Consider the following 49,754-nt stretch of genomic DNA (forward strand, 5'->3'; position numbering starts at 1 on the left):
ATTACCATCATTTTAAAACAGCCGTTGGTAATTTTGGGGTTGATAATAGTCGCCTTTATTGCATCGTTGACAGGCTTGATTGCTTTTTGTATCGGGATATTTTTTACGATGCCATTTCTATATTCAATGGAATATGTCCTTTACGATTCCATAATTGGAATTGATTCTGTAAGTGAAATCGATGAATTAGGCTCAAATGTGTAATTATTTTTCAATATTACCCTAATTATTTCATTGCTTTAACAAAAAAACTTATTTTTATCACCAAGAGAAAAGATCCCAAATCGACTTCTCAAACCTAACCAATACCATTTAGCCTTAATGTCATTTAGCCCATTATTAACAATAATTCCATACTTGAACAATTATTTTTTTGTTGATGACAATTTACCGGTTAATCACTCTCTTGCAATACATCATTTCATTGTGAAAAATAATTTATTTGGTATTGCATCCCCGTTTTTAATAATCTTATCTTTCTTGTTGATTTATAAGTTTTTAAAAATAAAATCGACACTTAGCAATAAATATATAGAAAGCCTCTCCCTAGTAGATTCAAAAAACAAAGAAACCCAATTCTATTTTTTGTTTTTGGGAATCATAATTCCTTTCCTTGAACTTTTTTTCGTCTTATTCAATGCGAGATCAAAAAGTTTATTGATCCATCATTTTAGTTTGGGTACCTTTTTATTGGCAATCTATTTTATCAGCAAAAAATCATCTTTGGTATTTCAAAATATCCAAAATCTTTTCAAGGCAGTATTCATAATTATATTTATTATTGTCTCCCGGAATTTAATTTATACTTCTCCCGATGTAATCCCACTTGTCGCCTTTGTAATATGGTTTTTCTTTTCTTATGATATTCTCAAACCCTTAAAGCTGTATTGGCTTACAGTTGCATTTGTTTATATCTTCATTTCCGTCCTTTTTGTTTTTGAGATAATTCCCGTAAAATCTATTTCCCTGTTATTAAATTACTGTTTAATAGTTCAAGTCGTAAATTATGTCCGGCATATATCTTTGCTTAATGCAAAAGATAAATTCAAATTTACCAATGATATTGTAAATAAAGGAAATACGCTGACAATTGCCGCGAATGATGCTGGAGAAATCTCTTTTTGCAGTGAAACCATAACCTCCATTTTGGGATATACTCCGGAGGAAGTGATGGGAATGGGATTTTGGAAACTTACCGAAGACCCCGAATTTATTGGCCTACAATACCACGACAACTATATTGACGAGCGATTGTACGTCAGGAAATTGAAATGTAAAAATGGATCCTACAAATATATTCAATGGAGAGACAAGAAACACAATGAAAACCTGACCATTGGAATTGGAAACGACATAACCAACGAAATCAATCTTCAAAACCAGTATCGGGACTTAATTCAAAATGCTACCGACCTTATTTATGAAATAGATGTCCATGGAAATTTCACGTTTGCCAATGATTTTGCCGTAAAATCCTTAGGATATGATCATTATGAATATCTCTCAATGAATTACTCGGAATTCATTCGAAAAGATTACACCAAAAACATAATTGATTTCTACCATAACTTGCCCGAAAGGCAAAATGATTTCAATACAGTTGAAATACCATTGATAAAAAAGAATGGAGAAGAAATATGGCTTTCCCAAAAAATAGTCGTTCGAAGGAATAATTTGGGCGAACTTATTGGATATTCAGGAATAGCCCGCGACATTACCGCTTACAAAAACCTTGAACTAGAAAAAGAAAAACAACAAGAAAAAATTAATCGATACAATTCGGCAATCAATAATTTGTCGATAAAAAACTTCAATAAATGCGAAAATTTGAATGACGCTATTGGAACAATCCTAAAAGCTGCCGCAAAAGCGTCAATAGTAAACCGGGTCAGTTTTTGGAAATATACCAAAGATAAAATTGTCTGCAAAAAACTATACGAATTGAACGACAACATATTCGACAAAAAAATCACTTTCACAAAGAAAAACTATCCCGATTATTTTGCATCCACAAAAAATGAAACACAAATCGTAATCAGTGATGTTCAAGACAATTTGAAAGATTCGGTTTTTTTCGAAGACTATTTTCTAAAATACGACATCCGATCGATTCTCGACATTCCTCTTTTCAACAATGGCGATTTAACCGGCTACGTTTGTTTTGAAACCACAAAACAGAAAAAGTTGTGGGACAATGACGACATCAATTTTGCCCGAACCATATCCGACATCATATCATTGCAAATTGCTTCCAGAAAACGGTATCAAGCAGAAATAAAATTGGAATACAAAAGCGAATTGCTTTCTGCCATGGCCTTGTGTACCGAAAAATTCCTGTTGAGCAAGAGCGTCGATCAAATGTTTACAGAAACCTTTGAAATAATGGGAAAAGCTACAAAGGCAGACCATCTTTTTTATTATGAAAAGGATTTCAACACCAATTTAATCAGCCAAAAATTCAAATGGGCCAGAAAAGGGATTCCTTTTCAAATCACCAAATTGAGAACGTTCACGACCGAAAACCTGCAAGAAATTTTCAAACAAATCAACAAGAAAAAATATTTCAAGGCCATTACAAGCAAACTCGAAGATTCCACTTTGAAAGAAGTGTTGGTTGCCAACGAAATAAAATCCATGCTCATCTTGCCGATATACATCGAAAATGAATTTACCGGTCTCATAGGTTTTGACGACTGTTATAATGAAAAAAAATGGTCGGACGACGAAATCAACATTCTGCAAACCCTTGCCAACAACATCTCTTCGGCCTTGGAAAGAACCAAAAACGAAACCATCCTTTATGAAAGCCAGGAGAAATTTCGTTTATTGACCAACAACATTCCCGGCACGGTTTATTTATCCAATATTGACGACAAATGGACCAAAATTTACATCAATGACGAAATCGAAAACCTGACTGGATATGGCAAAAGCGAATTTCTGGAATACAAACTGCACTATGTAGATTTAATCCATCCCGACGACAAGGAAAATGTCCTGCTTGCAGCCAAAAAATTGGTCGAAGAACAGGTTAAAATGCAAATCGTTTACAGGATCATCCACAAAAAAGGACATATCGTTTGGGTAGAGGAATTTGGCGACAGCATCAAAAAAGATAACGTGATCAGTTATGTGGGAGGAATGTTTTTTGACATCACCAAGAAAAAAGAAGCCGAAGAAGCCCTGATAGCCAAAGAAATAGCCGAAGCAGCCAACAAGGCAAAATCAGAATTCATTGCCAACATGAGCCACGAAATCAGGACTCCGCTGAATGGAATTATAGGTTTCACGGACTTGCTCATGAAAACCAATCTTGAAAAAACGCAAGAGAAACACATGATTACCGTCAACCAATCGGCTCATTCCTTGTTGGACATCATCAACAATATTCTAGATTTTTCGAAAATAGAGGCCGGAAAACTGGAACTATACATAGAAAAATGCAAAATCAAGGAAATATTGAATCAAATAATCGACTTGATATCCTATGAATCCAACCTGAAAAACCTGAAACTGGAACTGGTCATCACCCCTGATATTCCCAAGTATTTTTGGGTGGACATCGTTCGATTAAAGCAAATCTTGATCAATCTTTTGGCAAATGCCGTGAAATTTACCGAAAAAGGTTCCATTCAATTGGTCGTTTCCGTACTCGAAAAAACAGATGATTCCAACAGCAAGATTCGTTTTTCAGTAATGGATTCCGGCATTGGAATACTCGAAGAAAACTGGAATAAAATTTTCAACGCTTTTTCCCAAGAAGACAATTCAACAACCCGAAAATTTGGTGGAACGGGATTGGGCTTGAGCATTTCGAATCAATTGTTGGCATTGATGAACAGCCACCTCCAATTGGACAGCAAAATAGATCTTGGAAGTACTTTTTATTTTGACCTGGATTTGAAAACAAGCAATCAAAAAATAAAAGATGAACGCAAAATAGACGTTCCCGCAGAAAACGACATAGACGATTTTATAGAAAAAAACAATCGCTTGGAAAAATTGAGGGTAATGATTGCCGAAGACAACAAAATCAATATGTTGCTCATCAAAACCATCATAAAAAACATATTTACAGAGGCTACTATTTTTGAGGTTTTTAATGGTAAAGACGCCGTTGAACAGTTTGAAAGTATCAATCCAGACATTGTTTTAATGGACATCCAAATGCCGTTGATGAATGGTTATGAAACAACCAAAGCCATCAGAAGTCTTGAATCAGGAAAAAATGTTCCCATCATTGCCGTAACTGCCGGAGTAGAAAAAGAAGAAAAAATAAAATGCATGGAAGCCGGAATGAATGACCACATTTCAAAACCCATCATGAAAGGCGTTATTGAAGAAACCATCATCAAATGGATGGATACACCAAAATTGAAATCCAAAAGGAGTACCGAAACAACTTTTGGCGAAGACCCTAAAAAGAAGTAGCCAAGAATAAAAATCATCCAAAAAAAGCACTATTTTTACCTTAAAACTCGTATTATGAAATGGATAGGTAGAAGACAAAGCGACAATATGGAAGACCGCAGAGGACTTTCTGGGGGAAAAGCAGTAATTGGTGGAGGAATTATTGGAGTCATCATTTTGCTGGTCAAACTTTTTGGTGGTGAAAATGCGCAACAACTTACCCCTATTTTAGACCAATTCAATCAGCAATCTACCCAAACCGAGTCAAGAGCTTTAACGCCGGAAGAAGCAAAAGAAGGCGAATTTGTAAAAACCCTCTTGGCCGACAATGAAGATATTTGGACCAAAATATTCGAGGAAAACAACCTGACTTTTGAAGCGCCAAAATTGGTCTTGTTCAGTGGTCAAGTGCAAACCGCTTGCGGTGGTGCCAGTTCCGCTTCCGGTCCATTTTATTGTCCCGGCGACAGAGTCATTTATATGGACATGACTTTCTTTGAGGAATTGAGAACACGATTTGGTGCCGAAGGCGGTGATTTTGCCGTGGCTTATGTTTTGGCACACGAATATGGCCACCACATCCAGACCTTGCTGGGAACCTCGGCAAAAGTGCGAGAACTACAAGAAAACAGAAGTGAAACCGAAGGCAATAAATTGTCCGTCGCCCTGGAATTGCAAGCCGATTTCTATGCAGGACTTTGGACCCACTACAACGAAAAACAAAATGCCATGCTGGAACCCGGCGATATCGAAGAAGCCTTGAGTGCCGCCAATGCCGTGGGCGACGATGCCATCCAAAAAAAAATGCAAGGACAAGTCGTTCCCGATTCCTTTACCCACGGAACTTCCGAACAAAGAATGTATTGGTTCAATCGCGGCTTTAAAACGGGTGATTTTAAAAAAGGAGATACTTTTGCGGAGGTTGAGTAAAAGTAGAGGAATAAAATGCAGAATCTGTTTCCTATTAAATACAAAAAAACAGTCTAAGTTTTACAAGATACTTAGACTGTTTTTTTTGTATTTAATTCTTTAATAAATCATGATTTCTTGTACTGGCTTGGAAATTGGGTTATGGGTTCAATTTTCATTTTTTTGTAAAACACCTCGGCGCCTTCGGACTGGATTTGAATTTTACCTTCGGTTACTGGAATGGTTTTATTGTTTGCATCGTAACGAATGTTTTTTACCCGATTGACCACATGACCGTTAACGACATGAATACTCTCATCGTCCAAACAATATATCTCTAGGGTATTCCATTCTTCATTTGGTTTTTCAAACAAGCCCGATTTTGCTGCAAATTTTACCGGAACATTTTTTCCTTTTGGATTGTACGTGTATTTAGATTTGCCATTGGTCAGGATTGTTTTATCCGAAGGCACATCTCCATATACGTCACCCAAAGCATAAAAATCACCGCAATCGCCTTCTTGAACCTGAAACTCGGCACTGGCCATCCATACGTTCCAAAAAGCACCGTGCGGTCCTTTGGCATGATACAAAATACCACTGTCACTTTTGTCTTTCAAACGTGGTTCCCATTTTTTATTGCCCCATTTGAATTGGGTCGTGAAGTGATAATTTCCGTATTCTTTTTTGGTCGTCAAGCCTCCGTAGATTTCGCCCGAAACGCGAAGCACGTTTTCCCCATTCTCTTGTATTATCGAGAATACTTTTTTGGTATCATTATCCAATCCCATTGGTTTTCCTGTTTTTACGTCTGCTGATTTTTCGAAATCAATGTCTACCGAAGGATGAACCGCTCCCATCCAAGGAGTCCATTTTGACAAATCGGCACCTAGTAAATCCTCTCCTTTTTCATCTATTTTTTCTTTTGTTTGTCCTAATGCCCAAAGGATTCCTTCCTGTAAATGCTTCAAAAAATCGGCATTCGAATAGGAAGCATCATCATGTCCCATGGCAGTATAAAAAACACGTCCGCCTTGATAAACATGATACCATGAAATGGGATGATAAGTCCCCATTCGATCGCCCTGATAACTGGTTTCGTCAATACTCAAAAGCACATTTACATAGGATGGCACAGGCTTCCTGAAATTATACCATTCATCAAACTTGTCAAAAGTTGCCTTGTAATGTTCTACTGATGAATGTTGACAATTGGGCACTTTATTCAAAGTTGCATTTTGTTGTTTGGGATGACTTTTAAACTGGGCTCCCACCATTTCTGCATAGAAAGGCCAATCGAATTCGGTATCTGAAGCGGCGTGCACGCCTACATAATTACCTCCTGATTTGATGTAATTTTCAAATGCCGTTTGTTCGTCTGGGTTTAAAATATCACCTGTCGTGTTCAAAAACAAAATGAGGTTGTATTTTGACAATTCTTCTTTTGTGAACAAGGAAGCTTCCTCACTGAAATTCATTTTCCAATGTTGCAATCCTCCCATTTTTTTCAAGACTTCAATGCCTTTTCCAATTGAAGCATGTCTAAAGCCGCCCGTTTTTGAAAAAACCAAAATGCTGGCCGGTGCTCCCGTTTTTGATGCTGTTTGGGCGTTTTCGACCGATTGGGTGGAACTTGTTTTGCAACTATGGAACAACCCAAAAGATACTAAAAAGGCTATTGCGACAATCTGTTTTTTATAAGTCATGTTTATTTTATGTAATTTGAAAAATCTAAAAATTATTTGGGTAAAATTTGCAATCCGTAACCACAAAAATAAGCAAAGAGTCATTAAAAAAACTGCAATACCAATCAAAATAAACAGGAATTAAAACTAAGGATTGAAACAAAGTCCAGCAAATCAAAGCAACATCGAAAAAATTAGCAGTACCTTTGCACCAAATTAAAGAAGTACTCCATATAAATAGTGTTTACTTCATAAACACCATTTATGTCATTCAACTCATTAGGCTTATCTGATGCTTTATTAAAAGCCATCAGCAAAAAAGGATACACAACTCCATCTCCAATACAACAAAAAGCAATTCCACCCATCTTGGAAGGCAAGGACGTATTGGCATCCGCACAAACAGGAACAGGAAAAACAGCCGGTTTTACCCTACCCATATTGCAAATATTGTCACAAGGAAAACATTTGAGTCACAGACCCATTCGTGCCTTGATATTGACCCCAACACGAGAATTGGCCGCACAAATATTAGCCAACATAAAAGAATACAGCGAGTTCGTGGATTTACGAAGCGCCGTAATTTTTGGAGGCGTAAACCAAAATCCCCAAGCCGCCCAAATACGTCAAGGTCTTGATATTTTGGTCGCCACTCCCGGTCGATTAATCGATTTGCAAAATCAAGGTTTGGTTTCGCTTTCCAAAGTGGAGATTCTGGTTTTGGATGAAGCAGACCGTATGTTGGATATGGGATTTTTACGTGATATTGAACGCCTTATCAAACTATTGCCATCAAAAAGGCAAAACTTGCTATTTTCGGCAACCTTTTCAAAAGACATCAAGAAATTGGCAATGGGTATTTTGCACCATCCAGTCCAAGTGGAAGCCACACCAGAAAATACCACAGTGGATGCCATTATCCAAAAAGTATATCCTTGTGCCAAAGAGAAAAAAACAGAATTAATCATCAAACTGATCACGGAAGGCAACTGGAAACAGATTTTGGTTTTTACCCGTACCAAACAAGGTGCCAACAAGTTGACTGAAAGCATGATTAGTTCCGGCATTAGAGCCGCAGCCATTCACGGGAACAAAGGTCAAGGTGCACGAACCAAAGCTTTGGCTGGTTTCAAAGACGGAAGCTTGACCGCTTTGGTCGCCACGGACATTGCCGCTCGAGGTTTAGATATTCCATTGTTGCCGCATGTCATTAATTTTGAATTGCCCAATATTCCAGAAGATTACGTGCACCGAATTGGTCGTACAGGAAGAGCTGGAGCCAGCGGCGAAGCCATTTCATTGTTTAGTCCAGACGAAACCGTTTTTTTACGCGATATCGAAAAATTGGTGGGCTTGAAATTGCCCAAAGAAAACATCAAAGGTTTTGAGCCAGATCCCAATGCCTCAACGGAACCCATCAAACAAGGGCAAGGAAGACAACAACGCAACTCAACTCCAAGGAAACCAAAAACGGATAATGCAAACCGAAGCACTAATAACAGCTTTGGCCCAAGACGTCCACAACAAAATAATGACAGGCGTTCCAGGTAACCTATTCTATACAATCTAGAACTGAAGACTGAGTGTTTTAAAATCAATCTTTTGTAAATCAATCTTTTGCCAAAATAGCAACAAAATTGCTATCTTTGATGATGATGAATACTCAATATCCATATAAAGACAAATTAACAAAATGGTTCCTGGCAGTAACTTTGCTTCTTGGCATTTTTGCTTTTTCTGGATATGCGAATAATTTACAATCAAGACAACTTCAGACGACACAAACTGAACTTGTAGTTTCAAACAATCACAAAATTTGTAAACGGGCTATTTCATATAAAAAAGGGATTGAACTTAGCCTTTTCATTTCTCCTCAAAATAGTTTCGACAAAAACTGGGCAAACGCTTTAATTACACACAACCTGTTGACCAAAGTAAAACTGGATACTATTTCAAGGCAGTTTTATTCTCATAAGCCTGCCAACCTCTTTCTACAAGTAAAAACCATTCCCCAAAGTTCTGACGAGGACATTTTTGCAACTTATATAGGATAGTTCTTGTCCTGTATGCCAAATCATTTGGCTTCATTCCATTTTAAAATTCAAAAGTTGTTGCCATTGGCTGCACAATAACTTATTTAAAAAATCATGAAAAGTTTCAAAAAAACATTAAGACTATTGGGACTTGTACTCCTGATAGTCTTGGCATCCCTTGGAATTGGATTTGTAGGAGGTGTTCCAATTCCTCCAACCAAAAAAAGAGAGAACACCATAGAACTAAAAACCGAATTGGTTGAAGACAAGGAGGATGAAACAAAGTTGTTTCAATTCAAGACAAAACAATAATAAATAATTCGTAAAATATTTTTTTTTAAAATCTAAAGTATTTATACCTATATTTAATCAAAATGCTCACATAATGTATATTAGACTTTGTTTAATTTTTGTTTCTACATTTCTATTTATCTCTTGCAAAGAATCAATTGCGGTTACAGACAAATCTGCTCGTAAAGCAGAATTATCAAATTCAAAATATATTGATCCTGAAAATCTGCAAGAAAAAGAAAATTTCAAATTATTGTCAGAAACTAGCGAATTACGTTTTTTAGAAATTATAAACAGTAATTTAAAATCTAAGTCTTCTCCGCAAAACATTGTGCTTCTTAGTGACAGCATAAATACTGTTAATGGAACTTGGAACCATATAAATACTGTTAATGAGGAATGGAATGGCGTAACTAAACCTGCCAGTAATTATGCTGTCAATAAACAAAGTGCAGTATTTTCAAATTCTAATTTTAAAGGTCCCGTTTTTAGTTGTATTTTGGTAAAAAAGTATGGCGATTGGGAGCATCAGCACGCTAATGGTTATGTTATAAAACCTCTAAAAAACAATATTCCTGTAGGCTCCATAAATAAAATATTTCTTGACCTATATTATGATTCCGAGCTGAGCAGCATACCTGACTTCGACAAAATAAAATCGGTTTATGGGCATCTGCTGTCAGATGAACAAATAAAGAATTGGGATAATGGATTGTTTAATCTAGACATCCAGATATCTACCCAAAATAAAAATACTCTGGCCATAAATGTGACCCTTAAAAGAGAAATGGCTGATAAATGGTTGAGAATTGAAGTGCCTCTAAAAAATATGGAAAGTTGGAATACTGAGAACAAACCTATTGAATTTAAAGACATAACTACGGATACTATTCAAGCCATTTATTTAACAGCGGAGACAAAAAGCAGATTAGTATATCGAAATCTTGACACTAAAAATTTTAACATAGAAACCACTCCAAAATTGTTTAAAGAAATTGCCTTTAGCATTAAGCGATTTGAATTAGAAAAAAATAATTTTTAGTTGTTTAAACATTGGTTTTGGTTTTGCTCCGCAAAGTCTCCGACTTTGAGGATGTGATAAAAGGTCTCCGACCTTCGTTACCAATTATAAATAGTGCTAATCGATTGTGGTTTCAAAACATCTAATACCGGATTATCAACTTTTGTAATTGCTATAATTCCACTATTTTCAACATAATTGGAAGCACTGGAATATACATAATGAGAAGCTTTGGCAACAAATCCTGCTCGAACAGGATTCAAATGAATATAATCCAATTTAGACCAAAAAAACTTTTCTGAAAAAATTTCTTCGGGGTGATTTCCATATTGCCAAAACTGATATTTTTCATTTCGGCCATGACTTTTGCAAGCAAATTCAAAACGTTTCAACATCCAGTCGGCCCTACTTTCTGGCTCAGTTTCTATTTTATTCAAAATGGTCTTTGCCGTAAACTTCTTAAAATCCCGAATCAAATCGGATAATTTACTATTTTCTGACTGAATGATTAAATGAATATGATTGGACATAATTACAAATCCATACAAAATCATTCCTTTGTTTTTTAAACAAAAATCCAGACTTTCGATGACACAATCTTTATAGGTTTTCCTGGAAAAAACATCAACCCAGTCCACAACCGTTGCAGTTATAAAATGCGCTTTGGATTGATCTCGAATTATGAATCCCTCTTTCTCTTTCATTTTGTTTTTTTTTTTTAAAAGTCAGTCAGAGACTGAAAATCACTACCTCAAAGTCGGAGACTTTGCGGAGCTTGGGTTAGATTTATTGTAAGTAAATTACGAAATAAAATCTTATTAATTAAAATACATAATTTAATATTTAACTGAACAACACCTTATAAAATCAACACCAAGCTCACTTAAAACATAGTAAACTGGAATAACCTCATCATCCATAAAAATAAAACCTTCCATAATTTCTCGTTTTATTAAACCCAATCGAGTTAAATTAAAATATCAATTCCTGAAATTTGAAACTCTTTTACTTCAATACTCTCTGTGTCTTTAATTCTGTCAAGTTCTAAAACTTCATTTCTTGATAATTGACTTAAAATAGAAGGATAGATTGAGGATTCATATTTTTCGTTTGCATCACTAAAATTGACTATCAAATTAGACCATTTTTGTTGAAGTGTTTCATCTTCTTCAAGTGAAGAAAATTCTAATAAGGGAATGAGTGTTTTAAGATTTATTTGTTTGATTGAGATATTATTTTCCTCAGCAATTTTCTTTGCTTCCGAAAATATCTTTATTTGATTTTTTAATCTCCTTGTTCTTAATTTATCAGCTAATAATAGTCCAGCTTCTTCGAGTGGTGAACCAGCCAACTTTTCAAGGAATCCGCCAACTAAATCAATTCCTTTTTCAATTGCTGTTGATGATATATCTATTTTATTCATAGTTTATTTTATTGGTTAATAAAAGGTATTTAAAAAAAATTAAGCTGTTAGGCCTCGCTCCGCAAAGTCTCCGACTTTGTGGATGTGTTCGTCAGTCTCTGACTGACCATAAAATTAAACCCAAAATAAAGTCGGTTGGAAACCGAAAATCACTCCCTCAAAGTCGGAGACTTTGCGGAGCATTGTACTAAATTAACTACCCCAACCACCCATCACGATCCAAGCTTCTGTACTGAATCGCTTCGGAAATGTGGGAAGAAATTACTTTTGGCGAAGCTTCCAAGTCAGCAATAGTCCTGGCTACTTTCAGGATTCTGTCATAGGCCCGCGCCGAAAGATTCAAGCGCTCCATTGCTGTTTTCAACAATTGTTTGGAATCATCGTCAAGGGCGCAATGTTCCCGAATGTGTTTGGTATTCATTTGGGCATTGTAATGGATATTTTCCATTTGGATGAAACGTTCCGACTGGATTTCCCTAGCAGAAGTCACTCTTTTTCGAATATCAACACTACTTTCGGCTTTGTTGTCATCGGACAATTTTTCGAAAGGAACAGGCGTCACTTCAATATGAATGTCGATTCTGTCCAACAATGGCCCCGAAATTTTGCTCAAATAGCGTTGCATTTCGTGTGGTGAAGAAGTTTGCGGCGAATCGGGATCGTTGAAAAACCCACTCGGACTCGGATTCATACTGGCCACCAACATAAAAGACGAAGGATAAGTCACAGTAAACTTGGCTCTGGAAATGGTCACTTCCCTGTCTTCCAATGGTTGGCGCATCACTTCGAGAACATCTCGTTTGAATTCGGGCAATTCGTCCAGAAACAAAACGCCATTGTGTGCCATCGAAATTTCACCGGGTTGTGGATAACTTCCGCCTCCAACTAAAGCCACATTCGAAATGGTGTGATGCGGACTTCGAAACGGTCGTTGGTTCATCAATCCCGCTTCTTTCAACTTTCCGGCGACACTGTGAATTTTGGTGGTTTCGAGTGCTTCGCGCAAAGTCATTGGCGGCAAAATACTGGGCAAACGTTTGGCAAGCATTGTTTTCCCTGCTCCCGGCGGCCCAATAAGAATGATGTTATGTCCTCCGGCTGCGGCAATTTCCATGCAACGTTTGATGCTTTCTTGCCCTTTCACATCGCTAAAATCGAATTCGGGAAAATCCAAGGTTTTATAAAATTCGGCTCTAGTATCGATTGTCGTTGGTTCCAAATTGCCTTTTCCTTCGAAGAAATCAATGACTTCCTGCAGATTTTCGACACCATAAACATCCAATCCCGTGACAATTGCGGCTTCCTTCACGTTTTGTTTCGGCAAGAAGAAACCCTTGAAACCTTCTTCTTTGGCTTTTATGGCTATCGGTAAAGCCCCTTTTATGGGTTGCAAACTTCCGTCCAATGAAAGTTCGCCCATAATAATATATTGGTCTATTTCGTCTGCTTTTATTTGGGTGGAAGCCACAAGAATACCCATGGCAAGCGTCAAATCATAAGCCGAGCCTTCTTTTCTCAAATCGGCGGGAGCCATATTGATGGTAATTTTCTTGCCCGGCATATTAAGGCCGTTGTTTTTGAGAGCGGCAGCAATTCGATAACTGCTTTCCTTGATGGCGTTGTCCGGCAAACCAACCAAATGGTAACCAATTCCCTTGTCCATATTAACCTCAACGGTAATCGTGGTGGCTTCGACTCCAAAAACGGCACTTCCAAAAACTTTGATTAGCATATAAAATAGTTTTATTTAAACATAAAAGACTTCAATTTTATAACAAAGAGGGAGATTATTACTCTAGTCTTGCATTTCCTAGGAAGAATATTCCAATCCTATTTGACTTCTGACCTCATCCACAATTTTGATAAGATCCAAACTATTTTGATGAGACCAAAGTTCGCTTTCAATTCGGTTTTCTTTAATACAGTGATGGCATTCCTCGATTTCGTATGTAAATCCTTTGCCTTTGGTTGGCAATGGATGTTCCTCTTTCTTATTATCAATTACCAAAGTATAGGATTGCGCTTCGTGCCAAAGCGAATTCAAGTTAATGGTTCCTTTGGTACCATTTATTGTTGCCGTCATGTTTGATTTAGACACAAAACTCGAATGCAAAACCGCTTGCGCATTTTCGTACTGCAAAATCATTGAAGTTTGCAAATCGGCTCCTGATTCGTGAAAAATGGATTTTGCCAATATCTCGGCAGGAATTCCCAACAGCACATAACTCAAAAACAAAGGATAAACTCCAATATCCAAAAGTGCTCCTCCTCCCAATTCGATGTCAGTTTTTCTATTGCCCTCTCCTCCAAGTTTATCGGCAGTAAATGCAAAATCGGCATTAATGAATTTCACTTCTCCAATTTCGCCGTTTTTAATTTTGGAAAAAGCTTCCCGAAAAGACGGATTGAATCTCGTCCAAAAAGCTTCCATAAAAAATTGGTTGTTTGCTTTCGACGCATTAATCATTTGCAATGCATCATCATAATTTAAGGCAATGGGTTTTTCGCAAAGTACTTTTTTGTTGTTCTGCAACGCTTTTATGGTCAAAGCGGCGTGGGAATTATGGGGAGTCGCAATGTACAATATATCCACTTCGGCATCATTCATAATGGCGTCATAAGAGTCGTAGGCATTCTTGCAATCGTAGTTTTTGGCAAATTCTTGTGCTTTGCCAAGATTTCTTGAAGCCACGGCAACCAATTCGGCTTCTTCGACCAGCATTAAATCTTTGGCAAATTGGTGGGCAATATTCCCCAAACCTATAATTCCCCATTTAATCTTTTCCTTATTCATCTTGCTATTTATTTTGTTAACCAAAATTCCCTTTTATAAGAATCAAAATACAACTTTAATTCAAAATCTAAATTTAACATAAAATTCCTTTCAATAAATATTTTACCTACATTTTAGTTCCCAAACCAATTATTATTGTTAATTTTCTTTGACTTAATTTAGTTTTTGCCCAATATCAACAATATGAAAGTAATCCTTCGAACATTCGACCTGCAACTCAAACATACTTTTACCATTTCGAGAGTTTCCTATAAAACACAACCTATTTTAATTGTAGAATTGCAAAGTGACGGTTATTCTGGTTATGGAGAAACGACTTCCAATACCTATTACAAGAATACCGTGGAATCGATGAAAAGCAATCTGGAAAAAATAATTCCGTTTATCGAAAGTGTTGCCAATGAAACTCCCGAGGAATTTTGGCACAAAGCCCATCAATTATTAGGACACGACATGTTTGCACTTTGTGCCTTGGACAATGCCTATAACGATTGGTACGCTCGCAAAAAAGGAAAAAAATTGTATGAATTATGGGGGTATTCCATAGACCACAACCCAAAAACCGATTATACCATTGGCATTGACAGCATCGAAAAAATGGTGTCGAAAATGACTGAATTGCCTTGGCCTATCTATAAAATCAAACTCGGGACAAAAGAAGACATTGCCATTGTTACCGAATTAAGAAAACACACCGACGCCATTTTCAGGATTGACGCCAACTGCGGCTGGACGGTTCCAGAAACCTTGACCAATGCCGTAGCATTGAAAAAACTGGGAGTCGAATTCCTGGAACAACCCTTGAAAGCCAATGATTGGGAAGGTCACAAGGAAGTTTTCAAACAATCGGTATTGCCCATAATTGCGGACGAAAGCTGTATTATTGAAGAAGACGTGGCCAAATGCCACAACCATTTTCACGGCGTGAACATCAAACTCGTGAAATGCGGCGGACTGACTCCTGCCAGAAGGATGATTGCACAAGCAAAAAAACTGGGAATGAAAACAATGGTGGGCTGCATGACGGAATCTACGGTTGGAATATCGGCAATTGCCCACTTATTACCAGAATTGGACTATGTCGACATGGATGGCACATTATTAATAACCAACGATATAGCAACCGGAATTACCCTCAAGAATGGCATTATACAATACTCGAAAGAAAATGGCACTGGAGTCAGCCTAATTGCATAAATATTAGCAAATTCTCAATATTAAAGACATTTCATTCAAAATTATTGTACAAAATCAGTTGAATTACAACTAAATTGATGATAAAAATGCTCCCTAAAAACAATTTATTCTTTAACTTTAATAAAAAAACCATAAATATGTATTAATAAATTGTAAATTTTGATAAATAATTATCTTATACCCATAAAATTTAAGGGTGTAAAATAGAAATTTGATAAAAATCATAGTTCAAAGTACATTTTTTATGGGGGTATAGAATCATTTGACTACTTTTATTGAAAATTATAACTAAAAAAACAAAAATTATGCGAAAAATTATTTTAAGTGTGATCCTAATCACAATTTTGGTACTATCCGTTTTTTCAATTTATTTATTTCCAGAAAGTACAGCATTAGGTGCACACGTTGTTGCCCTAAAATTAGATACTGGAGATACGGCTTGGATGTTGGCAGCCACAGGTCTTGTATTGCTGATGACACCAGGACTAGGATTCTTTTATGGTGGAATGGTAGGCAAGAAAAATGTAATCAGTACTGTACTGCAAAGCTTTATGGCTATGGTTATAGTAACAGTATTATGGGTAGTAGTTGGATTTGGTTTGTGTTTTGGACCTTCAGTGGGAGGTTTAATTGGTGACCCAACTCAAAACCTGTTTTTCAATGGAGTAAATGCTACAACAGCATGGGAATTAGCTCCAACTATTCCTTTTATTTTGTTTGCTTTATTTCAAGCAAAATTCGCTATCATCACTCCAGCTTTAATTACTGGAGCTTTTGCTGAAAGAGTACGTTTCTGGGCTTACTTATTGTTTATGGTATTGTTCATATTATTTATATATGCTCCATTGTGTCACATGACATGGCATCCTGATGGATTATTCTTCGGATGGGGAGTATTGGATTTTGCAGGAGGAACTGTAGTACACATGAGTGCTGGTTGGGCAGCTTTGGCAGGAGCCATATTCTTGGGAAAAAGAAAAGTACAAAAAACAAACCCAGCTCGTATTACTTATGTATTATTAGGAACTGGTTTATTATGGTTCGGTTGGTTTGGGTTCAATGCAGGATCTGCTGTTGGAGCTGGAAGTCTTGCCGCACAAGCTTTAGGAACCACAACTGTAGCTGCTGCTGCTGCTGCAATGGGTTGGGTATTTTTGGATAAGATTCTTGGACACAAACTTTCAGCCATGGGTGCTTGTATCGGTGCCGTAGTAGGATTGGTTGCCATTACTCCTGCTGCAGGATTCGTGTCAATGCCTTCTGCTCTTGCCATTGGTTTCATTGCCAGTATCATAAGCAACCTTGTCGTAAGCAGTTTCCCTAAAGGAAAAATTGATGATGCCTTGGACGTATTTGCTTGTCACGGTGTTGGTGGTATGGTAGGTATGCTTTTGACAGGTGTATTTGCTTCAAAATCCGTTAACTCAATCGTAGGCGACAATCAAGGTTTAATCTATGGTGATGCCACTTTGTTTTTAATCCAATTGAAAGCATTGGTTCTTGTTTCCATCTTTGCCTTCACTGCTTCTTATGCATTGTTCTTTATCGTAAATAAAATAACTCCATTAAGAGTTTCTGAAGAAAAAGAAGAATTAGGATTGGATATTTCTCAACACGGAGAATATTTGTAAATCACTTTCTAAATAATCAAGACACCCTAAAAATTCGTTTTTAGGGTGTTTTTTTATGTTCATTGGCCAAGGTAAAGCAATCTTATATTTATCAATACCAACCTGAAATCCTTAATTAATCATTGGACGAAAGTCCTAAGGATAACTGCGATTACTTACTTCCTAACGACATTTATTCCAGCAAATAAGTTTAACTGGAGTTCCTTTTTAATATCCTATTAAACAATAAAGCTCCCAGACTTTTAAAGACCGGGAGCTTTTCATATCATTATCCTTTTTATATTATTTCTTGAACTTGGAAATACCTTCTTTCAGCCAAATTTCATATTCATCAACTCCAACATAGCTTATGGTTGGTTTTTCTTGATTCAGGCTATTACCTTCCAAGTCGGTCAAAACATACAAAGGCTGGGTATTGGTTTTGTATTTCGTAATCATAAAATCAGCCCATTTATCTCCAACTGTTTCAATTTCTGAACCTGTAGTTTTTGAAACAAATTGTTCGTTTTTTGGTAAATCACGCTTGTCGTCAACATACAAAGAAATTAAAACAACATCGTTTTTCAAAATTGACAAAACACGTGTGTCCGACCAAACATTATTCTCCATTTTACGGCAATTCACGCAAGCAAAACCCGTAAAATCAAGCATTATGGGTTTATTTACCGTTTTGGCGTAAGCCAAACCTTTTTCATAATCATCAAAAACGACTATTTGATGAGGCCCAAATTTGGCTCCTTCAGGCAAACTGGCAACAGGAAGAGCAGCAGCAGAACCGCCAACACCAAAAGGACTTTCGCTATACTCCATTGGAGGCGGGAAAGCATTGATTAATTTCAATGGAGCTCCCCATAGCCCCGGTATCATATAAATAGTAAAAGTTAAAGACAACAATCCCAAAGACAATTTTCCCACAGAAATATGCGGCATCGGACTATCGTGCGGCATCGTGATTTTTCCGAACAAATAGAGTGACAATGTTCCAAAAATAGCAATCCAAATAGCCAAGAACACTTCTCTTTCCAATAAATGCAACTGCAAAACCAAATCGGCATTGGACAAAAATTTGAATGCCAAAGCCAGTTCCAAAAATCCCAAAATAACTTTTACGGTATTGAGCCATCCACCCGATTTTGGCAAAGAATTCAACCAACCCGGAAACATTGCAAAAAGCATGAAAGGCAAGGCCAAGGCCAATGAAAAACCAAACATCCCCACAACCGGAGCAATACCGCCTTTCGAAGCTGCATCAACCAAAAGTGTTCCGACAATAGGCCCTGTACAAGAAAACGAAACTATCGCCAAGGCCAAAGCCATGAACAAAATCCCTACAACTCCGCCTCTATCCGCTTGTCTATCCACTTTGGTAGCCCAAGAATTGGGCAACATAATTTCGAAAGCACCCAAAAAAGAGGTTGCAAAAACGACCAATAAAATAAAGAAAACAATATTAAACCACACATTGGTCGACAAAGCATTCAATGCATCGGCTCCAAAAATCCAGGTCACGAATAACCCCAATATTACATAAATCAATATGATGGAAATTCCATAAATTATTGCATTTCGGATCCCTGCTGCCTTATTTCTGCTTTGTTTGGTAAAAAAACTTACCGTCATCGGGATCATCGGAAACACGCAAGGTGTAAGCAAGGCTGCAAAACCAGACAAAAAGGCAATAAAAAATATGGACCATAATCCTTTTGGCACTTCTGGCTTGGAAGAAACAACTTTCGCTTCCGGCACAGACACAACAGGTTGTTTTACTTCTTCCGTTTTTAAAGGTGCAACATTGGTATTTGCAGTATCAACGACAATTACTTTGGCTTCCGTTTTTGAAGCCGAAGGAATCGTAAAATTGAATTTTTTCTCCTGATTGATGCAAACCTCTTTGCAAACTTGGTAGTTCAAGACGGCATCAATTTTTGAATTTTTCGGATTCACCACAGTAATCTCCTGCCTGATTTGAACATTTTTTTCAAAAAAAGTTTCGTTTACCTCAAAAACATCATTATAAGCCGTTCTAGTTTTGCTTTCTTTGGCTTTGCCAACCAAATTAAAATTCCCTTGCTGATTTTTGAAAACAACTTCCATGGCCAACGGGCCGCCCTCGGGAGTAAACTGGGAATATACGTGCCAGCCTTCTTCTATATCTCCGTTAAAAATCAGGATAAAGTTGGTTTCAGATTTCTTTTCGATTTTGGTTGTCCATTTAACTGGATCCAAAATTTGTGCATTTCCTTTGGCGAAAGCCATAAAAACCAAGAGTAAAAAAATATATTTCCTCATTATTCCAATTGTATTTTTAGAATTTTTTTTGTTCTATTTCCTGTTTTAAAACGCTCGTCTTGTCGAAGACCGACAATCCAAACTATTTGATTGTCAGAACACAAAATCCAAACATTTTCTTTTTCTATCAACGATAATTTATGATCCTTGAAAAACTTGCTGACTTTTTTCGATTTCCCCTCCATCCCAATGGGTTGAAAACTATCGCCTTGTCTCCAGCGTCGTAAAACTAACGGAAACCACAACTTGTCTTCATCGACAAAGATAGTTGTATTTGATACCAAACTAATGTCAGATACTTTCGAAAACGAAAGATTTAAGGGAATATTAACTTCTTTTTGGTCTTTAAAAATATAGTATTCTTCGTCTTCATCCTCTAAATTCTCAGGACTCAATATCAAAAAATCCCTGTTCTTCAACAATCGGAATTCACTCGAAAAAACCTGTTTTCCGGATTGTCCATCAACCAAATCATAAATATCATCCCAAGCCGAAAACCCATATTCATTGAGCCATTGGTACAAATAAGATTTATAATTGGGCAATTTTTTCAATTGATTCAAATCAAAATGAATTTGATCATCCTCTTGCTTTGCCACTTGCTGGTAAACCATGATTGAGGCATCTTCGACCATCTCTTGTGATTCTTGCAAATGAGCCTGTGTTTTACAAAATGAAGTGAGGAAATCGGGATTTAATTCCTTTAAAATGGGAACCAAATTATGCCTGATTTTATTTCGCAAGTATTTATCCGAAGCATTGCTGCTGTCTTCCCGCCATTCAATGGAAGTGTCCATTGCATATTGCTCGATTTCCGATCTGGAAAAAATCAAAAGAGGCCGAATTACTTTCCCGTTTTGCGCCGGAATTCCTGTCAAACCGTCCAAGCCAGTTCCTCTAGAGAGATTAATCAGAAAAGTTTCCAAATTGTCGTCGGCGTGGTGTGCCGTAAGAATATAATCGTATTTTTTGGTTTCCAATAATTCGTAAAACCAGTTGTATCGCAACTCGCGAGCGGCTACCTGGGTAGAAAGCTTGTAATCATCAGCAAAAGCCTTGGTGTCAAATTGGGTTAAAAACAGTGGAATTTCATTAGTTTCGGCAAAATTCTGGACAAAATTCTGGTCAGCAAAACTTTCCAGTCCTCGAAGTTGAAAATTACAATGCGCAATTGCAATTTCAAAAGACAATTTATGAAACAAATTCACCATTACCATACTGTCAACGCCACCGCTGGTAGCCAAAAGCAAATTTTTCCCAATTAAAAAAGAAAAATTTTTCGCTATATGATTTTCGAATTTCTGTTGCATGTTCAAATTTAGTTATTTTAAATCATACCACGAAATAACAATTAAAAGATAAAATATTTTGAATTAACGTCTGCTTATTCAACTCAAAACTTCCCGCATTGCTTTGGCTTTGAGCAAGCATTCTTCATATTCCTTTTCAGGAACAGATTGCGAAGTGATGGCGCTTCCCACGGAAAACGAGGCGTATTTTTTTTCTTGATTGTATAAAATACTTCGGATGACAACATTGAAATCGAAATCGCCATCAGGTGCAAAATAACCAACGGCACCACTATACAAACCTCTTTTTGTTTCTTCCAATTCCTCTATGATTTTCAAAACCGAAACCTTGGGAGTTCCCGTCATGCTTCCCATTGGAAAAGTAGTTTTTATCACATCGACACCCGTGTATTGAGCATCCAGTTTTGAGGTAATCGTGGAAATCATTTGGTGCACTTGCTCGAAAGAATAAATGCGGCACAATTCCTCCACTTTCACGGAACCCTTTTGGGCGGTTCGGGACAAATCATTGCGAACCAAGTCAGAAACCATTATGTTTTCAGAACGTTCTTTTGGGTCTAATGCCAATTGGTTTTTTGATTTTTCGTCTTCCATCGGATCCTGAAACCTTTTGGCAGTCCCTTTTATGGGTTGGGAAATGATTAGTTCTCCTTCTTTCTTTAAATAACGTTCCGGGGAAGCGGACAATAAAAACTGGCTGTTGTTTTTGAAATAAACCGACAATGGTGATTTTGAAATCTCGTTGAGTTTCAAAAACTTCTCCAATGGTTTGATGGCGGCATTTTCGATAAAAAATTCCATGCAAAAATTAGCTTCATAAATATCGCCCCGATGAATATGTTCCAAAATTTTTGACACTTTCTTGAGATAATTCTCTTTTGAAATGCGTTGTTTTATTTCCATTTCTATACACGGAAAGCTAACCTCGGAAAGCTGATTCAGAATTTCCTCAAAATCAGTTTCGACTTCATCATCGCACATATTGAGATATTGTATTTCGAGTTGATTTCCTTTCAATAAAAATACTTTTTTGGGTTGAAAGAAAAACAAATCCGGAAAATCCAATCCATCAAAATTATTGGAACGCAAAAGCTCGACATCATTTTTTAAATCATAGGACAAATACCCAAAAAGCCAGTCTTTGGTCACTTGTTGATATTGTTTCAAATCTTCAAAAGCATTAGGATAATCCGTTTTTACCGATGTAAAAGCATCTGCAACGAGGATACAATCATAACTGGAATAACGCTGCGGATAATCGTTGCTGTCCATAAAAACGACTTCCCTAAATTGTTGCGACCAAGTCAAAATTTGTTGCTTGAATTGAGATGGATTCTCTATATGTTTTATAATTGATGTTCTCAAGGAAATGGAATGTTTAAAAAAATCAAAATTACGACAAATTTATTTTAAAATTTTCGCTATATTTATAGTACTATTAACCATTAAAACAGTTAAATATGAAAATCGCAATCATTATTATTCGAACTCTAATTGGGCTTTTATTCCTTTTTTCATCTATCGGCTTCTTTTTAAAACTAATGCCTGAACCTACCACAACGGGAGATTTCAAGGCTTTCAATGTTGGTCTTATGGCTTCAACTTATTTGATTCCTTTGGCAAAAACAGTCGAATTCCTTTGCGGATTGTCATTTGTTAGCGGTAAATATGTAACCTTGGCCAATATCTTGATTCTACCAGTTACGGTAAACATTCTATTCATTAATTTTTTTCTTAGTCCAGACGGAATTCCACTAGCGTTATTCGTGTTTTTTGGAAACTTGTTTTTAATTTTCAGTCATTGGAGCAATTACAAAGGATTGTTCGTGCAGTAAATTATTAAATCCTACAACAACAAAAACCTGACTAGCCCAAAAAACAAGTCAGGTTTCTTTTTTTATAAACCTTCAAAAAAACTCAAAATCATCTCTTTAAATTCAATTTTATTATTACGAATAAAACTATATATTTACCATTCACTCTAATTTACCTAAACAATAACCTAAATAATTGATTTTTTTATGATTAAAACTCCGAGAATAGTACTGGCTTTACTAATAATCATTTTAGCCATTTCATGCAAAAAAGCAGAATCAGCTGGAGAAACTGTTTATGAACCCACCGACATTGCAGCTGATACCACAAGCATGGCCTCATCATCTGCGGCAGTAGAACCTAAAAATAGTGACCAAAAATTTGTTAGAACTGCTGACATCAAATTCAAAGTAAAAAATGTAGCCAATTCCACTTATGCCATCGAAAATACTGCCGTTAAATTTGGTGGTTTTGTAACCTACACCAATTTACAAAGCTCCATTTCTGAAACGAAAGAAATAAAAATAAGCCAAGACAGCACACTTGAAATTACAAAATACATCGTCGAAAACAATATTACCATTAGAGTCCCAAATGTTCGTCTGGACACTGTCATCAAAACTATTGCCAAGCAAATTGATTTTCTTGAATATCGAATTATAAAAGCAGATGACGTTTCCTTGCAAATGTTGTCGAATCAAATGGCTGAAAACAGAAGTTCAAATCAAGAAAAACGTATAGAAAAAGCAATCGACACCAAAGGCAAGAAATTGAACGACGTAATTGCCGCAGAAGACACATTGAACAATAAAAACGAGCAAAAAGACAACAGCAAACTTGAAAACCTTTCCTTGCAAGATCAAGTAAATTTCAGCACCTTGACTTTACAAATTTACCAACGTCCAACTTTTAAAGAAGAAATGATTGCCAATGCAAAAACGTACAGACAAAATTTCGGAACCCAAATTCTTGACGGAATTAAAACGGGCTGGTATGTAATCGAAGGAATCATTGCTGTTTTAGTACAACTCTGGTCAATAATTCTAATTGGAATTGGAGGCTATTTTATCTATAAAAAATATCTTAAAAAAGGGAACTAAAATCAAAACCCCGTTCAGCACAACTGAACGGGGTTTGTTTTTTTAATATAACTTTTCTAACTATACGTGCAACGCTCTATTCTCCGTGGCAGCCAAAGCCGCTTCTTTTATCGCTTCAGAGAAAGTTGGATGTGCGTGACTCATTCTTGAAATATCTTCGGCAGATGCCTTGAATTCCATTGCAGTTACCGCTTCGGCAATCAAGTCGGCGCAACGAGCTCCAATCATGTGAATCCCCAATACTTCATCGGTTTTGGCATCGGCAAGAATTTTCACGAATCCGTCCAAATCTCCGCTGGCTCTTGCTCTTCCCAACGCTTTGAAAGGAAAACTTCCTGATTTGAAGGCAACACCAGACGCTTTTAATTGCTCTTCCGTTTGTCCAACCGCAGCCACTTCTGGCCAAGTGTATACCACTCCTGGAATCAAGTTGTAATCAATATGTGGTTTTTGACCCGCCAAGATTTCGGCAACCATGGTTCCCTCTTCTTCCGCTTTGTGCGCCAACATTGCACCACGAACCACGTCACCAATGGCATAAATATTTGGCACATTGGTTTGTAAATGATCATTTACTTCAATCATTCCCCTGTCCGTGATTTTCACTCCGGCCTTATCAGCATTCAAACCATCCGTATAAGGACGACGACCAACTGAAACCAATGAATAATCTCCTTCAAGAGTTATCGTTTCTCCTTTTGCATTTTCAGCTTGAACAGTTACGCTATTTCCTTTTCTTTCCACTGATTTCACTTTGTGTGAAACGTAAAATTTCATTCCTTGTTTTTTCAGAACTTTGGTCAATTCTTTAGACAGGGCACCATCCATTCCTGGAATAATTCTGTCCATAAATTCCACTACCGAAACTTGTGCACCCAAACGTAAATACACTTGTCCCAATTCGATTCCTATAACACCACCACCAATGATGACAAGGTGTTTTGGCACTTCTTTCAAAGCCAAAGCTTCCGTTGAAGTGATGATTCTTTCTTTGTCTATTTTGATAAACGGCAACGAAGATGGTTTAGAACCTGTTGCTATAATGATATTTTTTGATTCGATAGTTTCCGAAGTTCCGTCAGCTTTGGCAATAGCCACGTGAGTCGCGTCTACAAATGATCCCAAACCATTGAAAACTGTCACTTTATTTTTGTCCATCAAGTAATTGATTCCTCCCGAAGTTTGATCCACGACAGCTTGTTTGCGGGCGATCATTTTCTCCAAATTGACTTTTACTTCACCAGAAAGTTCGATTCCATGATCTGCAAAATGGGCAATTTCGCTGTAATGATGCGAAGACGACAACAATGCTTTTGACGGAATACAACCTACATTGAGGCAAGTTCCTCCAAGAGTGGAATATTTTTCGATAATGGCCGTTTTGAAACCTAACTGTGCGCAACGAATTGCCGAAACATATCCGCCTGGCCCTGAACCTATAATGACTACGTCAAATGAACTCATAGTATGTGTGTTTTTGTTTAAGTGATGCAAAAATAAGAAATAAAATTGCAATGACCATTTCAATAGCAACGGCAATTTTCCTCAATTAAAGGATTTTTTGTTGGATTTCTTGAAGTATCAAAAACAGCGCAAACAATACTTCTATTTAATTCTTATAAATTTAATAAAATCGCATTTGAAAATTTCCCTGTTGAAAAATGATTTACTTTTTGATTTAAACATAAAAAAAGGAGAATATTCAAATTGAATATTCTCCTTTTTAGTTAGTGCTTAGTTAATTATTGCACTATCACTTTTACTGATTTTTCACCCTCAGCTGATTGGGCTTTTACAATGTAAACTCCACCGTTGATATCTAAACTAGTGTCTGCATTCGCTTGAGTCGATTTAACCAATGCACCCAGTACGTTGTAAACCTCAACTGTTGTGCTTGATTTTATGTTTGACAAGAAAATTTTGTTGTCTTTGGCAAAAACTGTTACATCAAGTTCTTTTTGGAAATTTTTATTTCCAAGCGCAGGAGTTGTTACGTTAGCACCTGTAACTTCAACTTTGTAAAGATTAACACCATTATCACTATATACATAAAGCTTACCACCACCAACTGTAGTGTAGTTTGCTGTTACAATAGCACTACCCGCAACAGGTGCTGCAGCACTACCAACTAGACTATTACCATCTGTTACAAGAACAGAACGATCAGCAGATCCAGCAGTACTACTAGCATGTCTAAACCAAACCTTTACAGTACATGGTCCATCAACTGTAAAATATAAATAACGTTGAGTTGGTTTATATGTTGGTGCGGTCACTCCTCCATTACCATTTACTTGAAATCGAGTTGTACTTGTATAACCAGTAAATGTACCATTGCTTAAATTAATAACTCCAAAATTTTTAACTGTAGAAGCTCCAGGAAAAATACCCAATTTATCCACAACTGTTTCAGTCAGATAATTAGATTCTTGAGGCGTAGCAGGTGTAGTAACAGGAGCTGGAGCACTAAGTGGCCAAGTAGCAATTTCTTGAAAATCCCAGTATTTAGTTTGAGCGTTAATTGCTGATACTGAAAATAACACAATAAAAGTTAAATAAAGTAATTTTTTTTTCATAATATAAAGTATTTGGTTAGATTGACTACAACATTGTAATCGATTACATAAAATTAGTTTATTTTTTTAATATACAATAAAAAAAAGGTGTTATTTTTATATTGTGTATATTTTATATTTCGTTTGTGCATTAAACAAACAAAAGGGTCTTAAATAAAAAATCAGAACAGAAGTAATTCTGTTCTGATTTAATTATTTTAAAAATATAATTATGCAACTTTTTGTAACAGTTTTAGGGCTTCTATAAAATTGGATCCCAATCCTTGAATATTTTATCCATTGTGTAATCTGTTGAAAATTGCTGGGCGGTTAATGTATGCGACCAATTCACTCGTGATGATCTATCAGCACCTTTTCCTGAACATTCATACTCAGCATAGAAAGTTGTTGATTCAGCTTCGGTTCTACCCCAATTAGACCACCCTAAAGGATTGATGTGTTCACCCATTTCGCATTTAATAAAAACGGTTTTGGCATCATTACGCCAAGGCCTTCCCAAATAAACCGATCCTTTAGATGTGTTTGTCGTCAATTTACAATTCAGGAAAACATAGCCATATGAAGTGCCTAAGCTTGTTGAAGCAGCCGTAATATAAGCTCCTCCCTGTTTTGAAAAAATCTCGCAATCTTCAAATAACGCAGTTGACGCACCAAAAATAAAATCGGTTGTACCTTCCATATAACAATTTTTATAATATTGTCTGCTTTTGTCTGCACGCGTATACACAGTATCCTGAAATCCCAGAAAATTACAATTGTTGAAAATCACTTTATCACCATCGATTCTTACGGCGACAGCTTGCCCTACTGGGCCTGAGGAATTTTCAAAAGTAATGTTTTCAGCTTTAAAATTATCGGCACCAACGGCAAAACTACAAGAACCCGAAGTACCTATGTTTGCTCCTGCCGCATTTTTTTTGGAAGCATAATCATCATAAGTGAGTATTGTTTTTGTTTTATCCTCTCCTATCAAAGTGACATTTATTTTGTCCTTGGGCAAATCCAATTTTTCTTTATAAATCCCATTTTTAATATAAATCTTGGTCTCTTTTTGCTTTAGAAACGGCACTGAATTTATTGCCTCTTGGACAGTCGCAAAATCTCCAGCCCCTTTTGCATCAACGACAATATCATATTTTTGGGATAAATTATTTGGATCTTGGGCAGAATTTGCTGCTGAACAATTCCATAAAAACAGTGATAAAATCCCAACGTAAACACTCTTTAGTTTCAACTTCATTTTAAACTTATTATTTTAATTTTCTTTTCAAGTTAATCGGCTAATCGTATTGTCCAGCATTAACCTCTTTCACGATACTATTCAAGTAAACTTCGATATTGTCGTAGGCAGAACTCAAATCTTTGGCATTGGCATTCTTTACGTTTGGATTTAATTTTTTTTCTATTTCCCATACATCCGGCATTCCATCATTATCCGTGTCCAGCGGAGGTGTCGTGCTTTTAAGCACCGGCCATCCGCCAACATCGCCTTGCGAATCAATAATTCCTTTTGTACTTCCATTCGTTCCTTCGAACGTATAAGTTTTATTTTTTACATTATCGATTATCCTCAAATCCACGGCATCTCTCACGAGATTGGCACCACCATATTTAAGGACTCTTTCGTAGGCTATTTGAGCAGTATGAGTGGTTACATTTCCTTTGATATCATGAGGAGTATTGACCTTCATTTTCAATTTGTCGGCATCAGAAACCACGCCATAACTCGAATGAAATTGATTGTACACACCATAATCCCAATTGTTGTTTGTGGCATTGATATTGCCTTCAACATAATTGCCATTTACATAAAATTTACCCCAAATATCATACACTTCCGTGCCAACAATCTTGTTTTTATCAATGGACAAAATTCTATCCGTCTTTGAAGTTACCGGTCCAGGCTTGTAATAACAGTTCACGATATTCACGTTCATTGCTTCTCCTCCGTAGCAACTGTTTCCTCCCCAATTGTAGACCACGTTGTTTCTTAAATCCGTTAAATCTGTCAGCGCAAAAGCCTTGCCTGCTTCTTCTCCCAATCTTGGATTTCTGCTATCGTGATGTGCCAATAAATTATGATGGAATGATGCATTTTTGCCACCCCAAACTCCACCATATCCATGGGCTCCTTTTGCATGAACAGAATTTCTCAAGGACTCAGAAATAATGGACCATTGCACGGTAGTGTTTTCGTTTGCATAAAAGGAAACACATTCATCTGTTGACCAGCTCATGGAACAGTGATCCACAATTATGTTTTTATTAAATCTCCCCCCAAAGGCATCTCCCTCTTGCATGGTTTCGTCTCCCATTCTAAATCGGATGTAGCGCACAATAACATTTCCGGTTTGAACAGTCACTGGATAATCTCTAAGACAAATTCCATCGCCAGGAGCTGATTGTCCAGCTATGGTTATATTAGGATTTATAATTTTTAAAGTCGATTTTAAACTTATGGTTCCTGATACTTTAAAAACTACAATCCTGCTCCCGGAAGCCTCGACTGCAGCCCTCAAACTTCCTGGACCAGCATCATTCAAATTGGTTACAAACAATACTGCCCCACCACGACCTCCCGTGGTGAATTGGCCAAATCCCTGGGCTCCAGGAAAAGCATAAGCATCTTCTTGAATTTTTATTGGCTTTTCAGCTACTGGTTCGGGAGTAACTGGCACATCATTTTCACTTTTACTGCAAGCCTGTATTTGAAATGTCAAAAAAACAAGCCCTAAAATTTTAATATATTTCATTTTAAAAACTATTTGGTAAAAAAAAAGACACATTGTTAAGAGGTGTCTTTTTTAAATTAATACTATTTAAGTTTTATTATTGCTTTCTCCAACGTGGATCACCAGCGGTTTTAATACCCGCGAAACTAGAATCAATAAAGTTAAAATCTGCAATCGCTGGATCTTTTCCATTAGCAGGATTTTTCCACAAATCTACAGTAGTTTTCGCATAAGCAACATTAGGGAAACCAGGAATAGGTGTACCCCCAGTAGTTAATGTAAAATCACTTGTGGAAAAAGAATTGTTCACAGTGAAATTTGTGGCTGTAAGTCCATCAATTGGATCAATAGGCCAACTAGTTGCTCCTGTACCATTAGTATCCCATCCACGACCAATAATGGTATTGGCAATAGTTATACCATCAGTAACATTACCACCAGCTGTTGCAGGAAAAGCAAAGATCTTGTTAGCTGATATTCTGGCTACTTCATTCAGTGTACAATCAGAAATCAAGATACTTTTAGCAGGAACCGTACTAGCAGTACTAATAAACTTTTCACATTTATAAAAAGTAGAATTTGTAAATGCAATGTTGCTAAATTTCCAAGCTACAGGTTCCAAAGTTATAACCCCATAACCTCTAATATCAGTTACGATAGAATTATTTATCGAATAATTAGTTATGTATCCAACATTAGCAGCCCCTTGGGAACGAAAAACCCCTCTAAAACTTGATATTCTACAATTATCGAATTTCAAATTTTCAACAGTTGCACTTGCATTAACATTAAAAATATAAATAGCAGCCGAATTTGCAGACATAAGAGTAACTCCATCAAAAACAATTGAAGAAATAACACTACCAGCTGCTAAACTAAAATTGGATGTAATATTGATAATAGCACCATTTGAAGAAGTGCTGTATCCACTTTTTATAGTAATCGATTTATCAAAACTATAACCTGTACCATTATAAGTCATGTCACCATCAAGAATGATGGTACTACCAGAAGTCGTAGCCGGATCTTTCAAGGTTGTTATCAATAAATTCGGATCGGTCTTTCCTCTTAAATCGATAACATTTCCAGTTGTTGGTATTGCAGGTTTAGTGGTATAAAGATCCCAACCCCTGATTGTTTCACCACTGTATATGGCCACCTGGTATTTTGTGCCAGGCGTTAATCCAGAAATGATTTTTGCTCCTGCTGCTATTTCGGCTGGAGTAGTAGGATAAGTAGCCAATGGAGTTGTCAATGCTTCATCTGCGCCAGCAAATACCTTTACAGCAGTAACTGCTTGATCTCCGGCTGCAACCAACCAACGAACTTTCACAGCAATATCAGTGACATCAGCAGCAGTTTGCGGCAACATTATCGTTGGAAATTTTTCAGTCTTTACACCTCCAAAATTTGAAATTTTACTGTTAAACTCTTCTTTCTCGGCAAAAGCAGTAGCTCTAACTTGATACAAAGTATTCCATAATAAATCTGTAATAACAAATTTATTTTCTGGTGTATCAAATGTTTTAAGCACCGTTTTAAATGTATCTCTACTAACTTCAATTTTGTAATACACGGCAGATTTCAATTTACCCATGTCAACCGTAATCGTATTGTTTAGGGCTAGCAAATCTTTATTCAAAACAGGTCTAAAAAGCCTTGTTTCTGGATAAGTTTCTACGGAACAAGAATTCAAATATAAAACACCTACTAGAAGTAGAAGTGCTTTAAATAAATTATTTTTTTTCATATTTTTTGTTATTTATATTAAAATAAAATTATGGATTAAAATCATTGTATCCTTCATTTTTCAACACTCCCATACTATTAACAATTGTTGTACTTGGAATTGGAAATATGTATTTAACAGGATGTCCTTGTTGGTATGGAGAAAAATAGACGTTAATAAAATTGTTGTAAGTTGTTGGGTCTGAAGTTTTCTTCAAATCAATCAACCAAGGTTTTCTGACATACGCAGGATCTACAGGAGCTACCGCTAGTTTTTCGTTAAGATTTAATATCGAAATTGTACCGTCCACATTGGTTTTTACATATACATAATCTGGCAAAGTCCCTAAACCATAAAAGGCATCATCAGCTAATTTATGTAAATTATTTACTGTTTCGTCAATTTTTTTATTGTACAAATTCCATCTAATCAACTCCGATTTACGAGTCAACTCTCCTCCAAATTCCCATGCTCTTTCATTTACGATAGCATCAAAAAAAGCATTTTTGCTTGTAGAAACATTTGCAATATATTCGTCCACTTTTACCGGCCAATCTACTGTATTAAACGCTCTTTTTCTAACCCTGCTGAAAGCTTCTTTTGCTTCAGCTGTTGGTCCATTCAATTCATTTTCCGACTCTGCAAACATTAATAAAACATCGGCATATCTCATCAATGGCCAATTGATTCCAGTTCCTTTGTCAGTCGTTTTCCCAAGAGGAGTTTTCACAAATGATCTACTCCATTTCCCTTGCGAGATAGCTCCAATTCCAACAAATTTTTGGATGTTATCTACATCTAAAATATACAACCCACAAGTCACGTCTCTTCTTTTATCTTTGAAATCAAATGAATAAAAGTAACTTGCCGGTACATTCATATAGTTACTACCTGAACCATAATTATGTTTTGCTGCATCACCACCATTAACCCTGATTCCGATATTCCAAGCCACGTCACCTTCACCGATGGCGAAAGGAACTTCGAATAAAACATCGCTGTTTTTGGCCACTATAAACTCACATTCATTTTTAAAAATCTGTGCGAAATCTGTAGGCAATTCTCTATCCTTTAATGTCATCAACTTTTTAGAATAATCTCTTGCGATTTTATAATAATCTAAATAGTCGCTTCTTCTGTCCATCTTCATTTCCGGTGTCAAGAAATACCCACCTCTTTGCAAAGATAATCTGGCAATCATTCCTATGGCAAATTCTCTATTTATTTGTTCTACTCCATAATCGTTTTTATCTGACCATTGCATCTTTTCTTCAATATCGATCAAATCTTTAATAACACTTGAAAGAATATCGTTTCTGTCTACTTTTGGCGTATTATAATCAACACCTGCAATTGGAGCTTGTATAATTAAAGGTACATCACCAAAAGTAAAGATAAGCATACTATACCAATAGGCGCGTACTGTATAGGCCTCTCCCAAGAATTGATTGTAAGTCGCTATATCAGTTGTACTCGTCAAGGGATCGTTATAGGTTTTACTTTTATGAATACCATCGATAACGACATTACAATCTCTAATGGCTTTATAAGCAAGATCCCAAACAGTTCTTAAATCTGTATTACCGTCTTTTGCTCTTATTCCAAAGATTTCATGACGCGTAGTGGAACTATTCAACTCCCCACTAGCTTCAATATCTGTATTTCCCTGGAAATTTGAAGACAATCTGGATCTAAAACCATCTTGTCCAAAATGTGCATAAATAGCATTAGTCGCTTTTCTTGCGTCAATTACATTCGAAAACACATATTGTGTATCGAAAGTGGATAATGAATCCGGTTCTAGAAAATCGGAACAGCTATTCAAACTGAATGCCATTATTATGATTACTGTTTTTTTAATGAAATTATTCATAATAAATATGTTTTAAATTTAATTTTTATTAATAAATGCCCCCAACTTAGAAGGTAAGATTCATACCAAAAGTAAATCTTCTGCTTCTAGGATAAGATGAATAATCCAAACCAGGTGTCAAAGCACTAAAAACACCATCATTCCTGTTTGAATTTACATCTGGATCATAACCACTGTATTTAGTCCATAAGGCTAAATTGGTACCTGTAACATAAAAACGTGCACTTGAAAATATCGTTTTCTTAAAATCTTTTATTGGCAATGTATATCCAAGAGTTACGTTGTTCAATCTTATATAAGAACCATCTTCAATTGCCCAATCCGTCAATACTGGTCTTGCATCACCAAAAGACATACTTCCACTCCAAAGAGTCTTGCCTTGATTCATTTCGCCCAATTGAGCTAAATCAGTAACAACATTACCAGCAACACCTGTATAAGTACCATCTGCATCAATATATGTGAATCTATTGGCAGAGTTCATCGTGTTCAACATATTCCCATAAGAGGTACGATACAATTGATTGTAATCAATTTTACCTGTATTGTAAACATCATTTCCATAAGACCAGTTGAAAAACATGGACAAATCGAATGCTTTATAGGTTGTATTTAGTCCGAAACCACCTTGTGCTTTTGGCACTGCATTTCCAATAACTTGTCGGTCATCAGTCGAAATGGCACCATCACCATTCAAATCTTTCAATTTCATGGAACCAGGTCTAACTGGAGCTCCAATAATACCTGAATTACTAGGCACATCTGCTTTAAGTACCCAAGCACTCGTTGGAGTTGTTTGAGTAAAATCATCCACGGTGTACATTCCATCATTCACATAACCATAGATCATACCTACTGTTTTCCCAATTTCCAAACGGTAATCATCTGCACTCATCAAATCAGTACTTGCCCAATTTGACTGAAATAATTTAATTTCAGTACCATCTAATTCATCAATTTTAGTCTTATTAATTCCAAAATTCATTGTAAGGCCTAAAGTTAAATCTTTTTTATCAATTATATTTGCATTGAAAGACAATTCTACCCCTCTATTGGAAGTCGCACCTATGTTCTTCCATTGATCAGCAAATCCTGTAACCTTGTATGCAAGTGATTTAAACAATAAATCCGTAGTGGTATTTCTGTAAAACTCCAAACTACCATTAATCACGGAATTAAAAAGTCTAAAGTCCAAACCAATATTTCGAGTAAGAGTCGTTTCCCAAATCAAATCAGGGTTATACAATGTTGTACCTATAATACTGTAATAGGTGTTATTAGCATTAGTACCAAAACCGGGGCCTTTTACCGTAGAAGGTTCCATCAACAATTTAGTGGAGTTGGCCGGTATTCTATCATTACCTACTTCACCATAACCAACTCTTAATTTTAACTCATTAAATACTTTAGAATTTTTCAAGAAAGGCTCACTCGTAATTTTCCAACCTGCAGAAAGAGCAGGAAAAATAGCAACATTATTCTCTCCTTCAAATTTACTGGAAGCATCACGACGTACGGTTGCAGTGAATAAATATTTATCATCATAAGCATAAGTAGCCCTAGCAAATATCGAAAACCAGTTTTCATCTGTCAACTCAGTTGTAGATTGATTATCAACTCTACCTAAAGACAAATTGGCAAACATTTCTTCAGGTGTAATGGTCGATCTAAAATCTTCCACTCTTATTGATTGGTTTTTTCCACCTTTAGATCGAACCTCTTGACCCAACATTATCCCTAAATCATGCTTTCCAAGATTTTTGAAATCATAATTCAATGTATTTACAAATCTGTATGAGTGCCCTTCAGCATCAATTTTAACCCCTAACGGCAAGCTATTTCCTGCTTGTTTAGATTCTCCCGTTTCAGGTCCATAAAACCTAAGGTTTTCTCCATACCCTTTTTCAGTTGTCAAAGCAGATTTCAAAGTCAAATTATTCAAAATATTCCAAGTAATCCCGGCATTCAATACATAACTTGTCATTTTTCTCTTTTTCCAATCTTGGGCAATTATTTCGGCTGGACTTTTCATTCCCAACATAAATTGTTCGTATTGATCGTCATCTTCAAGAGCATTAGGATCAAATTCCAATTCATCTGCAATACCATTTGTTGGTCTTGAAGTAAGGATATTTTTAATTCTCATTTGAGAACTACCAGAAGAACCTGCTCCATCTACTACTGTATTAGAAATTCTGGCCGACATGTCGACTTTCAATTTTTTTGAAATATCATGATTCAATTTAAAATTGATTGTATTTCGTTTCTGACCAGAACCAACCATCAATCCTTCGTCGTCATTAACAGTATAACTGAATATAAATTTAGTGGTTTCGCTTCCTCCCGAAAGACTTAAGTTCGTATAATAGGATATAACGTCTCTACCTAACGCCTCTTGCTGCCAATCCTTTGGTTTTTTGCTTTTATACAATTCCAAATCATCGTATTTACCAAAATATTTCTCAAAACTAGTAACATTAGTAGTTCCAGTCATCTTGGCTTTTTCATATTGCATTGTCACAAATTCATAAGGAGACAAAACCTCATAAGTTCTATCTTTAGGAAGCGTACCAATTTGCATATATTGATTAAAAGTCACGGTAGTTTTACCCGCTTTTGGTTTTTTGGTAGTCACAATAACAACCCCATTTGCTCCTTGAGCTCCATAAATTGCTGTAGTCGCAGCATCTTTTAAAACATCTATGCTTGCGATATCCCCTGGAGGAACATCATTCAAGTTATCAACCACAAAACCATCCACAACATATAAAGGTGAATTGTCTTGAGTAAGAGATCCACCACCTCTAACGCGAATCACGATATCAGCACCTGGAGCACCATCCACGGTTTGTACAGAAACCCCGGCAAGTCTACCTGCCATGGCTTCAGCCACATTGGTAACTGGAATCTTGCTTAGCTCTTTAGCACTCATTGAAGAAACAGCTCCTGTCAAATTTTCTTTTTTAACGGTTCCATAACCAAAAGAAACTATTTTAACTTCATCCAGAGACTCTGCATTTGGTTTAAGAGACACATTAACTACTGTTTTACCTGCCACTGAAACAGATAGATTTTCATAGCCTAAATAACTAAAAACCAACACCGCTTTATCAGTAGTCAATTTTAAAGTAAATTTTCCGTCCATATTAGAACCTACTCCATTCTTTGTTCCTTTTTCAATAATATTTACTCCTGGTAATGGAAACCCAGTTTCATCTTTAACAACCCCACTTATTGTTGTTCCTTGTTGAGCATAAGATTCATTGCCCATAAACACGCCAAGCAAAAGCATAATGACAAAAATTACTCTTTTGCCTTTTTCAAATACATTCATAGTATAATGTTTATTAATTAGTTAGTTTTTTTTGTTACTTTCTTTGTTAAGTTTTTTTTATTTTTTTGTTAGTTTTTAGGTAGTTAATATTCAGTTAGTTTCATTTATTTTATAGTGGTTAATAATTACGTTCAACAAATATTTCATTAAAATTCATTTTTACAACACGCTCTTTGATTATTATTGAGCAAGCTATATAGCTGTTTAATTTAAATCATTTCTACATTATTGATTTTAAATATACTTTTAAAAAAAATCAAACTTTTCCTTTATTACAAGCTTTTAAGCCACAAGATACAGACCAGAACAGAACAGCAATCGAAACAAAAAAAATAATTGAAATTTTCTTTTTTTTTTCTAATTAAAATAAAAAAAACGCCATTCCACATCCCTTTAGATACGTCAACCCGAGATTCATTTTTAACTATATAAATTACACTCTTTTTAACACTTTACTATCTATAAAAAAGAGCTTCAATAATAATTCCTGATTATAATTAAAATTTGATGTTATCAATTCCAAACTTCAATTCCCTACTTTTCAGAATCTTAATGCAATTATTCAATGAAATCTTTTTAAATATATCTCCCCTAGAATAAATAAATTCAGAGGTAATCGATTGCACAAATATAAAAAACTAATTCAATAATTCTAAAAAAAATGAAATAAAAAAATAAAATTATCTTAAAAAAACTGGTATTAATATAGTTATCATAAAAAAAGTAAGATAAAAATTCCAAATTACCAGCTAGGTTTTGGAAACAAATATTTTAATGATTATATATAAATCATTAAAAAAGAAATTATTACCAAAAAACTCTGTGGAGATTTCTTTAATAATACAAAAAAACGGAAATTTTAACATTTGTAATGTACTGCATTACAAAATTCTATCTCTTAAAAAATTACCAAGCTCAAGGAATTATTAAACCCTGGAATTCAAAAAAACAAGAAATAAAATCAGTTATTTTTTAGGTTATAAAAACCCAACACATCGAAATGATAAAAAAAAAGAGGGAAACCTGTTAACAAGTTTCCCTCCCAATTGCCATAATTGCATTCGGAAATCTATTTTCCAATAATGTGCAACTCAGAAAATCCTTTGTCAACAATCAAATAATTTAGCTTTTCGAAAGCTTTTGAATCAAATGAAATTTTCTCATTGTCAATTTCAATTTCTTTTATTTTAAATGGCAGTCCAAAAAGATTGATTTTATACTTCGAATAATTAGTACTGTACTTACCTTCTTGGTGCAATTGAATGATTAAATCTTTTTCTTTTCCGTTGGTTTGAAATGACAACAAACTAAAACGGCCTTTTTTATAATCATATCCATCTTGTGCATCTTCATAAACGAATGATTTTTCTTTTCCTTCTTTATAATACAAATCCAAAATCAATTCGTCAAATTCCAATTCTCCAACATATTGCTGTACCGGATATTTAGGAATTACGGCACCCGCTTTTACAAAAATCGGAATTTGGTCAAACTTGGTGTCCACCCAAATTTCTTTACCTCCAGAAATCAATTCGTTAGTCCAGTAATTGTACCATTGACCACGAGGAATATACATTCTTCTTCCCAATGAATTTGGTTCAAGAATAGGACAAACCAAAATTTGGTTACCAAAAATAAATTCGTCATTTCGATAATGCGTTTGAGTATCTTCTTGATCGAAATAAACCAAAGGTTTCAACATTGGAATTCCTTCCTCAATATATTGCCAAAACATGGTATATAAATAAGGTAACAATTGATAACGCAAGTTGACAAACTTTCGAGTAATGTCGATCACCTCTTCGTCAAATGCCCAAGGTTCTTGATTGCCGTGATCACCAGAAGAATGCGTTCTGCAAAAAGGATGAAAAACGCCTAATTGAATCCAACGCGCATATAACTCGCCCGAAGGTTGTTCTGCAAATCCACCAATATCAGAACCGGTAAATCCCATTCCGGAAATACACATTCTTTGTACTTGAATGTTGGCAATCCATAAATGTTCCCAAGTTGCCACATTATCTCCCGTCCAAGATGAAGTATAACGCTGGGTTCCTGAATAAGCAGATCTCGTAATCACGAAAGGTCTTTTTGGGTAAGAAAAACGTTTTACCCCGTGATAGGTAGCTCTTGCCATTTGCATTCCATAAATATTATGGGCTTTTCTATGACTACAAGGGTTACCATCATAATCATGACGGACATCCATTGGAAAGGTCTTGTTTGGCACTTCCATTACGGCTGGTTCATTCATGTCGTTCCACACTCCTTTCACACCAATATCCGAAATTAATTCCTGAAACAATCCTGCCCACCATTCACGAACCACGGGATTCGTATAGTCAGGAAAATTACATTCTCCCGGCCAAACTTTTCCTTTCATGTAAGGACCATCAGCTCTTTTGCAGAAAAAATCTTTTTCCAAAGCTTCTTTATATACCGAATATTCTTTGTCAATCTTGATTCCTGGATCAATAATTACTATGGTTTTAAATCCATCTGCGGCCAATTCGGAAACCATTCGTTTTGGATCTGGGAAATATTCTTTGTTCCAAGTAAAACATCGAAAGCCTTCCATATAATCTATATCCAAATAAATAGCATCACAAGGGATTTGCAATTCCCTAAATTTTGCGGCCACTTCTTTCACATTGCTTTCTGGATAATAACTCCATTTGCATTGATGGTATCCAAGTGCCCAAAGTGGCGGCAATTCCGGTTTGCCGGTCAAATCTGTATAAGTGGTGACCACGTCATGCATATTGGGTCCGTATATGAAATAATAATTCATTTCTCCCCCTTCTGCCCAAAAACTGGTTACATTTCTTCTTTCGTGACAAAAATCGAAATAAGTTCTGAAAGTATTGTCAAAGAAAATACCATAAGCTTGTTTGTTTTGCAATCCAACATAAAAAGGAACCACCTTATACAAAGGCTCTTGATCCTTGCCAAATGCATATTGGTCGGTGGCAAAATTCTCCACTCGCTTTCCCTTCAAATTCATTTGGGTAGCTTTGTCGCCAAGACCATAGAAACATTCTCCGTCTTTGGATGATTTACTCATCTTGACAATATTTCCTCCATACTCATAGCTCTCTTCCCAATGAAAACCCAACTCATCTTCAAGAATAACATTTTCATTCAAATCGAAAATAGATATTCTCAAATCTAATTTAAAAATTCTACACAGAACTTTACTGGTTTTTACCTGGTAATACAACTCGGTCTCCGTAATCTCAAGAAAATTGTAGCCGTGTAATTGACTTTTGTCAATAGCATACGAAAAATCGTTGCTGAAATATCCTTTTGTAGTGTAACGAAAACGCAACATGCTGTCTCTTAATACCGTTAATTTTAAAATGACACTACCGTCAGTATGAAAATATACAGAATCTCCCTCGTGCTTGATCGAAACTATCTTTGATGGATATTGGTTTCCTTTAAATTCTAATTCTGTATTTGTAATCATATCTCTCTATTTTTAACTACTAATTAATCTTTCCTTTATTTTCCAAATTTACAAAAATACTTTATACTCAATAAAATTATTAATATTTTTCACGAAAACGTTATAATCGATATTTATTTTACAATAAAAAACTTCATTTTGACTTTTTTGTTGCGAAAAAGTCAAAATGAAGTTTTACGAATATACTGTTTAACTGAACTTGTAAACCGTCACGCTTAATGGCGGCAATGTCAATTCAACCGAATATTCCCGACCATCATAAGGAGAAGCTTCTATAACCAACTTACTGGAATTCAAAACCCCGCTACCTCCGTAAACACTGGCATCACTATTGAAAATTTCTTCCAACTTGCCTTTTTGCGGCAAACCAATACGGTACTTTTCACGAACAACTTGAGTAAAATTACAAACCACGACTACATCCTCTTTCGAATTGTGTCCTTTTCGAATATAGGACATCACGGCATTTTGATGATCAGAATAATTAATCCATTCGAAACCTTCGGGACTGAACTGTTTTTCGTGTAATGCCGGATAGGTTTTATACAACGCATTCAAATCGGTTATTGTTTTCTTGATGCCTTCGTGTAAATCATATTGCAATAAATGCCAATCCAGACTTCCTTCAAAATTCCATTCGGCACTTTGACCAAATTCACTTCCCATAAACAATAATTTTGACCCTGGATGCGTGAACATGTACCCGTAAAGCAATCGCAAATTGGCAAATTTCTGCCATTCATCGCCCGGCATTCTACCTGCAATGGATTTCTTTCCATACACCACTTCATCGTGGGAAAGCGGCAACATAAAATTCTCGGAAAAAGCATAGGTCATCGAAAATGTCAAATCATTTTGATGGTATTTTCTATATACGGTTTCTTTTTGAAAATATTCCAAAGTGTCGTGCATCCAGCCCATCATCCATTTCATTCCGAAACCCAATCCACCAACAAATGTTGGTCTGGAAACCATCGAGAACGAAGTGCTTTCCTCAGCAATGGTTTGCACGCCTTCAAAATTAGAATAAACGGCTTCGTTAAAATCTTTCAAGAAACTTATGGTGTCCAGATTTTCTCTACCTCCAAAAATATTCGGTTCCCATTCGCCTTCATTTCTGGAGTAATCCAAATACAACATTGACGCCACGGCATCTACTCGAAGTCCATCTACATGATACTGTTGCAACCAGAAAATAGCATTGCTAATCAAAAACGCACGCACTTCATTTCTTCCATAATTGAAAACCAAACTTTTCCAATCCGGATGGTAGCCTTTTCTGCGGTCGGGATGTTCAAAAAGGTTGGAACCGTCAAAGAATCCCAAACCATGCGAATCCTCTGGAAAATGAGATGGAACCCAATCCAAAATTACCCCAATTCCTGCTTGATGCAATTTGTCAACCAAAACCATAAAGTCCTGCGGTTTTCCAAAACGGGAAGTCGGCGCAAAATAACCCACCAATTGATATCCCCAAGATGGATCATAAGGATATTCCATAATAGGCATAAATTCAACGTGCGTAAAACCGGTTTCTTTGACATAATTGACCAACTCGGTAGCCAATTCAAGATAGGTCAAGAATTTGCCTTCGGCATTACGTTTCCAAGAACCCAAATGCACCTCATAAACGGAATAAGGTTTGTCCAAATCATTGTGGCCTTTACGGGTTTCCATCCAGTTTTTGTCTTTCCAATCGTAATTCAAATCCCAAATCACGGAGGCGGTATGCGGTGGATGCTCGCAATACAAAGCAAATGGATCTGCTTTTTCGGTAATGACACCACCATTGTTGGATTGAATTTTATACTTGTAAGTAGTTCCTTTTTCCAAACCTGGAATGAATCCTTCCCAAATTCCAGAAGAATCCCAACGCACTTGCAACAGGTGTTCTCCCTGAATCCAATAATTGAAATCCCCAACCACGGAAACAGAACGTGCCGATGGTGCCCAAACTGCAAAATAAGTGCCTTTCACGCCATCCACTTCAATAAGATGGGCTCCAAGTTTTTCGTATAATCGGAAATGTTTTCCTGCTTTGAATAAATCAATGTCGAAATCGGTAAATAGGGAATAAGGTTGTACTTGACTCATTTTAATTGTGGTGATTTAATGGCTTTATTTTTTACGAATCTTAAATTCGATTGTGGTTTATCGTTGAATCTTGAATAAATGAAAAGGCAAATCTGGAGAAAGCTCCACATAATTCCATTCATTTTCCCAAATATAGCTATTTCCCGTAATTAAATCAGTAATATGAACCGGCAGATTTCCTAATAATTCATTTGGAAGCAAGACCATTGATTGAGCCGTATAATTGGAATCGAGGCTGGCAACCATCAAGGTTTCATCCTGTTTACCATCGTCAAATTTATAATAGGCCAAAATCTGGTCGTTATTTGTGGCACAAAAAACAATATTATTAGTTTGTTGCAACGAAGCTCGCTCCTTTCTAAACGTGTTAATTCGGGTGATTAGCTTGGTAATTTTATTTTCCTTTTCCCAATCCCATTTGAAATACTCGTACTTTTCTGAATTCAAATATTCCTCTCTTCCTGGAGCCATTGGTGTCGAAATTCGATACTCGAAAACTGGACCATAAATCCCTATACTGGAACTCAAAGTAGCCGCCAAGAAATATTTCTGGAGATGAATGGATTCATTCCCGTTTTGCAAAGCAAAAGGATTGATGTCGGGCGTATTGGGCCAAAAATTAGGACGGTAAAACTCTTTTTGTTCGGATTGAGTCAGTTCTTTAACGTATTCCGTTAATTCTTTTTTGGAATTTCGCCAAGTAAAATAAGTGTAGGATTGAGTAAATCCTTGTTTGGCCAATTCGTTCATGATTTTTGGACGCGTGAATGCTTCCGCCAAAAACAATACATCGGGATGTTTTTTCTTGATTTCGCCAATCAACCAACCCCAGAAAAAGAATGGTTTGGTATGCGGGTTATCGACTCTGTAAATCTTGACATCACATTCTTCAATCCAAAACAAAGCCACATCCAATAATTCCTTCCAAAGATTTTTCCAGTCACTGCTTTCAAAATAAATGGGTTGAATATCTTGGTATTTTTTAGGGGGATTTTCTGCATATTGCACCGTTCCGTCAGGACGCCATTTGAACCATTGCGGAAAATCTTTTACGTAAGGATGATCTGGAGCCGCTTGCAATGCATAATCCATCGCCACTTCGATTCCCAACTCCTTTGCTTTTTTGACCAAGGATTTGAAGTCTTCAATGGTTCCCAATTCGGGATGCGTGGATTTGTGTCCGCCGTATTGCGAACCAATTCCCCAAGGCGAACCTACGTCTCCAGGTTCAGCATTGGTGGCATTATTTTTCCCTTTTCTATTTACTTCGCCAATGGGATGAATCGGCGGGAAATACAAGGTATCAAAACCCATTGAGGCCACTCTTGGCAAAAGTCTTTCACAATCTTTGAACGTTCCGTGTTTCCTTTCTTCCGAGGAAGCGGAACGGGGAAAAAATTCGTACCAAGTACTGAACAATGCTTTTTTCCTGTCCACGTAGACCTGCAATTCCTTGGATTTATTTTCCAAGAATCGAATGGGATATTTCTTGAAGATTTGATGTAATTCTGCAGACAATACTTCTTGAATCGCCTTGTCGTAATCCGATTCATTAGTGAAATAAACGTCCAATTTTTCGAGATATTCTTTCTCGGAATTACTGGCTAATTTCATGACCGATTTTACATATTCGGCACCTTCCAGGAGTTCGGATTTCACATACTGGTTGTCGTTAATTTTACGCTCGGTTCCGTGTTGCCAATTCAAGGCATAATCCACCCAACCTTCGACAAAATAGGAATACAATCCTTGCTTTTCTACTTTAAAAGTAGCGTTCCATTGTTCGTTTTCTGTTGGAACCATTCGAACTTCTTCCCATTTTTTATCGGCTTCGTGTTTGAATTTTACGCAACATTCTATGATGTCGTGTCCATCTGAAAAAACGTCTGCCGAAACGGTTACGGTTTGTCCAACGATTCTTTTAATATAATAAGCCCCACCATCTATTTGAGGCGAAAGGTTTTCTATTACTATTCGTGTTTGATTCTGCATTTTGTGTTTTTAAAAGTCAACTAAATTTAGATAAAATAATTTTCAACCATATAAGTCATATAAGAATTCGAAATAATTACAACATGACTCTTCAATCTCTTTCTGTTTCTCGCATAAGGGATGGAAGCGGCATCCTTTTGTGGAGCGATAGCGGAACAAAAGATACAGCAGACAGCCCGACCCGTAGTTTTACGGAGGGGCACGCCCATATGAACTCTAGCAAATTGACTGCTATTTGATAACGAAATTATCAGGTATAACTGCCCCTTTTTTGATAACTACAATTCCTTCTTTGATGGTGTATAAATTATTCGAAACAGGCTCCAAATGTTTCCCTCCATTGATGTAAACATCGTTGCCAATTCGGCAATTTTTATCGACAATGGCGTTGTTTATGAAGCATCTTTCGCCAATTCCAACCAGCTTTTTATTGTTTTTAATATCCTCGTTCATTTCATCTATGCTTTGATAGAAATCATTACCCATAACATAGGTGTTTTGGATAGTTGTTCCCTCACCTATTCTGGCTCGAATTCCAATTACGGAACGACTAATTTCTTTGGCGTTGATGATACATCCCTCTGAAATCAATGACCTATCCAAATCAGTTTTTTTGAACTTTGTAGGTGGCAATAATCGAGGACGAGTCACTATTTTATTCTCGTTGTCGAATAAATTAAATTTTGGCACATCGTCTGTCAATCCAATATTGGCTTCGAAAAAAGAATCGATATTTCCAATATCTGTCCAATAGCCTTCATATTGGAAACTAAATATTTTTTTGTGCCCAACTGCTTGAGGGATAATTTCTTTTCCAAAATCTTGGGTACTTGATTCTGCCATGACATCCAACAAGAATTTTCTGTTGAAAATATAAATTCCCATCGATGCCAAATAATGTTTTCCCTCACTTTTCATTTGATCGCTCACATCGGATGTCCATTCTGGCAATAACTCTTTGGCAGGTTTTTCAATGAAAGATTCGATGAAATTTTCGGAATTGGTTTTTAAAATTCCAAACTCAGGCGCATCTTTTGCGTTTACCGGTAATGTTGCAATAGAAATATCGGCATCGTTTTTTATATGCTCCTCAATCATTTCATTCAAATCCATTTGATACAATTGATCCCCCGAAAGAATCAAGGCATAATCAAAATCATGATTTAAAAAATGGGGCATACATTGTCTTACGGCATCTGCAGTCCCTTGAAACCATCTTGTATTGTCAGGAGTTTGTTCTGCTGCCAAAATATCGACAAAAGCATGACTAAAAATACTGAAATGATACGTATTCTTGATGTGGGCATTTAAAGATGCTGAATTGAACTGAGTCAATACAAATATCCTATAAATATCCGAATTCATGCAGTTAGAGATTGGAATATCTACCAAACGGTACTTTCCTCCAATTGGAACGGCAGGTTTTGAACGTGTTTCTGTCAATGGAGACAATCTAGAACCTTGACCTCCACCGAGAATAATTGCAATTACATTTTTCCTTTTAGTCTTCATTTTTTTTCTATTATTAAATTGTACACCTCTATATATTCCTGACAAACACTTTCCCAAGAATGGTCAATACCCATTCCTAGTTTCCGAATATCATTTATTTTTTTCTTGTCCTCGTATAAATTTACCGCTCTTTGAATCGAATAACAAATGTCTCCAACAGAGGCTTGATCGTGGCAAATTCCGTTTCCTTCATCTCCAAAATCGATCACGGTATCCTTCAAACCTCCCGTTCTTCGCACAATGGGAATGGTTCCATAACGCATCGCATACATTTGGTTCAACCCACAAGGCTCAACTCTGGATGGCATCAATAAAAAATCCGAGCCTCCATAAATTAAATGAGCCAACTCTTCATCATAGCCAATAACAGTATTGTAATTTCCTTTAAAACTAGTCTGTAAATGGGTCAATTGCTTTTCAATTTCCACGTTTCCAGAACCTAAAACCAGAATATTAATTCCTTTATAATTTTCAGACAAAGACATCGCGGCTGCATGAGGCAATAAATCGGCTCCTTTTTCTTCCAATAATCTTCCAATGAAACTAAAAAGCGGTTTTGTCGGATCCAAATCAAATTGACTGCACAACTTTTCTTTATTTTCCTGTTTTCCTTTTTTGAAATTTTTGATGGAATATTTTTTTTCCAACATTTTATCCGTTGCAGGATTCCAGACTTCCATATCAATTCCGTTCAAAATACCTCTTGATTTATCCCTTACAAGACTAAACAAGGATTCCAATCCAAAAGCCGATTGATTGATTTCATTCAAATAATTAGGAGAAACCGTTGTCACCGCCGAAGCACATTTGATGGCTGTCGCCAATGAATTTATCTTGTTGTCCCATTCCAAAACACTAACTTTTGACAAATCAAACTCCGGCAAATAATACAACTTGTCAAATCCAAATTGTCCTTGATAAATCGAATTATGAATTGTAATAACCGTAGGCGTATTTTTTAATTTTTCATATTTATTGGCATACAACATCATAAACGGAATTAAGCCCGTATGATGATCGTGACAATTGATTACGTCTGGAATAACATTTCTAGTAATAACCCAATCCAATGTGGCTATCTGGAATGACAAAAATCGTTCAATATCATCTTCATAACCATAGATTTCTTTCCTGTCGAATAGCTCTGGAATTTCAATCAAGTACAGTTCGTAACCCAATTTACCTGTTCTTTCTTTCAAGACATTGAAAGGAAAATTAAAATTTCCCAATTTCACAGAACCCAAGTGAACATTATCAAATTTATTTTCCTCTATAAACTTGGTTTCATAACAAGGAAGCACCACTTTCACAAGATGTCCCGCACTATTTTGATATTTTGGCAATGCTCCCACTACATCAGCTAAACCGCCCACTTTTGCCACTGGATAACACTCCGCTCCTATATGAAATATATCCATTTGAGAAATTCTATTTTTTAATTCTTCCTAAAACAACATTATTATCAACTGTTTTACTGCTAACAAAAGTGGAATAGTATAAACAAATGTTAATTAAAAACATTGTCAATAAAATTCAATTTATGTTTTTCTAAATTTAGTAAAAAAAACATACAATACTAACTAGATTGAAAATTTATTGAAATAATAAAAACAGCTTAGTATCATATCGAATAACTAAAAATTAAAGCGCTAATTAAGAATTCCTAACATCTTATTGTTTGTTTATAATTCTAATTAAAAGTTGTCAGAAATTTTAAAATGGAGATAAAAACAAAAAAACCTATCTGGATTGGATAGGTTTTGAAAAAAATAATGAGTTGGTTTTTTTAATTGAACTAAGTATCTGTTACTCAAAATCAATGTTTTTATAAGCTGAGAATTAACATACTGAACACTTACACACTTTATAGGACAGTGTCTAAATTAAATGTTTTATCGCCTCATACAAGATTTCATTTTTAATTGGTTTGGATATATAATGATTCATTCCTATTTCCTTGACGCGTTCTTTTGTTGTTTCCATCACGTCTGCGGTCACGGCAATAATAGGAATCGTGCGGTTTTGTTCTCCAGCTTCGCCATTTCGTATAGCAATGGTCGCCTCATATCCGTCCATAACCGGCATTTGAAGATCCATCAAAATAATGTCAAATTTATTTGTTTTAAGCGCATCCAAACCTTCCTGGCCGTTATTGGCAAATACTACAGTTGTATTCAGCCATTTCTTGGTAATCATTTTAATCACCATCTGATTAATGGAATTATCTTCGACAACTAAAATAGATTTCCCTTTCAAATCATAAATAGAAGGCTCTGGAACGACTACCTCAATTTCCTGTTGCGGCGGTACATCAAATTCAATTGTAATGATACAAGTAGTACCTTCATTGACTTTACTATCCATCTTGATAGTACCGTTTTGCATATCCACCAAAGTCTTTACAATATAGAGACCTAGTCCAAGACCACCAAATTTTCGTTTATTGTTAATGCCATTTTGCGAAAATGAATCGAAAATACTGCTCAATTTATCTTTAGAAATTCCAATTCCTGTATCAGAAACCTTTAGTATCAAACTGACACGATTATCTGGTTTTATTTCACAATCGACATCAAATTTTACAAATCCTTTGGAGGTAAATTTAACCGCATTGTTTAACACGTTATTCACCACCTGCGCAAATCGGGACGGATCACCAATCAATGAATCAGGAATAGTGTTAGATTTTGAAAATTGAAATTCCAATCCTTTATTTTCCGCATTATTACGCACATTATTTTTTATGCTTTTAATAATTTTAATGGGATTGAATGGTGCTTCTTCCAATCTTAATTCACCCTTCTCAATTTTAGAAAAATCAAGAATATCATTCACTGAACTCAATAAACTCTGGGAAGAATCTTTTATAATATCACAATTTTTCTTGATCTTTTTGTTGTTCGTTTTGTTGAAAATCGAATCCGTTAAATTCAATATGGCATTCAAGGGTGTTCGCAATTCGTGGCTGATGTTTGACAAAAAATAGGACTTTAATTCATTCATTTCTTCTGAACGTGCCAAAGCCAAACGATTGAGCTCGTTCTTTTCGTTTTTCAGATTTCGAATCAAATTAGCCATGGAAAGTGAAAGAAAGATAACTTCCAATCCAGTTCCCAATTTCGAACTATTTTGAGTAAAAAAGGTAACCGGTATCAATCCAAAATTGTATAGAATAAATATGCCAAAACCTAAAATTAAAAATAAAATACCAACAGAAAAGTAAGAGTCAACAGGCTTTCTTTTGTAGTACAGATAAACTATGGAATAGACAATCAAAATTAGAAACAACAACGTCAGCACATTGACCAAAACATAGGAAAACAGCAAAATTGAAGGAATAAAAACCACACAGAATAACAACAAAAGCAGTAATCCATACGCTGTGTTAAACAGAAAGTAAATTTTCTTGCTATTTGCTTTAATATTTAAAAACAACTCGCTGTATTTACCCGATAAAAAAACTGCAATGATGGCAATAAACAATACCGCATGATTTGAAAACCAGCCAGCATAAGGAGTAATAAACTGAAAGAAAAAGCCGTCCAACGAAAATTGCAACAGACCAACAAAAATAACATACAAACTATAATACAAAAATATTTTTTCGCGTAAAGCAAAAAAGAAGAAAAAGTAAATAATGGAAACGATGGACAAAATTCCATAAAAGATTCCAAATATCAGTTGCTCTTTTGAGATTTGCTTTATAAAATTTTCTGAAGAATACAGCTTTACAGGTACCTTGATTACTTCTCCATCGCTTTGGAGATGCAAAAATAGTTTTAAACTGGATTGTGGCCCTATTTCAAGTTTGAAAATGGTTTTACGATTATCAAAACTTCGCTGGGAATAAGGTATTTTATCGCCACTAACTTGTTTACTTATGCTACCGGAAACGACATCAATCAAATAAAGTTCAACCAAATCAGTGATGGGGCGAGCCGTTTCCAGATAGTAAACCAACGACCGATTTGTTGGATTTTTAATTTCTGTAAGTGTCCAGAAATTATTTTGCGTAAAGCCCAAATCATCATTTTCAGTTTGTAACTTTTTATTTTTCAACGAATTGTAATTATCCTTTACAAAACCGATATCTAAATTACTTTTACCAACATCCGAAATTGTAGTGTAAGGATGCAATGAAATTTCATCAGGTACAGTATCCTTTTTAAAAACATATTGTGAATATGTAGCAGTAAAAAAAAACATGAAAAATAACACTTTCAAAGTGAAAGAAAACAAGAACTTTTTTATTCGAATCATACTCAATTAAGTTGCAACCTTAGAACTATTTACGATAAAAAGTCGTTTTTAGTTTTCGATTTATTTTTTTAAATGCATTTTTATAAAGTAAATTAAAGCAAACCATTCCAAAAAACAAATTTTATTCCCAAAAGTTGCAAAAAACCGTGATAAAACAAAAAACCCCATTCCGATAGGAATAGGGTTTTTCAAAAGAAAGGCGACGACATACTCTCCCACATAACTGCAGTACCATCTGCGCAGGCGGGCTTAACTACTCTGTTCGGGATGGGAAG

General features: G+C 35.9%; 32 protein-coding genes and 1 rRNA gene (1 of these 33 running past the window's edge). 11 read left to right on the forward strand and 22 right to left on the reverse strand.

Annotation, left to right across the window (positions count from 1 at the left end; all coding sequences use genetic code 11):
- The 3 genes from BUC16_RS12950 to ypfJ all read left to right on the forward strand — a co-directional run.
- A protein-coding gene (locus tag BUC16_RS12950; RefSeq protein ID WP_073371202.1) for a hypothetical protein crosses the window boundary here: on the forward strand, nt 1–204 show its end. It extends 585 nt beyond the left edge of the window; the window shows 204 of its 789 coding nt (coding positions 586–789); its start codon lies beyond the left edge, outside the window; its stop codon occupies nt 202–204.
- An 819-nt stretch (nt 205–1,023) separates the two neighbouring features.
- Complete coding sequence (locus tag BUC16_RS12955; RefSeq protein WP_244534367.1) at nt 1,024–4,431, forward strand: PAS domain S-box protein; 3,408 nt, start codon at nt 1,024–1,026, stop codon at nt 4,429–4,431.
- Between the two features lie 54 nt (nt 4,432–4,485).
- A complete protein-coding gene (gene ypfJ / locus BUC16_RS12960) occupies nt 4,486–5,340 on the forward strand; it encodes a KPN_02809 family neutral zinc metallopeptidase (RefSeq protein WP_073371204.1) in 855 nt (284 codons plus the stop codon).
- Nucleotides 5,341–5,447: 107 nt separating this feature from the next.
- Here ypfJ and BUC16_RS17905 read toward each other — a convergent pair whose 3' ends face one another.
- Complete coding sequence (locus tag BUC16_RS17905; RefSeq protein ID WP_073371205.1) at nt 5,448–7,025, reverse strand: ThuA domain-containing protein; 1,578 nt, start codon at nt 7,023–7,025, stop codon at nt 5,448–5,450.
- Nucleotides 7,026–7,268: 243 nt separating this feature from the next.
- Here BUC16_RS17905 and BUC16_RS12970 point away from each other — a divergent pair, with 243 nt between their 5' ends.
- The 4 genes from BUC16_RS12970 (at nt 7,269) to BUC16_RS12985 (ending at nt 10,370) form a co-directional block, all read left to right on the forward strand.
- Entirely contained in the window at nt 7,269–8,555 is a 1,287-nt protein-coding gene (locus tag BUC16_RS12970; RefSeq protein ID WP_073371206.1) for a DEAD/DEAH box helicase, read from the forward strand.
- 98 nt (nt 8,556–8,653) lie between these two features.
- Nucleotides 8,654–9,058: a hypothetical protein gene (locus BUC16_RS12975; RefSeq protein ID WP_141226155.1), complete on the forward strand. Its 405-nt coding sequence runs from the start codon at nt 8,654–8,656 to the stop codon at nt 9,056–9,058.
- Nucleotides 9,059–9,151: 93 nt separating this feature from the next.
- On the forward strand, nt 9,152–9,349 hold the full coding sequence (locus tag BUC16_RS12980) for a hypothetical protein (protein WP_073371208.1): 198 nt from the start codon (nt 9,152–9,154) through the stop codon (nt 9,347–9,349).
- A 73-nt stretch (nt 9,350–9,422) separates the two neighbouring features.
- On the forward strand, nt 9,423–10,370 hold the full coding sequence (locus BUC16_RS12985; RefSeq protein ID WP_073371209.1) for a hypothetical protein: 948 nt from the start codon (nt 9,423–9,425) through the stop codon (nt 10,368–10,370).
- A 77-nt stretch (nt 10,371–10,447) separates the two neighbouring features.
- Here BUC16_RS12985 and BUC16_RS12990 read toward each other — a convergent pair whose 3' ends face one another.
- The 4 genes from BUC16_RS12990 to BUC16_RS13005 all read right to left on the reverse strand — a co-directional run bounded on the left by BUC16_RS12990 (nt 10,448) and on the right by BUC16_RS13005 (nt 14,566).
- Entirely contained in the window at nt 10,448–11,053 is a 606-nt protein-coding gene (locus BUC16_RS12990; protein ID WP_073371210.1) for an REP-associated tyrosine transposase, read from the reverse strand.
- A gap of 263 nt (nt 11,054–11,316) precedes the next feature.
- On the reverse strand, nt 11,317–11,772 hold the full coding sequence (locus BUC16_RS12995) for an Abi-alpha family protein (RefSeq protein WP_073371211.1): 456 nt from the start codon (nt 11,770–11,772) through the stop codon (nt 11,317–11,319).
- A 196-nt stretch (nt 11,773–11,968) separates the two neighbouring features.
- Nucleotides 11,969–13,504: a YifB family Mg chelatase-like AAA ATPase gene (locus tag BUC16_RS13000; protein ID WP_073371212.1), complete on the reverse strand. Its 1,536-nt coding sequence runs from the start codon at nt 13,502–13,504 to the stop codon at nt 11,969–11,971.
- A 78-nt stretch (nt 13,505–13,582) separates the two neighbouring features.
- On the reverse strand, nt 13,583–14,566 hold the full coding sequence (locus tag BUC16_RS13005) for a Gfo/Idh/MocA family protein (protein ID WP_073371213.1): 984 nt from the start codon (nt 14,564–14,566) through the stop codon (nt 13,583–13,585).
- A 183-nt stretch (nt 14,567–14,749) separates the two neighbouring features.
- On the opposite strand from BUC16_RS13005, the gene BUC16_RS13010 reads away from it, so the two are divergent.
- Together BUC16_RS13010 and BUC16_RS13015 are read left to right on the forward strand one after the other, a co-directional pair.
- On the forward strand, nt 14,750–15,763 hold the full coding sequence (locus BUC16_RS13010; protein ID WP_073371214.1) for a dipeptide epimerase: 1,014 nt from the start codon (nt 14,750–14,752) through the stop codon (nt 15,761–15,763).
- A 305-nt stretch (nt 15,764–16,068) separates the two neighbouring features.
- Nucleotides 16,069–17,394 carry an ammonium transporter gene (locus BUC16_RS13015; protein ID WP_073371259.1) on the forward strand — a complete coding sequence of 442 codons (1,326 nt, stop codon included), beginning with the start codon at nt 16,069–16,071 and terminating at the stop codon, nt 17,392–17,394.
- A gap of 282 nt (nt 17,395–17,676) precedes the next feature.
- Here the strand turns inward: BUC16_RS13015 and BUC16_RS13020 are convergent, their stop codons facing one another.
- The 3 genes from BUC16_RS13020 to BUC16_RS13030 all read right to left on the reverse strand — a co-directional run bounded on the left by BUC16_RS13020 (nt 17,677) and on the right by BUC16_RS13030 (nt 22,358).
- Entirely contained in the window at nt 17,677–19,683 is a 2,007-nt protein-coding gene (locus BUC16_RS13020) for a protein-disulfide reductase DsbD family protein (protein WP_073371215.1), read from the reverse strand.
- A complete protein-coding gene (gene tilS / locus BUC16_RS13025; RefSeq protein WP_073371216.1) occupies nt 19,683–20,993 on the reverse strand; it encodes a tRNA lysidine(34) synthetase TilS in 1,311 nt (436 codons plus the stop codon). The genes BUC16_RS13020 and tilS overlap by 1 nt, the downstream gene beginning before the upstream one ends.
- Nucleotides 20,994–21,071: 78 nt before the next feature.
- Nucleotides 21,072–22,358, reverse strand: a complete 1,287-nt coding sequence (locus BUC16_RS13030) for an anthranilate synthase component I family protein (RefSeq protein WP_073371217.1) — start codon at nt 22,356–22,358, stop codon at nt 21,072–21,074.
- 95 nt (nt 22,359–22,453) lie between these two features.
- Here BUC16_RS13030 and BUC16_RS13035 point away from each other — a divergent pair, with 95 nt between their 5' ends.
- Nucleotides 22,454–22,828: a DoxX family membrane protein gene (locus BUC16_RS13035; protein ID WP_073371218.1), complete on the forward strand. Its 375-nt coding sequence runs from the start codon at nt 22,454–22,456 to the stop codon at nt 22,826–22,828.
- 186 nt (nt 22,829–23,014) lie between these two features.
- The gene (locus BUC16_RS13040; RefSeq protein WP_073371219.1) at nt 23,015–23,908 is read left to right on the forward strand and encodes a DUF4349 domain-containing protein; all 894 of its coding nucleotides are present in this window, start codon (nt 23,015–23,017) and stop codon (nt 23,906–23,908) included.
- 60 nt (nt 23,909–23,968) lie between these two features.
- Here BUC16_RS13040 and lpdA read toward each other — a convergent pair whose 3' ends face one another.
- The 14 genes from lpdA to rrf form a co-directional block, all read right to left on the reverse strand.
- Nucleotides 23,969–25,372, reverse strand: a complete 1,404-nt coding sequence (gene lpdA / locus BUC16_RS13045; RefSeq protein ID WP_073371220.1) for a dihydrolipoyl dehydrogenase — start codon at nt 25,370–25,372, stop codon at nt 23,969–23,971.
- A gap of 278 nt (nt 25,373–25,650) precedes the next feature.
- Nucleotides 25,651–26,484 (reverse strand): T9SS type A sorting domain-containing protein, encoded by an 834-nt coding sequence (locus BUC16_RS13050; protein WP_073371221.1) that lies wholly within the window; start codon nt 26,482–26,484, stop codon nt 25,651–25,653.
- A gap of 241 nt (nt 26,485–26,725) precedes the next feature.
- Nucleotides 26,726–27,724: a pectinesterase family protein gene (locus BUC16_RS13055; protein WP_073371222.1), complete on the reverse strand. Its 999-nt coding sequence runs from the start codon at nt 27,722–27,724 to the stop codon at nt 26,726–26,728.
- A gap of 40 nt (nt 27,725–27,764) precedes the next feature.
- Nucleotides 27,765–29,237 (reverse strand): pectate lyase family protein, encoded by a 1,473-nt coding sequence (locus tag BUC16_RS13060; RefSeq protein ID WP_073371223.1) that lies wholly within the window; start codon nt 29,235–29,237, stop codon nt 27,765–27,767.
- Between the two features lie 76 nt (nt 29,238–29,313).
- Entirely contained in the window at nt 29,314–30,966 is a 1,653-nt protein-coding gene (locus tag BUC16_RS13065; protein WP_073371224.1) for a DUF4957 domain-containing protein, read from the reverse strand.
- Nucleotides 30,967–30,994: 28 nt separating this feature from the next.
- A complete protein-coding gene (locus BUC16_RS13070; RefSeq protein ID WP_073371225.1) occupies nt 30,995–32,818 on the reverse strand; it encodes a RagB/SusD family nutrient uptake outer membrane protein in 1,824 nt (607 codons plus the stop codon).
- A 46-nt stretch (nt 32,819–32,864) separates the two neighbouring features.
- Nucleotides 32,865–36,152 (reverse strand): SusC/RagA family TonB-linked outer membrane protein, encoded by a 3,288-nt coding sequence (locus tag BUC16_RS13075; RefSeq protein ID WP_073371226.1) that lies wholly within the window; start codon nt 36,150–36,152, stop codon nt 32,865–32,867.
- A 1,069-nt stretch (nt 36,153–37,221) separates the two neighbouring features.
- Entirely contained in the window at nt 37,222–39,621 is a 2,400-nt protein-coding gene (locus BUC16_RS13080; RefSeq protein ID WP_073371227.1) for a glycoside hydrolase family 31 protein, read from the reverse strand.
- 189 nt (nt 39,622–39,810) lie between these two features.
- Nucleotides 39,811–41,715 (reverse strand): 1,4-alpha-glucan branching protein GlgB, encoded by a 1,905-nt coding sequence (gene glgB, locus BUC16_RS13085; protein ID WP_073371228.1) that lies wholly within the window; start codon nt 41,713–41,715, stop codon nt 39,811–39,813.
- 57 nt (nt 41,716–41,772) lie between these two features.
- Nucleotides 41,773–43,707 carry an alpha-1,4-glucan--maltose-1-phosphate maltosyltransferase gene (locus BUC16_RS13090; RefSeq protein WP_073371229.1) on the reverse strand — a complete coding sequence of 645 codons (1,935 nt, stop codon included), beginning with the start codon at nt 43,705–43,707 and terminating at the stop codon, nt 41,773–41,775.
- A gap of 231 nt (nt 43,708–43,938) precedes the next feature.
- The gene (locus BUC16_RS13095; RefSeq protein WP_073371230.1) at nt 43,939–45,219 is read right to left on the reverse strand and encodes a glucose-1-phosphate adenylyltransferase; all 1,281 of its coding nucleotides are present in this window, start codon (nt 45,217–45,219) and stop codon (nt 43,939–43,941) included.
- Nucleotides 45,216–46,637 carry a glycogen synthase gene (locus BUC16_RS13100; RefSeq protein WP_073371231.1) on the reverse strand — a complete coding sequence of 474 codons (1,422 nt, stop codon included), beginning with the start codon at nt 46,635–46,637 and terminating at the stop codon, nt 45,216–45,218. The genes BUC16_RS13095 and BUC16_RS13100 overlap by 4 nt, the downstream gene beginning before the upstream one ends.
- A gap of 460 nt (nt 46,638–47,097) precedes the next feature.
- Nucleotides 47,098–49,479, reverse strand: coding sequence for a hybrid sensor histidine kinase/response regulator (locus BUC16_RS13105; protein ID WP_073371232.1), 2,382 nt, complete (start codon nt 49,477–49,479; stop codon nt 47,098–47,100).
- A gap of 194 nt (nt 49,480–49,673) precedes the next feature.
- Nucleotides 49,674–49,754 (reverse strand): 5S ribosomal RNA (rrf, locus tag BUC16_RS13110); the annotation flags it as partial.

Source organism: Flavobacterium fluvii, from assembly GCF_900129545.1.
In the GTDB taxonomy this organism is placed as follows: Bacteria; Bacteroidota; Bacteroidia; order Flavobacteriales; family Flavobacteriaceae; genus Flavobacterium; species Flavobacterium fluvii.

Coding starts and splice junctions, on each gene's coding strand:
- ypfJ (WP_073371204.1), top strand. CDS start 4,486: ATGAAATGGATAGGTAGAAGACAAAGCGACAATATGGAAGACCGCAGA.
- BUC16_RS17905 (WP_073371205.1), bottom strand. CDS start 7,025: ATGACTTATAAAAAACAGATTGTCGCAATAGCCTTTTTAGTATCTTTT.
- BUC16_RS12970 (WP_073371206.1), top strand. CDS start 7,269: ATGTCATTCAACTCATTAGGCTTATCTGATGCTTTATTAAAAGCCATC.
- BUC16_RS12975 (WP_141226155.1), top strand. CDS start 8,654: ATGATGATGAATACTCAATATCCATATAAAGACAAATTAACAAAATGG.
- BUC16_RS12980 (WP_073371208.1), top strand. CDS start 9,152: ATGAAAAGTTTCAAAAAAACATTAAGACTATTGGGACTTGTACTCCTG.
- BUC16_RS12985 (WP_073371209.1), top strand. CDS start 9,423: ATGTATATTAGACTTTGTTTAATTTTTGTTTCTACATTTCTATTTATC.
- BUC16_RS12990 (WP_073371210.1), bottom strand. CDS start 11,053: ATGAAAGAGAAAGAGGGATTCATAATTCGAGATCAATCCAAAGCGCAT.
- BUC16_RS12995 (WP_073371211.1), bottom strand. CDS start 11,772: ATGAATAAAATAGATATATCATCAACAGCAATTGAAAAAGGAATTGAT.
- BUC16_RS13000 (WP_073371212.1), bottom strand. CDS start 13,504: ATGCTAATCAAAGTTTTTGGAAGTGCCGTTTTTGGAGTCGAAGCCACC.
- BUC16_RS13005 (WP_073371213.1), bottom strand. CDS start 14,566: ATGAATAAGGAAAAGATTAAATGGGGAATTATAGGTTTGGGGAATATT.
- BUC16_RS13010 (WP_073371214.1), top strand. CDS start 14,750: ATGAAAGTAATCCTTCGAACATTCGACCTGCAACTCAAACATACTTTT.
- BUC16_RS13015 (WP_073371259.1), top strand. CDS start 16,069: ATGCGAAAAATTATTTTAAGTGTGATCCTAATCACAATTTTGGTACTA.
- BUC16_RS13020 (WP_073371215.1), bottom strand. CDS start 19,683: ATGAGGAAATATATTTTTTTACTCTTGGTTTTTATGGCTTTCGCCAAA.
- tilS (WP_073371216.1), bottom strand. CDS start 20,993: ATGCAACAGAAATTCGAAAATCATATAGCGAAAAATTTTTCTTTTTTA.
- BUC16_RS13035 (WP_073371218.1), top strand. CDS start 22,454: ATGAAAATCGCAATCATTATTATTCGAACTCTAATTGGGCTTTTATTC.
- BUC16_RS13040 (WP_073371219.1), top strand. CDS start 23,015: ATGATTAAAACTCCGAGAATAGTACTGGCTTTACTAATAATCATTTTA.
- lpdA (WP_073371220.1), bottom strand. CDS start 25,372: ATGAGTTCATTTGACGTAGTCATTATAGGTTCAGGGCCAGGCGGATAT.
- BUC16_RS13050 (WP_073371221.1), bottom strand. CDS start 26,484: ATGAAAAAAAAATTACTTTATTTAACTTTTATTGTGTTATTTTCAGTA.
- BUC16_RS13055 (WP_073371222.1), bottom strand. CDS start 27,724: ATGAAGTTGAAACTAAAGAGTGTTTACGTTGGGATTTTATCACTGTTT.
- BUC16_RS13060 (WP_073371223.1), bottom strand. CDS start 29,237: ATGAAATATATTAAAATTTTAGGGCTTGTTTTTTTGACATTTCAAATA.
- BUC16_RS13065 (WP_073371224.1), bottom strand. CDS start 30,966: ATGAAAAAAAATAATTTATTTAAAGCACTTCTACTTCTAGTAGGTGTT.
- BUC16_RS13070 (WP_073371225.1), bottom strand. CDS start 32,818: ATGAATAATTTCATTAAAAAAACAGTAATCATAATAATGGCATTCAGT.
- BUC16_RS13075 (WP_073371226.1), bottom strand. CDS start 36,152: ATGAATGTATTTGAAAAAGGCAAAAGAGTAATTTTTGTCATTATGCTT.
- BUC16_RS13080 (WP_073371227.1), bottom strand. CDS start 39,621: ATGATTACAAATACAGAATTAGAATTTAAAGGAAACCAATATCCATCA.
- glgB (WP_073371228.1), bottom strand. CDS start 41,715: ATGAGTCAAGTACAACCTTATTCCCTATTTACCGATTTCGACATTGAT.
- BUC16_RS13090 (WP_073371229.1), bottom strand. CDS start 43,707: ATGCAGAATCAAACACGAATAGTAATAGAAAACCTTTCGCCTCAAATA.
- BUC16_RS13095 (WP_073371230.1), bottom strand. CDS start 45,219: ATGAAGACTAAAAGGAAAAATGTAATTGCAATTATTCTCGGTGGAGGT.
- BUC16_RS13100 (WP_073371231.1), bottom strand. CDS start 46,637: ATGGATATATTTCATATAGGAGCGGAGTGTTATCCAGTGGCAAAAGTG.
- BUC16_RS13105 (WP_073371232.1), bottom strand. CDS start 49,479: ATGATTCGAATAAAAAAGTTCTTGTTTTCTTTCACTTTGAAAGTGTTA.